Origin of the sequence: Nonomuraea harbinensis, from assembly GCF_019396385.1 — a bacterium.
Classification (GTDB): Bacteria; Actinomycetota; Actinomycetes; order Streptosporangiales; family Streptosporangiaceae; genus Nonomuraea; species Nonomuraea ferruginea.
Genome location: NZ_JAHKRN010000033.1, coordinates 57,672 through 101,458 on the forward strand (window position 1 = coordinate 57,672; position 43,787 = coordinate 101,458).

Annotated in this window: 39 protein-coding genes (1 of these 39 only partly in view); 17 read left to right on the forward strand and 22 right to left on the reverse strand. The window is 73.0% G+C overall.

All coding sequences use genetic code 11. The features are described 5' to 3' along the window. On the forward strand, positions 1 to 555 hold the end of the coding sequence (locus tag KME79_RS29250; RefSeq protein ID WP_148030654.1) for an NAD(P)/FAD-dependent oxidoreductase. It extends 861 nt beyond the left edge of the window; the window shows 555 of its 1,416 coding nt (coding positions 862–1,416); its start codon lies beyond the left edge, outside the window; it ends in the stop codon at positions 553 to 555. On the opposite strand, the gene ligD is transcribed toward KME79_RS29250, so the two are convergent. Together ligD and KME79_RS29260 are read right to left on the reverse strand one after the other, a co-directional pair. Continuing rightward, positions 552 to 1,733, reverse strand: coding sequence for a non-homologous end-joining DNA ligase (ligD, locus tag KME79_RS29255; RefSeq protein ID WP_148030653.1), 1,182 nt, complete (start codon positions 1,731 to 1,733; stop codon positions 552 to 554). The two genes, KME79_RS29250 and ligD, sit on opposite strands and share 4 nt — an antisense overlap. Before the next feature lie 131 nt (positions 1,734 to 1,864). Next, complete coding sequence (locus tag KME79_RS29260; RefSeq protein WP_219547595.1) at positions 1,865 to 5,137, reverse strand: ATP-binding protein; 3,273 nt, start codon at positions 5,135 to 5,137, stop codon at positions 1,865 to 1,867. A 55-nt stretch (positions 5,138 to 5,192) separates the two neighbouring features. On the opposite strand from KME79_RS29260, the gene KME79_RS29265 reads away from it, so the two are divergent. Further along, positions 5,193 to 6,470, forward strand: a complete 1,278-nt coding sequence (locus KME79_RS29265) for an FAD-binding oxidoreductase (RefSeq protein ID WP_246640619.1) — start codon at positions 5,193 to 5,195, stop codon at positions 6,468 to 6,470. 10 nt (positions 6,471 to 6,480) lie between these two features. Here KME79_RS29265 and KME79_RS29270 read toward each other — a convergent pair whose 3' ends face one another. Continuing rightward, positions 6,481 to 7,230 carry a crotonase/enoyl-CoA hydratase family protein gene (locus KME79_RS29270; RefSeq protein ID WP_148030650.1) on the reverse strand — a complete coding sequence of 250 codons (750 nt, stop codon included), beginning with the start codon at positions 7,228 to 7,230 and terminating at the stop codon, positions 6,481 to 6,483. A 64-nt stretch (positions 7,231 to 7,294) separates the two neighbouring features. After that, complete coding sequence (locus KME79_RS29275) at positions 7,295 to 7,519, reverse strand: hypothetical protein (protein ID WP_219547599.1); 225 nt, start codon at positions 7,517 to 7,519, stop codon at positions 7,295 to 7,297. 135 nt (positions 7,520 to 7,654) lie between these two features. Between KME79_RS29275 and KME79_RS29280 the strand changes: the two genes are divergently transcribed. The 3 genes from KME79_RS29280 to KME79_RS29290 all read left to right on the forward strand — a co-directional run bounded on the left by KME79_RS29280 (position 7,655) and on the right by KME79_RS29290 (position 11,194). Next, positions 7,655 to 8,314, forward strand: a complete 660-nt coding sequence (locus KME79_RS29280; RefSeq protein ID WP_246640631.1) for a trimeric intracellular cation channel family protein — start codon at positions 7,655 to 7,657, stop codon at positions 8,312 to 8,314. Between the two features lie 74 nt (positions 8,315 to 8,388). After that, on the forward strand, positions 8,389 to 8,781 hold the full coding sequence (locus tag KME79_RS29285) for a hypothetical protein (protein WP_148030648.1): 393 nt from the start codon (positions 8,389 to 8,391) through the stop codon (positions 8,779 to 8,781). Between the two features lies 1 nt (position 8,782). Further along, positions 8,783 to 11,194 carry a DUF4132 domain-containing protein gene (locus KME79_RS29290; RefSeq protein WP_219547607.1) on the forward strand — a complete coding sequence of 804 codons (2,412 nt, stop codon included), beginning with the start codon at positions 8,783 to 8,785 and terminating at the stop codon, positions 11,192 to 11,194. On the opposite strand, the gene KME79_RS29295 is transcribed toward KME79_RS29290, so the two are convergent. The 4 genes from KME79_RS29295 to KME79_RS29310 all read right to left on the reverse strand — a co-directional run bounded on the left by KME79_RS29295 (position 11,172) and on the right by KME79_RS29310 (position 13,439). Then, complete coding sequence (locus KME79_RS29295) at positions 11,172 to 11,744, reverse strand: DUF1707 SHOCT-like domain-containing protein (protein WP_219547609.1); 573 nt, start codon at positions 11,742 to 11,744, stop codon at positions 11,172 to 11,174. The two genes, KME79_RS29290 and KME79_RS29295, sit on opposite strands and share 23 nt — an antisense overlap. A gap of 42 nt (positions 11,745 to 11,786) precedes the next feature. Beyond that, positions 11,787 to 12,419, reverse strand: coding sequence for a TetR family transcriptional regulator (locus tag KME79_RS29300; protein WP_246640620.1), 633 nt, complete (start codon positions 12,417 to 12,419; stop codon positions 11,787 to 11,789). A gap of 257 nt (positions 12,420 to 12,676) precedes the next feature. Continuing rightward, complete coding sequence (locus KME79_RS29305; RefSeq protein WP_219547610.1) at positions 12,677 to 12,922, reverse strand: hypothetical protein; 246 nt, start codon at positions 12,920 to 12,922, stop codon at positions 12,677 to 12,679. Positions 12,923 to 12,998: 76 nt separating this feature from the next. Then, positions 12,999 to 13,439, reverse strand: a complete 441-nt coding sequence (locus tag KME79_RS29310) for a winged helix-turn-helix transcriptional regulator (RefSeq protein WP_219547611.1) — start codon at positions 13,437 to 13,439, stop codon at positions 12,999 to 13,001. A 114-nt stretch (positions 13,440 to 13,553) separates the two neighbouring features. On the opposite strand from KME79_RS29310, the gene KME79_RS29315 reads away from it, so the two are divergent. After that, positions 13,554 to 14,477, forward strand: coding sequence for an NADP-dependent oxidoreductase (locus tag KME79_RS29315; protein ID WP_219547612.1), 924 nt, complete (start codon positions 13,554 to 13,556; stop codon positions 14,475 to 14,477). 444 nt (positions 14,478 to 14,921) lie between these two features. Here the strand turns inward: KME79_RS29315 and KME79_RS29320 are convergent, their stop codons facing one another. Next, on the reverse strand, positions 14,922 to 15,347 hold the full coding sequence (locus tag KME79_RS29320; RefSeq protein WP_219547613.1) for a DUF5980 family protein: 426 nt from the start codon (positions 15,345 to 15,347) through the stop codon (positions 14,922 to 14,924). Between the two features lie 147 nt (positions 15,348 to 15,494). Beyond that, complete coding sequence (locus tag KME79_RS29325; protein ID WP_219547615.1) at positions 15,495 to 16,202, reverse strand: SDR family oxidoreductase; 708 nt, start codon at positions 16,200 to 16,202, stop codon at positions 15,495 to 15,497. 58 nt (positions 16,203 to 16,260) lie between these two features. On the opposite strand from KME79_RS29325, the gene KME79_RS29330 reads away from it, so the two are divergent. After that, positions 16,261 to 16,668, forward strand: a complete 408-nt coding sequence (locus KME79_RS29330) for a MerR family transcriptional regulator (RefSeq protein WP_219547655.1) — start codon at positions 16,261 to 16,263, stop codon at positions 16,666 to 16,668. A 48-nt stretch (positions 16,669 to 16,716) separates the two neighbouring features. Here the strand turns inward: KME79_RS29330 and KME79_RS29335 are convergent, their stop codons facing one another. From KME79_RS29335 to KME79_RS29345, 3 genes are all read right to left on the reverse strand, one after another. Further along, positions 16,717 to 17,022 (reverse strand): antibiotic biosynthesis monooxygenase family protein, encoded by a 306-nt coding sequence (locus KME79_RS29335; RefSeq protein WP_219547617.1) that lies wholly within the window; start codon positions 17,020 to 17,022, stop codon positions 16,717 to 16,719. 256 nt (positions 17,023 to 17,278) lie between these two features. Beyond that, a complete protein-coding gene (locus tag KME79_RS29340; RefSeq protein ID WP_219547619.1) occupies positions 17,279 to 18,334 on the reverse strand; it encodes a DUF6183 family protein in 1,056 nt (351 codons plus the stop codon). Positions 18,335 to 18,414: 80 nt separating this feature from the next. Further along, positions 18,415 to 18,786, reverse strand: coding sequence for a DUF5997 family protein (locus tag KME79_RS29345; protein ID WP_219547621.1), 372 nt, complete (start codon positions 18,784 to 18,786; stop codon positions 18,415 to 18,417). A gap of 55 nt (positions 18,787 to 18,841) precedes the next feature. Here KME79_RS29345 and KME79_RS29350 point away from each other — a divergent pair, with 55 nt between their 5' ends. Beyond that, on the forward strand, positions 18,842 to 19,570 hold the full coding sequence (locus KME79_RS29350; protein ID WP_308249092.1) for a LysR substrate-binding domain-containing protein: 729 nt from the start codon (positions 18,842 to 18,844) through the stop codon (positions 19,568 to 19,570). Between the two features lie 51 nt (positions 19,571 to 19,621). Here KME79_RS29350 and KME79_RS29355 read toward each other — a convergent pair whose 3' ends face one another. Next, the gene (locus tag KME79_RS29355) at positions 19,622 to 21,307 is read right to left on the reverse strand and encodes an acyl-CoA dehydrogenase family protein (protein WP_219547623.1); all 1,686 of its coding nucleotides are present in this window, start codon (positions 21,305 to 21,307) and stop codon (positions 19,622 to 19,624) included. Positions 21,308 to 21,338: 31 nt separating this feature from the next. Between KME79_RS29355 and KME79_RS29360 the strand changes: the two genes are divergently transcribed. Beyond that, positions 21,339 to 22,058 (forward strand): PaaX family transcriptional regulator C-terminal domain-containing protein, encoded by a 720-nt coding sequence (locus tag KME79_RS29360; RefSeq protein ID WP_148030627.1) that lies wholly within the window; start codon positions 21,339 to 21,341, stop codon positions 22,056 to 22,058. On the opposite strand, the gene KME79_RS29365 is transcribed toward KME79_RS29360, so the two are convergent. After that, on the reverse strand, positions 22,048 to 23,070 hold the full coding sequence (locus tag KME79_RS29365) for a hypothetical protein (protein ID WP_219547625.1): 1,023 nt from the start codon (positions 23,068 to 23,070) through the stop codon (positions 22,048 to 22,050). The two genes, KME79_RS29360 and KME79_RS29365, sit on opposite strands and share 11 nt — an antisense overlap. Before the next feature lie 66 nt (positions 23,071 to 23,136). Beyond that, positions 23,137 to 24,534, reverse strand: a complete 1,398-nt coding sequence (locus KME79_RS29370) for a glutamate-cysteine ligase family protein (protein ID WP_148030625.1) — start codon at positions 24,532 to 24,534, stop codon at positions 23,137 to 23,139. A gap of 124 nt (positions 24,535 to 24,658) precedes the next feature. Here KME79_RS29370 and KME79_RS29375 point away from each other — a divergent pair, with 124 nt between their 5' ends. Both KME79_RS29375 and KME79_RS29380 read left to right on the forward strand, forming a co-directional pair. Further along, on the forward strand, positions 24,659 to 25,696 hold the full coding sequence (locus tag KME79_RS29375; RefSeq protein WP_219547627.1) for a zinc-dependent alcohol dehydrogenase family protein: 1,038 nt from the start codon (positions 24,659 to 24,661) through the stop codon (positions 25,694 to 25,696). Positions 25,697 to 25,786: 90 nt separating this feature from the next. Beyond that, positions 25,787 to 26,380 carry a response regulator transcription factor gene (locus KME79_RS29380; RefSeq protein ID WP_372452489.1) on the forward strand — a complete coding sequence of 198 codons (594 nt, stop codon included), beginning with the start codon at positions 25,787 to 25,789 and terminating at the stop codon, positions 26,378 to 26,380. On the opposite strand, the gene KME79_RS29385 is transcribed toward KME79_RS29380, so the two are convergent. From KME79_RS29385 to KME79_RS29415, 6 genes are all read right to left on the reverse strand, one after another. Next, on the reverse strand, positions 26,273 to 28,336 hold the full coding sequence (locus KME79_RS29385; RefSeq protein ID WP_219547631.1) for a prolyl oligopeptidase family serine peptidase: 2,064 nt from the start codon (positions 28,334 to 28,336) through the stop codon (positions 26,273 to 26,275). The genes KME79_RS29380 and KME79_RS29385 overlap by 108 nt on opposite strands. Positions 28,337 to 28,353: 17 nt before the next feature. After that, positions 28,354 to 30,000, reverse strand: a complete 1,647-nt coding sequence (locus tag KME79_RS29390) for an ATP-binding cassette domain-containing protein (protein WP_219547661.1) — start codon at positions 29,998 to 30,000, stop codon at positions 28,354 to 28,356. 334 nt (positions 30,001 to 30,334) lie between these two features. Next, positions 30,335 to 32,203 carry an ATP-binding cassette domain-containing protein gene (locus KME79_RS45450; protein ID WP_308249093.1) on the reverse strand — a complete coding sequence of 623 codons (1,869 nt, stop codon included), beginning with the start codon at positions 32,201 to 32,203 and terminating at the stop codon, positions 30,335 to 30,337. 97 nt (positions 32,204 to 32,300) lie between these two features. Further along, complete coding sequence (locus tag KME79_RS29405) at positions 32,301 to 32,432, reverse strand: SapB/AmfS family lanthipeptide (protein ID WP_148030620.1); 132 nt, start codon at positions 32,430 to 32,432, stop codon at positions 32,301 to 32,303. Positions 32,433 to 32,436: 4 nt separating this feature from the next. Next, positions 32,437 to 34,977, reverse strand: a complete 2,541-nt coding sequence (gene lanKC, locus KME79_RS29410; protein ID WP_219547633.1) for a class III lanthionine synthetase LanKC — start codon at positions 34,975 to 34,977, stop codon at positions 32,437 to 32,439. 120 nt (positions 34,978 to 35,097) lie between these two features. After that, positions 35,098 to 36,207, reverse strand: coding sequence for a sensor histidine kinase (locus KME79_RS29415; RefSeq protein ID WP_219547635.1), 1,110 nt, complete (start codon positions 36,205 to 36,207; stop codon positions 35,098 to 35,100). A gap of 170 nt (positions 36,208 to 36,377) precedes the next feature. On the opposite strand from KME79_RS29415, the gene KME79_RS29420 reads away from it, so the two are divergent. The 6 genes from KME79_RS29420 (at position 36,378) to KME79_RS29445 (ending at position 43,667) form a co-directional block, all read left to right on the forward strand. Continuing rightward, positions 36,378 to 37,346: an aldo/keto reductase gene (locus KME79_RS29420; RefSeq protein WP_219547637.1), complete on the forward strand. Its 969-nt coding sequence runs from the start codon at positions 36,378 to 36,380 to the stop codon at positions 37,344 to 37,346. A gap of 52 nt (positions 37,347 to 37,398) precedes the next feature. After that, on the forward strand, positions 37,399 to 38,304 hold the full coding sequence (locus tag KME79_RS29425; protein WP_219547639.1) for a hypothetical protein: 906 nt from the start codon (positions 37,399 to 37,401) through the stop codon (positions 38,302 to 38,304). Positions 38,305 to 38,314: 10 nt separating this feature from the next. Then, complete coding sequence (gene polX / locus KME79_RS29430; protein ID WP_219547641.1) at positions 38,315 to 39,997, forward strand: DNA polymerase/3'-5' exonuclease PolX; 1,683 nt, start codon at positions 38,315 to 38,317, stop codon at positions 39,995 to 39,997. A gap of 224 nt (positions 39,998 to 40,221) precedes the next feature. Continuing rightward, complete coding sequence (locus KME79_RS29435; protein ID WP_246640623.1) at positions 40,222 to 41,331, forward strand: sulfite oxidase; 1,110 nt, start codon at positions 40,222 to 40,224, stop codon at positions 41,329 to 41,331. Positions 41,332 to 41,475: 144 nt separating this feature from the next. Beyond that, complete coding sequence (locus KME79_RS29440) at positions 41,476 to 43,035, forward strand: WS/DGAT/MGAT family O-acyltransferase (RefSeq protein ID WP_219547643.1); 1,560 nt, start codon at positions 41,476 to 41,478, stop codon at positions 43,033 to 43,035. A gap of 56 nt (positions 43,036 to 43,091) precedes the next feature. Then, complete coding sequence (locus KME79_RS29445) at positions 43,092 to 43,667, forward strand: TetR/AcrR family transcriptional regulator (RefSeq protein WP_219547645.1); 576 nt, start codon at positions 43,092 to 43,094, stop codon at positions 43,665 to 43,667. The last annotated feature ends 120 nt before the right edge of the window (positions 43,668 to 43,787 follow it).

Genomic DNA, 43,787 nt, shown 5'->3' on the forward strand with positions numbered 1-43,787 from the left:
TCGGGCAACGAACTGCTCGGCGACCAGGCGCACGGCTACATCTACGCGCAGCGCACGGCCGACGACCGGATCGCCATCGGCGGGCGGGGCGTGCCCTACCGGTACGGGTCGCGTACCGACGTCTGGGGGGCCACGCAGGCGCAGACGGTCGCGTCGCTCTGGCGGATGCTCGTCAAGTTGTTCCCGGCCACCGCCGACGCGCGGGTGCAGCACGCGTGGTGCGGCGTGCTCGGGGTGCCGCGCGACTGGTGCTCGACGGTGCACCTGGACCACGAGACGGGGCTCGGCTGGGCGGGCGGCTACGTCGGCAGCGGCGTGACCACCACCAACCTGGCCGGGCGCACGCTGCGCGACCTGGTGCTGCGGCGCGACACCGAGCTGACGTCGCTGCCGTGGGTGGGCCGCCAGGTGCGGCAGTGGGAGCCGGAGCCGCTGCGCTGGATCGGCGTGCAGCTGATCTACGCCCTCTACAGGGCCGCCGACCGGAGCGAGAACGACCACGGCACCACCACCTCGCCCTACGCCCGCATCGCCGACCTGATCTCCGGCCGCTAACTCCAGGGGTCGTAGTCGACCTCCAGCGGCTCCTGCGGCGGGCGCTCCGCCTCGGGGACGTGCTGGAGGTTGACGCGAATCCGGTACCACACACTGCTGCGCCCGCGCATGCCGTCGACCAGCACGTCGGCGGGCTCCAGCCGGGCGGCGACGCCGGGGTGGCGGGCCTTCCAGCGTTCGAGGCCGGCCAGCGCCTCGTCCTTGTGCTGGGCCTTGGCGATCTCGATGACGGGTCTGGTCTGCCGCCTGCGGCCGGTGCCCTTGGGCGGCTTGGCCGGCGGGCCGAGCTCCTCGGCGAGCGCGAGCAGGCCGTCGAGGGAGCCGGGGTGCAGGTCCATGTCCTCCCACGGGTCGCCCGACTCGGCCAGCCGGGCGGGAACGGTGTCGACGGTGAACGCCTCCGGCCGGCAGCCCGGCACCTCGTCCCAGGTGAGCGGGGTGGAGACGCGGGCGTCGGGGACGGCGCGCACCGAGTAGGCGGAGGCGACGGTGCGGTCGTAGGCGTTCTGGTTGAAGTCGACGAACACGCCGTGGCGCTCCTCCTTCCACCACCGGCTGGTGGCCAGGTCGGGGGCGCGCCGCTCGACCTCGCGGGCCACGGTCTCGGCCGCCTTGCGCACCTGGGCGAACGGCCAACGCCGGTCGATGCGGGCGTAGACGTGGAAGCCGCGCGAGCCGGACGTCTTGGGCCAGGCGGTCAGGCCGTGGTCGGCGAGCACCTCGCGGGCCACCTGGGCGGTGCGCAGCACGTCGTCCCACTCGACGCCGGGCACCGGGTCGAGGTCGATGCGCAACTCGTCGGGGTGGGCCAGGTCGTCGGCGCGCACGGGGTGCGGGTTGAGGTCGACGCACCCGAGGTTGACCACCCAGGCGAGCTGGGCCAGATCGGTGCAGACGACCTCCTCGGCGCTCAGCCCTGACCGGTATTTCAGCTCGGCCACCTCGATCCAGCCGGGCCGCTTGGCGGGGGCGCGCTTCTGGAAGAACGGCTCCTCCTCCACGCCGCGCACGAACCGCTTGAGCACCATCGGCCGCCCGTGGACGCCGCGCAGCGCCGCCTCGCCCACGGCCTGGTAGTAACGCACCAGGTCGAGCTTGGTGTGGCCGGTGCGGGGAAAGATCACCTTGTCGGGGCTGGTGATGCGGACTTCGCGGCCGGCGACCTCGATGTCAGACATGTGGTCACGATACGCGCACCCCCCGACATCCCCACGGCACCGGCACGACGCGCTTCCGGACAAGGAGACGCTGTCCCGGCCCGATCGGCGCGGGCTGGACGGGGTGCGTGCCGTTCCGGCTGGGGCAGGTTCTATGACCGGAGGTCCGCTCGTTCGATGGCGGACTGCCACTGGTCGTGGCTGTGCTGCTCCCAGTACGGCAGGCCCAGCCGCTGGTGCGCGGCGATCGCGGCCCGCGCGTGCTCCGCCGCCTCCTCCGTACGGCCGAGCCGGAGCGCGAGCTGGGCCAGCGCGTCGCGGACCGAGCCGAAGACGGCGCTGCCCGAGCCCATCACCACGAGCTGGTCGGCGATGGGCAGCAGCCGGGCGTAGAGGTCGCCGGGCGAGGGGGTGCCGAGCCTGGCGGCGACCAGGCCCCACACCGGCCACAGGAAGTCGGCCGACCAGTCTTCCCGCAGGGTGCCGCCCCATCGGGCGAGCAGCTCGCGGGCCAGGGCCTCACGGCCGTTCTCCAGGGCGGCCAGGATCGCGACGGGGCGTACCGGCGCCATCAGCGCGGGCTCGGCGGCGGCGACCAGCTCGTCCACCAGCCCGGCGGCCTCGCCCCGCGCGCGCCCGCACAGGTAGCGGGCGATGAGGCGGCGCGCGTCCAGGCCCCACAGGCTGGCGCCGTAGCGGGGCGCGGGGAAGCGTTCCAGCAGCGACTCGGCCTCCGCCCAGCGGGCGCGCAGCATGAGCCCGCCCGTCTGCGCCACCCGGACCATCGCCTCCAGCTCGGGCCTGCGCAGCTCGCGCAGGAGCTGCTCGCAGCGGGACAGCTCGTGCTCCCACTCGGCGAGGTCGCCGGCGCGCAGCAGGCACGACATGCGGATGGCGCGGGCGACCAGCCTCTCCTCGCGGCGCAGGCACGGGATGGCGAGCAGCTCGTCGACGGCGCGCAGCCGCTCGTGGTTGCGTCCCGGTACGAACGCGGCCAGGAGGTAATTGTTCAGCGTCCTGGCCAGCAGGGCGGGGTCGCCGGTGGCGCGGGCCAGCTCGACCGCCTCGGCGGCCCGGCGCTCCCCTTCCGCGCGGCGCGGCCCGTAGTGCAGCTCGACGCCGAGCGTGCCGAGCAGGGCCGCCCTGTCGTGGTCGCCGAGCGGGCCGGCGAGCAGGTTCTCCAGCACGTCGGCCAGGTCGTCGTCGACGAACCCGTACGGCCGCCAGTTCCACACGGCGGGTGCGCCGAACGCCGTCACCGCCGGCACCAGCGCCGCCCGGTCGCCGATCCGCTGCGCCTGCGCGATGGCCTCGGCCAGGTCGCGGAACGCGCCCTCGGCGTCGCCGACCGCACGCCTGGCCTGGCCCAGGCCGGTGAGCGTGCGGCAGCGGGCGGCCGAGTCGCCGGGCGGCAGGTGGGCCAGCGCCAGCTCCCACAGCGCGACGGCCTCCTGGTAACCGTGCCGCCCGGCTGCCTGGCGCGCGGCCTCGGTGGCGTACGCGACAGCCTTCCCGGCGGGAGCCAGCGGAGCGGCGGCGGCGAAGTGCGCCGCGAGCACCGCGGGATCGGGACCCGCGCTCCGCCCACCGAGATCCCCACCCCACGCCCGCTCCGCCGACCGGCCCCCGGCATCGGCGCCCGACACCCGTTCGAGGTGTTCGGCGGCGCGGAGGTGGAGGCGGGCGCGGTCGAGGCGGGTGAGGCCGGTGTCGAGGGCCTCGCGGACCAGGGCGTGGGAGAAGCGGTAGCCGGTGGCCGACTCGGTGATCAGGCCGGTGGCGAGGGCGGGCTCCAGAGTGGTCATGACGTCCTCGACCGGACGGCCGGCGAGGGCGGACAGCAGGTCCACGTCCGCCTCGCGGCCCGCCACCGCGGCGGCTTTGAGCAGGTCCTGGGTGGGGCCGGGCAGCCTGGCCAGGCGGCGGCCGATGACGTCGCGGGCGCCGGGCGGCACCCGGTCGCGCTCGCTCTCCGGCAGCCGGAGCAGCTCCTCCAGGTAGAACGGGTTCCCGCCGGACCGGTCGAGCAGCGCCACCGGGTCGGCGCGCACGTCCCGCTGCCGCAGGTAGGCGCGTACCTCGTCGGCGCCGAAGGGGACGAGCGGCAGCCGCAGCCCTTCTCTCGACAGCGCGCCCAGCGTCTCGCCGAGCCGCTCCCGCTGCTCGTCCGGCCGGAGCGTGACGATCGCCAGGGTGGCGGTACGGGGCAGCTCGGCGGAGACGTACTCCAGGAGCTTCAGCGACGAGGCGTCGGCCCAGTGGAGATCCTCCAGCACCAGCAGGGTCGGCTCCTCGCCCAGGTAAGCCAGGACGTCGTCGTACAGGTCGAACAGCTCGGCGTGCGGCCGCGCGGGCAGCACCCCCGCCTGGCGCCAGGGCCAGAACGCGGGCGCGCCGCCCTCGTCGGGGCACCGTCCCCAGACGACCCGGAACCCTCGGGACCCGGCGACGTCGGCGGCGGCGCGGGCCAGGCTCGTCTTCCCGATGCCCGCCTCGCCGCTCACGATGACCAGCCCGCCACGCCCTCCCCTGGCCTCGGCGAGCCGCTCCTCCAGCGCCCGCACCTCTCTCTCCCGCCCGACCAGCCTTTCGCGTCCGCCCTCCCGATGCCGCGCCACCCCGGCCGCCGCACCCGGCTGCGGCCCCGCCTCGGTCGCCGAAGGGGCCTCCAGCTCGGGCGACTGGGTGAGGACAGCCTGTTCCAGACGCCTGAGCGCCGGTCCCGGCTCGATGCCGAGCTCGTCCGACAGCAGCGCGCGCACCCGGCGCAGGGCGGACAGCGCCTCGGCCTGCCGCCCCGCCCGGTAGAGGGCCAGCACCAGCAGCGACCACGCCCGCTCCCGGTACGGGCCGGCCGAGACCAGCTCCTCCAGCTCGGGCACGCTCGCCTCGCCGAGCTCCAGCCGGGCGGCGAGCCGGTCCTCGACCACACCCGAGCGCAGCTCCGACAGCCGCGCCGCCTCCGCCCCGGCGAACCCCAGCCCGGGGAACTCCGCCAGCGGCTCCCCGCGCCACAGCCCGAGCGCGCGGTCCAGCACGCCCGCCGCCTCGGCGGGCCGCCCCGCCGCCAGCAGCCGGCGCCCGTCGGCCGCCCACGCGGCGAACCGGCCCGCGTCGGTCTGGGCCGGCGTGATGTCCAGCAGGTAGCCGGGCTCGCGGGTGAGCAGCAGGCGCGGCGGGGTGCGCGGCCGGCGGCCGGGCTCCAGCACCCGCCGCAGGTGGGAGACGTACGCCTGGAGGGTGGCCGTCGCCTTGGCCGGAGCCTCGCCCGCCCACAGCTCCTCGACGAGCCGGTCCAGCGAGACCGGGCGGCCGGGGCTGAGCGCGAGCATGGCGAGCACGGCCCGCTGCTTGCGGGTGCCGGGGTCCAGCCGCGCCCCCGAGTCGTCGGCCACCTCCAGGGGGCCGAGCAGTCGCACGTCCACGAACCCCAAGTCAACCCCAAGTCAGCCGCAAACAGGAAAACGCATGCTTGTCCCCATGAACGAGCTGAAGAACATGATCAAGGGCAGGCTGTGGCTCCCGGGTGACGCGGGGTTCGACGAGGCTCGTACGCCGTGGAACCTGTCGGTGGACCAGCCGGTCGCGGCGGTCGTGGAAGCGGCGGGCGCCGACGACGTCGCGGCGACGGTCGGCCACGCCGCGCTGCACGGGCTCACCGTGACCACCCAGGCGAGCGGGCACGGCGCGGTGACGGCCGAGGGCGTGGTCCTGCTGCGCACCCACCTGATGGACACCGTCGAGATCGCGGACGGCGTCGCGCGGGTCGGCGCGGGCGCGAAGTGGGGCCAGGTGCTGTCCGCGGCCGGGCCGCTCGGGCTGACCGGCGTCGCGGGCAGCTCCCCGGTGGTGAGCGTGACCGGGTACACGCTGGGCGGCGGGCTGGGCTGGTTCAGCAGGAAGTACGGGTTCGCGTCCGCGAGCGTGCTGGCCGCCGACGTGGTGGACGCCACCGGGGCGCGGGTGCGGGTGACCGCCGAGTCGGACCCGGAGCTGTTCTGGGCGCTGCGCGGGGGCGGCGGCGACTTCGCGGTGGTGACCGGGCTGGAGTTCGCGCTGAGCCCGGCGCCCGTCCTGTACGGCGGGCGGATGATGTGGCCGGCCGAGCGGGCGCCCGAGGTGCTGGCGGCCTTCCGCGAGGTCACGGCCGGCGCGCCCGAGGAGCTGACGGTCTGGTTCGACCTGCTGAAGTTCCCCGGAGCCCCGGGGCTCGTCGCGGTGGACTGCACGTACCTGGGCGAGGACCCCGGTGAGCTGCTGCGCCCGTTCGACGCGGTCGGCGGCGCGATCGGCGACACCAGGGCGGTGCTGCCCGTCGCCGACCTCGGCTCGATCTGCGCCGAGCCGACCGACCCCACCCCGTCGGCCGGGCGGGTGGAGCTGCTGACCGGGCTGGACGACGCGGTGGCGGCCGCGCTGCTCGCGGACCCGATCGATCCGCTCTTCAGCGTCCAGGTGCGGCACCTGGGCGGCGCCCTGACCCGCCCCTCGGGCGGCGCGGCCGGCGAGCTGACCGAGCCGTACCTGCTGTACATGGTGGGCCCGGCCATGCCCGGCACCGCCGAGCGGATGGACGTCCTGTCGAAGGCCCTGGTGCCGCACACGAGCGGGCGCAAGCCGTACACGATGCTGCACAGCGGGGAGCAGGCCGCGTCCGCCTTCGACGCCGGGACCCTCGCCCGGCTGCGCGACCTCAAGCGGGCCCGCGACCCGCACGGCGTCCTCAGGGCCAACTACCCGGTCCTGGGCACCGCGTAGGAGCCCGGGGTCAGATCGCTCCGAAGTCCCCGTGCCGGCCCGCGCCCCCGGCGAAACGCGCGGCACCGGAGGCGGCGTCCGGCAGGGAGACCAGGCCGTGCCGGAGCTCGTTGCGCATGGCCTCCCGCTCCCCCAGCCCTTCCTGCTCCAGGACGGACATCCGATCCCCCCGCAGGCACGCCTGCGGGAATCGGGCGATCTCCAGGGCCAGCGCCTCCGCCTCCCGGCGGGCCGTCCCGTCGGCCACCACCCGGTTGGCCAGGCCCATCTCGTACGCCTCGCGCGCGCCGACCGGGCGGCCGGTGAGGATCAGGTCCATCGCCCTGCTCCGGCCGATGAGGCGCGGCAGCCTGACCGTGCCGCCGTCGATGAGCGGCACCCCCCACCGCCGGCAGAACACCCCGAACACCGCGCTCTCCTCCGCCACCCGCAGGTCGCACCAGAGCGCCAGCTCCAGCCCGCCCGCGACCGCGTGGCCCGAGACGGCGGCGACGACCGGCTTGGACAGCCGCAGCCTGGTCGGGCCCATCGGCCCGTCGCCCTCCTCGCCGACGTGGTTGTCCAGCTTCTTGAGGTCGGCTCCGGCGCAGAACGTGCCGCCCTCGCCCCACAGCACGGCCACGTCGGCGTCGGACGCGTCGAACTCGCGGAAGGCGGCGGCGAGCGCGCCGGCGGTCTCGCGGTCGACCGCGTTGCGCGCCTCCGGCCTGCTGATCACCACCGTGGTGACCTGGCCCCGGCGCTCCACGCGTACGGTCATGCTGCCTCCTCGGGAAGCCCGTGCCGAGCCTACGACGCCGATGTCACGAGCCGTCGGTGAGCCATCACCGGCCGCGGCTCGCCGCCGTCTCCCAGGGCGGTGACGGTGCTGGCACGCCGATCCCGGCGCGCACGTCGTAGCCGCAGCCGGTCAGCCGCCTGGCGGCTTCGGCGGACGTGCGGCGCTCGGCGTGGCCGAGTTCGGGGTGGGCGTGCAGGTCCTTGTAGAGCGCTTCCAGGCCGGGCCTGATCCGGTCCAGGCCGGCGAGGATCTCTGTGCCGCCCGGCATGCCGTGCCCCTCTCATGAGTACGGACATACCTGGTCATCCCCGACGGGCCGGTTCGTATACGCCAACCTGCGGCAACATCCTTACCAACACCCGCGACCCCGGACACGGTGATCATTACCCTCGGGAGGGTGCGGATGGACACGGCCACCACGGTCCTCGACCTGGTCGGGGTGTTCCTCAACGCCCTGCTCGGCGGGACGGTGGCGCGGCGCGACCGGCTGGACCTGTTCGGCTTCCTTGTGATCGGGATCGCCTCGGGGCTCGGCGGCGGCCTGATCCGCGACGTGCTGCTGCAGCACGGCCCTCCGGCCGCACTCACCGACCCCGCCTACATCCCCACCGCGCTCGCCGGCACCGGGGTCGCCTTCCTGCTCGACATCTCACCGCCCGACTGGAGCCGGGCGTTCAAGTTCCTGGACGCGGCGGCGCTCAGCGTGTGGGCGTCCGTCGGGGCGCAGAAGACCATGGGGGTCGGCCTGGGCCGGCTCCCGGCGATCCTGCTCGGCACGATCACCGCGGTCGGCGGCGGCGCGATCCGGGACCTGCTCCTGCAGCGCGTCCCCGCGGTGCTGCAGGACACCCGCTGGTACGCCTCCGTGGCCGTCCTCGTCGCCGCCGTGGAGGTGCTGGGCATCGCCACCGGATTCCCGGTCGCGGGCACCGTCGCCGCCATCACGCTCGGCGTTCTGCTGCGGATCGTCGCCGAGTGGCGCGGCTGGACCGTGCCCCGCGGGCTGGAGGTGCGTCCGTCGGCGGTGCTGCGCCGCAGGCGACGGCGCGACGGCGACCCGTGAGCCCACCGTGATTTGTCACCCGCCGCTGCTATGAAGAATGCGATCAACCAACCCCCCACGGAACGGGTGCGTTCATGACGACGGTGACCTTTCGCGATGAGACCGCGACAGGCCGGGCTCTGGAGGAGTTCTCCCTGCCCGGGCTGCCGGAGCGGATCTCCGCCAGAGAGCTGGTACGGCTCCGCGTACGCGAGGAGGTGGCCCGGCACAACGCCGCCCCCAGCCACCACTTCCGAGGCCTGGTCAAGCCCACCGACGCCGAGACCGAGCTGAACGGCTACCGGATGCGCACCGCACGCAGGCTCGACTGGGAGAGGCAGGCCGACGCGGCCGAGGCCGCGTTCGCCCGCAACGGGTTCCTGCTGCTGGTGGGCGACCGGCAGATCGAGGACCTGGACGAGGAGGTCGTCCTCACGACAGACCCGGTGGTGTCGTTCGTCAAGCTCGTCCCGCTGGTCGGGGGCTGACGTGGACTATCAGGTCCTCAAGGACTCGCCGCTCAACAACGACTACACCTCCGTGTACTTCGCCAACGACCACCGCGACCTGTTCGACCGCCTCGACGCCGCCTTCGCGGCGGAAGAGGAGCTGGTCTGCGGGGAGGACGAACGCGTCCCGTTCGCCGTCTGGGCGCAGATGCGGCTCAGCCTCGGCTGGGACGGCGGCCACGAGCACGACGAGCGCCGCTTGGCGGTGATCCGCGACGTGATCGACCGGATGCCGGACCTGCCCATGGAGACCGTCAAGCAGGTGTGGGGCGTGGCCGACAGGCTCATGACCTGGGCGCACACCAACATCCACGAGCTCTACAGGCTGCCGCTGGCCGCCACCGCCCGGCTGCCGTACCACGAACGGCGTGACGTGCTGAACCACCGGCCCAGGTGGCTGGCCCAATACTGGAAACCCGCCTGGGAGGTGCTGCGCGAGCCGATCGGGACGTTGCTCACCGAGCCCGAGACCGGTGACCCCGCCGCGACCGTCCGCAACATCATGTGGGAGGACGACGCCTTCGCCCGGCGCATGATCGACGCGCACGCCGCCCGGCTGGCCGCGCCCGAGGTGCTGCCGCTGCTGCGCCACTGGAACACGGCGACCGCGTCGAAGCCGAGCGCCCGGTGGCTGAAGCGGGCCGCCGCGCTGCTGACCCCGGAGGCGGACGAGGTGATCCGGGACGTGCTCCGGATGGTCGTCACGCACCGGGAGGTCACCCACCGCCACCAGTACCGCGGCGGCGGCGAATGGACCGAGACCGTCTTCCTGCGCGAGCGCACCGCAGTGCCGCTGCGCGGCATGGTCTGGACGTGTGAGCTCGTCGACCAGCCGTGGGTGACCTCGCTGCTGGGTGACGTCGCCGTGACCACGGGCACCGGCATCGGCGGCACGGGCGCCAACGCCCGCAGCGAGAAGCTGGCCAACGCCGCGATCGGCGTGCTGGGCCGGCGCGGCGGCCTGGAGGTGGTCGCCCAGCTCGCCCGCGTCCAGGCCAAGGTGCGCAAGAAGACCATTCTCGCCGGAGTGGCCAGGACGATCGGCGCGGTGGCCGCGCAGGCGGGGCTCTCCCCGGAGCAACTCCTGGAGCGCACCGTGCCCGGCTTCGGGCTGGGGCCCGACGGCGTCCGCACCGAGCAGGGCCTGCGCCTGGCCGCCGACGGCACCGTGACCTTCACCGATCCATCCGGCAAGATCCGCAAGACCATCCCCAAGAGCGTCGACCGGGAGCTTCTGGCCGAGTTCAGGGCCGCCGCCAAGGAGCTGAGGAAGACCCTGCCGGCCGAACGGTTCCGGATCGAGCGGGCCCTGGCCACCGAGCGCGTCTGGCGCTGGCGCGACGTGTGTGAGTTCTACCTGGACCATCCGGTCACCGGCACGCTCGCCCGTACGCTCATCTGGGAGATCGTCCAGGGCCCCGCCGGGATTCCGGTGCGCCGCGAGGACGGCTGGGAGCTGACCGGCCCGGACGGGCGCCGCGTCCAGCCCGGCCCTGACACCCCGGTCCGTCTGTGGCATCCGATCACGCACGGCGTGGAGGAGGTCCGAGCCTGGCGCGACCATCTCATGGACGCCGGCCTGCGCCAGCCGTTCAAGCAGGCCTTCCGCGAGGTCTACCTGCTCACCCCGGCCGAGGAGGCGAGTCACGACCACTCGCGCCGCTTCGCCGGTCACCTCCTGCGGTACGGCACGGCCAAGGCGCTGCTGACCGAGCGCGGCTGGACCGGCATGTCGCTGGGCCACTGGGGCTGGGAGTACGGCTCCGACCAGGCCGAGGCCACCCGCGAACTGCCCGGCGGGCTGGCCGCGCACTGGGACTTCCACCTTGACGAGCACTCCTTCGACCGCGACGGCGTCGGCACGGTCTCCATCTGCGTCAGCGGAAACCTCCGCTTCACCGGCGCGGACGACCGGGCCGTCCCCCTGGAGCGGGTCCCTCCCCTGGTGCTCTCCGAGACGCTGCGCGACGCGGACCTGGCCGTCGGCGTCACCTCCACCGGCCTCGACCTCCAGGGCGACGGCGACTACTGGCAGTCCTACAGTTTCGGCGCGCTGTCGGAGACCGCCCGGATCCGCCGCGACGCCCTGACCCGGCTGCTGCCCCGCCTCTCCATCGCGAGCCGCTGCGAGCTCACCGAACGTTTCCTCCGGGTCCGCGGCGACCTGCGCACCTACAAGATCCACCTCGGCTCGGGAAACATCCTCATGGAGCCCGACGACGCCTACCTGTGCATCGTCCCCGGCGGCGTCGGCGACCAGGTCTTCCTGCCCTTCGAGGAGGACGGCGGCATGCTGTCGGTCGTGCTGTCCAAGGCGTTCCTCCTGGCCGCCGACACAGCCATCGCCGACCCGGCGATCACCCGGCAGCTCACGAACCGGAGGCCTTCTTGACCTTCGTGCCGACGCCGCCGAACAGGGCGAGGCCGCTGACGACGATCCGCGGCGCCCCCCGCTCCCGGCGCACGGCGCTCCTGTCGAACGCGCCGAACAGGCCGAAGCCCTTGACCTCGACCTCCACGTCGTCGGGCACGACTACCTCGGTGTAGCCCCACAGGGCGAAGGCGCGCACCCGGATCTCCCGGCTCGCGAAGCGGGCGTCGCGCAGGTCGATCTCCCCGCCGCCGAACACCGCCAGCGAGGTGAACGCGGGCGGCGCGACCCAGCGGCCCCTGCGGCTGAACCAGCCGAACACGCTCAGCGCGAACCGGGAACTCGGCTCGTCCCGTACCACCAGCGTCTCCGCGCGGGCCGGCTCGGGGAGGCCGCGGCCCGCGTACGCGAGCTCGTCCTGGGTCCTCGCCTCGTAGATCTCGCTCAGCCGCTGGTCCAGCTCGCCCAGCTGGATCCTGCCGGTGGCGGCGGCCGACTGGAGCCGCTGGGCGGCCTGGTCACGCTCCTCGTCGGAGGGGCGTACCTGCCGGCTCGGGGGGTGCTCGACCATGCTTCGGAGTCCTGTCTGTGCGGTCAGCGTGACCACACCATCTTATTCTCCAACTGGAGAACAAGCCTCCTCCACCATGTGCGCCCCCATCATCCGGGCGAGCTGAACGCGGAACTCCGCTTCGTACGCCGGGTCGCCGGGATCGTGGCCCAGGCCCGCCAGCCACGACCGGCCGCCGATGGCGAACCCGTACGCGGCCGACAGCCCGACCAGCACGACCGCCTCGATGCGCGCCCGGCTCGGCACCGGCCCTCCCGCGAGCGCCGCGCGGATGCCGGCCTCCATCGTGTCGACCAGCTCCACCAGCTCCGGCCGCGCGGCGCCGCGGTACTCCGCGTGCATCTCGGCCCAGACGAACAGACGCAGGTAGCTCTCGTCCGCCAGGGTGTCGAACAGCACCCCCATGATCCCCGCGGCGGTGGGCACGCCGTCCTCGGCCTGGATCCGCTCGCGCACCCGCGCCTCGATGCGATCGTTCTCGGCCCGCAACACCTCCCGGACCAGGGCGGCATAGGTGCCGAAATAGTGGGAGGCGAGCCCGTGCGCGACCCCGGCGGCCTCCGCGATCTGCCGCAGGCTGACGTTGTCCGGACCTCGCTCCCTGATCAGCCCGGCCGCCGCCGCCAGCAGCTCGGCGCGCGATTCCGCGGGACTCCGCCTGCGTCTGGATGCCATGACCGGCAGTTTATGGTCCGCCGGACGATCAAGACCGGGACCCGCGTCGCCGAGAACCGGCTCCACATCCCTCGGCCGACTTCAACGGCTACGACGCCACTTACGTGGCCCTGGCCGAAGCACTGGACTGCACTCTGGTCACCACCGACGAGAAAATCCACAAGGTGGCCCGTAAGTACGTCAACGTCGACTTCTGCTGATCTGTCGTCGCAGGCGCGTCGCTCCCCAGCGGGGTGACGGCCCGCGGCCCTTCCGCCTCAGAGACAGGCCGGCGCGGTGCCGGGCTGCATGCGGACGAGCGACGGGCGGCTGAATTCCGGCGGTACGAACCCGCGCCCCACGCACAGCACCAGGCCGGCGCCGGACTGGTTGACGAGGACGGCCTGGCAGCCGGGAGGCGGCTGGTTGCGGAACGACTGGAGCTGAGCGAGCTGCGGCTGGAGCTGTCTCGGAGGCTGACAGCTGTCGTAGACGATCGTGCGGCTGCCGGTCTCGCTGATCAAGGTCAGCTGCCGTCCGCCGCATGGGCTGCGCCCGTGCCCGCCAGGGTCAGAGCGGCGTGCCATCTGCAACCCCTGGTCACGTGGTACGGGTGTCGTACTGCTCCCGGTTGGCGAGGACCTCGTCCATGTGCGTCTCCGCCCACGCCTTGATGCCGTGCATGAGGTCGCGGAGCGAGAGGCCGAGGTCGGTCAGCTCGTACGTGACCGTGACGGGCACGGTGGGCGTCACCGTGCGGGTGATCAGGCCGTCGCGTTCGAGGCTGCGCAGGGTCTGGGTGAGCATCTTCTGGCTGACTCCGGCCAGGCGGCGGGACAGCTCGGAGTAGCGCATCGGTCTCGGCTCACCGGCGCAGACCTCGCCGGGGCGCGGGCCGTCGCTCCCGAGCGCGGCCAGGATCAGGGACACCCACTTGTCGGAGATCCGGTCCAGGAGCCGGCGGCTGGGGCAGCCGGCCAGGAACGCGTCGTACTCCATCTTCGCCTGCGCCCGCTGCTGGGCCGCCGTCGTCGTCGGCATCGGCCGCTCCTTCCTACCGCCGGGTGGGATACGCACTCCGGAGTGCGTACTTCCCGTCAGAGAGTAACCCCTCCATGGTGGTGCAAAAGCTCCCGTTTCTCCATAGGAGGCGACATGTCCACAACCTTCCGCACCGCCGTCGTCCGCACGCCGGGCGGCCCCGACTCCATCGAGATCATCGACGTGCCCCTCGTCGAGCCCGGACCGGGTCAGGTCCGGGTCGAGATCGCCGGGGCCGCGGTCAACCCCGTCGACCTGGCGGTCGCCGCCGGGGTGTTCCACGGGCGCGGGCTGGTCGACCAGCCCCACCACACCGGTCTGGGCTGGGACTTCTCCGGCACGGTCGCCGCCGCCGGCCCGGGCGTCGGCTGGGCGGTCGGCACGCGGGTCGCGGGGCTGATCGACGGGTTCGACCGCGACTTCGGCACCTACGCCGAGCAACTGATCGTCTCGGCCGACGACATCGCGCCCGTGCCCGCCGGCCTCGACCTGGTCGCGGCGGCCGCCGTCCCGCTCAACAGCCTGGCCGCGGCCCAGCTCGTCGACCTGCTCGGCGACGGTGACGGCCGGAGCCTGCTGGTGACCGGCGCGGCGGGCGCTGTCGGCGGCTACGTGCTCTCGCTGGCCCAGGATCGCGGGTGGCGGGTCACCGGACTGGCCCGTACGCAGGACGAGGAGTTCGTGCGCGGCCTCGGCGCCGGCTTCACCACGCGGGCCACGCCCGGCTGGGACGCGGTGGCCGACGGCGCCGCGATGCAGGAGCAGGGCATGCCTCTCGTCCGCGACGGCGGCCTGTTCGTCGGCGTGCAGCCGGGGGCGGCCCCGGCGGAGGTGCGGGGCATCACCGTCCGCGTGGTGGTGGCGCGGCCGGACGGCGCCCGGCTCGCGCAGCTCCTGGAGGCCACCGCCGATGGCCGCCTCCCGGTTCGGGTGCACGCCGTCGTGCCTCTCGACGAGGTCGCCTCCGCCCACCGCGCGGTCGCCAAGGGCGGCGTACGCGGAAGGTACGTTCTCACGCCGGGCACAGCGATGGACTGACAATAGGTGACCATACGGCCACTCGCAGCGAGATCACCGCCGGCCCGTGCGACCCGCAACGCCACTACCTGGTGCCGCCGACGCCGCGGATCTCAGAGGCCCGGGCGCTCGCCACGATGGATCGTTACTTCACGGTGCACAGAGCGACCTGGGCGAACGGGTGAAGACGACTCGGGCGTCAGCTCCTTGCCACGGCTGCTCGCGCCGGCGGTCAGCCGATTCAAGGACCTGCTGGACCCCGCGGGAGCTTGTAGCGAAGCGATCCACTGTCCGCGGCCGATTGGGGAACCGCGGACAGTGGATCTGCTCACCTTCTTATGGGTCGCACAGGTACGTGGACCCCGTTGCCGAGCATTCCTGCCGGGCTTTTCGCTGCGCGCGAGGGCTGGTGCCCACCGGCGGATAGAGGCACCCTGTTCCGAGCAGGCTTGGCGAATACGCGCTTTAGTAGCAGCGCTCCTTGACGGAGATGGTGATGGGGTTGGACAGGGTTCGCGTCCCGTCCGAAGCCGTCAGCTGCGCCGTGTAGACGCCGATCGGGAGCGGGTCGAACTCTGCGAAAACCCAGCCGTTGATCGTTGTCGAACCGTTGGAGCTGGTGTGATTCGAGCCGGGGGGGATTTCGTCGGCCTGGGTGACGACCGCCCCGGGGGGCAGGTTCTCCACCGTGACGTGGACGGGCGACGACCAGCTGCCGACGACAGCGGCCACGAAGTATGTCCAGTAAGAGTGGCCGCGTTGGATGCAGATTTGATTTTCCCCCATGAGGTCCCACGTCGCCGCCGAAGCGGGGGTGCTGCCGGCCAAGGCGATGGCCAGTCCTGCCGTCGCGCCGAGCGCCGCTCTGGCGGCGCGGTGACTGATTTTCACGGCTGCCTCCCTTGGTTCTTGTTCCACAGAAACCTCTGACTCAGCAATCATTGATGATTAAAGAACCTTCTGACAAGAAAGTTTCTGTGTTCTTATGAAATTTTCATTCGAGAGTAAAGGGAAGATCGTCCAGCCGGGCGAGGGCGGTCAGGTCGAGAGGGCGGCCGCCGCTTCCCGGTAGATGACATCGGGGTCCTCGGACAGCCATGCCTTCACCTGGCGGCTCCAGTCGTCGGCGAGCACTTCGGGCCGGTGCGCCTCGATGCCGTCGAGGGCCGCCGCGACGATCGCCTCGGGAGCGCTCTTGTCGCCGTCGTACCAAGCCATCATGTCGGTGTCGGCGGCGCCCAGGTGCAGGCCCGTAACCAGGGTGCGCTGTCCGGCCAGTTCCAGGCGTGCGCTGTTGGTGAGCGCCCACTCCGCGGCCTTCGCCGCGTGGTATGCGCCCGCACCGGCGGAGGCGAACCATGAGATGGCGGACAGAACGTTGAGGATCGCGCCGTCGGCCAGCTGGGGCGCGAAGGCACGGATCACGTGAAGAGTGCCGTAGAAGTGGGTGTCCATCTCGCGGCGGATCACGTCCAGGTCTCCGGTGACCAGATTCGTCCCGGTCGAGATTCCCGCGTTGTTGATGACGATCTTGACGTCGGATGCCGCTGTCACCGCGTCGGCGACCGATGCCGGATCGGTGATGTCCAGCCGCAGCGGGACGACTCCCGGCACGTCGATGAGGTCGGGACGACGGGCGGTGGCGTACACCTTGCCGGCGCCGCGGTCGAGGAGGGACAGGACGAACTGCCGGCCCAGGCCGCGGTTGGCCCCGGTGACCAGCACATGTGCTCCGTTGATCTGCATGCGGATACGCTAAGACCTGACGTTGACGTCAGAGGCAAGTCTTGTGATGGAGGTCATGGTGCGGATCGGCGATCTGGCGGCGAGGTCGGGCGTCAGCGTGCGGGCGCTGCGCTACTACGAGGAGCAGGGACTGCTGGAGGCGCACCGGAGCAGCTCCGGGCAGCGCCACTACCCCGAGTCGGCGGCCGACCGGGTCCATCTGATCCAGATGCTGTACGCGGCCGGCCTGTCCAGCCGGACCATCGCCGAGCTGCTCCCCTGCGTCGAATCCAAGGTCAGCACTCCCGCCACGCGTGCCCGGCTCGCCGCCGAACGCGATCGCATCGATGCCCAGATCGCGGAGTTGACCCGTACCCGTGATCGTCTGGACACGGTCATCCGCGTCTCCGAAAGCCCGGACAGCGACTGCACCAGACTCGCGTATCAGGACGTCCCCGCAGAAGCGGGTCGCTCCACGACCCCGTGATGCCGTGCGGCCAGGGCAGGGCGCGGCCCCGAAGCCCGGTGGGTGGCGTCAGGTCTCGATCGTCCCGATCTCCTCGTACTGCTCGATGGCGGAGGTGGTGTCCATGCCGGGCGCCTCGCGGTCGGAGTGGGCGGCTTTGAACGAGTCGGAGCGCAGCCAGGCGATGAAGTCCGCGCGGGAGTCGAACTCCATCGTGGACACGTAGGGCTGCCCTTCCTCCGTGGGGCGCAGGAGGGAGCTGCGCCGCAGGCCGGGGACGCCGGCGAGGGTGGCGCGCATGCTCTCCATGAAGGTGGCCTCGAACGCCTTGGCGTCCTCGGAGGGAACGTCGATGCGGTTCATGATCATGTGCATGGGGGTGCCCTTCTCCGTAGCGCCATGGCTCTTTTCCCGACGCCCTGTCGGGATGATACCAACGCACCGTCGATAAGTGGTCGCCGAGTTGCAAGCGAACCCTGCGACTGGGCACGCCTGGGTGATGCTGCGGATACCAACTCAGTGCGAGGCCGCCGACGGTGGCGCCGGCTACGGCGGAGGCCGGGGTGAGGGCGGCTTCGGCGGAGATGGCGGCGACGGCGGCGACTGACTGGGAGACCGGCTCGGCCGCGTCTCAGTCGGTGTCGGTGGCGGCGAGGACGTGGACCAGGAGGCGGTCGGGGTCGAGGGCGGCGATGCCGACGTCCCAGGCGACCTGGTAGAACCAGGCGGTCGAGGCGTCGAACAGCACCCAGGTGCGGCCGGCGGCGTCCTCGACGCGGGTGCCGCCCGCCAGGGCGGTCATCGACTGCCAGGCCAGCAGCCTGCCGTAGGCGCCGCCCCGGCCGCTGCCGTAGGCGGAGCCGGTGGCCGCCGCCGCGAACAGCACCCGCATCACCTCCGACGGCGTGGCGGCGCGCACGGTCACTTCCCCCTCGCCGGCGAGGCAGGTCAGCCCGAGCCCTTCCAGCAGCTCCGCGTCCAGCTCGGCCGGCATCGCGAGCCGGAACGCCCGCGCCTCGATCCGGCCGTTGGAGTCCTCCGCCCAGTTCTCCACCGCCGCCGTGAGCAGGCCGGGCGCGAGCAGCTCCACCGCCGGCATCTGGTGGCCGGGCCGCCGCGGGAAGCCGGACCGCTCGACGGGACCGAACGGGATCGCGTACGACGCCCCGCGCAGGCTGTACGAGGGCAGGTCCAAGGAGTCCTCTAAAGGCAGCAGGGTCAGCGGGAGGATGGCCAGGGGGTGGTTCGCGTCCGCCAGATGGGCGGTCACCCGGCGGACGGCGCCGTGCTGGCCGATGTCCGGATGACGTAGCACCAGCTCCTGCGTCAGGCACGCGAACAGCTCCGGCGCCTGCTCGTACTCCTCGTACAGCGGCAGCAGGTTGTCCACCGGCTGGGCGGAGGCGAGCTGGGCGGCGGCCAGGCGGACCCGGGAGTCGAGCTGCTCGGTCGCGGCCAGGCGCACGGCGCAGGCCGCGTTGCCCGGCCCGGGGGTCAGCGCCAAGGCCTGCTGGATGTGGAGCAGGACGGCGTCGCGCTGCCAGCCGGGCTCGGCGGCGCGCAAGGTCAGGGCCAGCTCGTACAGCTCTCCGGCCCGTCCCTCGCCGGCGGCCCGCTCGACCAGGTCGTAGTGGCGAGTGACGTCCTCGGCCTCGTGAAGTCCGGCCGGCAGCTCATCCAGCGACATGGGCGTCCTCGTGTAGGTCGGGCCACGCAGCATACAAGCGGACGTGATCTACGGCGAGCCCCGCGACCGGGCTGGACGGGCTAGCGCTGCTTGAGGCGCTGCGCCTCTTTGCGGACCTCGGCCTGGGTGGAGCGCTCCTGCTCCAGCCACGCGGGGTTCTCCGCCTTGAGCGCGTCGATCTCGGCGGTGGTGAGCGGGTCGGTGATGCCGTTTCTCATCAGGCCGGAGATGGACACCCCGAGCTTCGCGGCGACGACCTGCTTGGGGTGGGGGCCGTTGCGGCGCAGGTCGGCGAGCCAGGCGGGAGGTGAGGCCTGGAGCGCGTTCAGCTCGCTCCGGGAGACCACGCCCTCCTGGAACTCGGCGGGGGTGGCCGAGAGGAGGATGCCCAGCTTCTTGGCCGCCGTCGCGGGCTTCATCGTCTGGCTGGTCTTGGGTTTGGGCGTGGTCATGGAGTCCAGCGTAGTCAGGCGGAACCGGTCCTTCTCACATCGGTACCCTGACGGGGTGACTCTTGAGGAGACCGGCGGGGTGTTCCGGCTGGCGTACCCGCCCGGCGTGACACCGGCGAAATGGGTCGGCGTCTGGGCCGAGAGGGTGCCCGACGTGCCGCTCACCCTGGTCCCGGCTCCCGCCGCCGACGTGGTGGGCCTGCTGCGCGGCGGGGGCGCCGACGCGGGCTTCGTGCGGTTGCCGGTCGACCGTGACGGGCTCAGCGTGATTCCCCTGTACGTGGAGACCACGGTGGTCGTGGTGCCGAAGGATCACGTGGTGACCGCGGCCGACGAGGTGACCGTCGCCGATCTGGCCGACGAGGAGATCTTCCACCCGCTGGACGACGCCATCGAGTGGACGGTCCGCCCCGGGCGGCCCGCGTTCGAGCGGCCGGCCACGACGGCGGACGCGGTCCGGCTGGTGGCGGCCGGGGCGGGGCTGCTGGTCGTCCCGCAGTCGCTGGCGCGGCTGCACCATCGCAGGGACCTCACCTACCGGCCGGTGTCCGGCGCGCCGCAGTCGCAGGTGGGGCTGGCCTGGCTCACGGACGCGACGACCGACCTGGTGGAGGACTTCATCGGGATCGTCCGCGGGCGCACCGCGAACAGCTCGCGTGGCCGTGCGCCTCAGCCTTCGGCGGAGAAGCCGGCGCGGCGGGAGGCGGCGAAGCCGGTCCAGCGCGGCTCCGGACGCCGGGGGACGGCGACCGGCGGCCGGAAGAAGGGCCGCCGGCCCCGCTGACCGCCGGAAGCTCGAACACCCGGGTTGAAGACCACGGGGGAATGCGGGTGGTCAGAAGGTGAAGGCTCCTCGGGTGAGGGTGTCGAAGTGGTCCAGGTCGTCGGCGGGGCGGTCGAGGCCGCGGAGGGGGCCGTGGTCGGCGAGGTGGGCGTCGGCGTAGAGGCGGGCGACCAGGGCCTTGCGGGAGCCGTGGCCCGCGCGCTCCTCCCAGCCCGCCTGCTCGGTCAGCAGCGCGGCGGCGTACACGTCGGCCATGAACTGGGCCAGCGGGTAGAGCCGGGCCTCGGCCACGGCCGGGCCGAGCGAGGACCAGGCGGTGATCGCCTTGCCCAGGTCGTCGACGCGGCCGCGTACCAGGGACCAGTCGCCCGAGGGGGCCCGGTCCACGGCGGCGGCCAGGCGGTCGAGGAACGGCTCGTGGGCGTTCTCGCGCAGCATCGCCCGGCGGACGTCGAGGCAGAGGATGTGGTCGCCGCCCTCCCAGATGGGGTTGACCTGGGCGTCGCGGAGCAGCCTGGCGACCGGCCACTGCTCGATGTAGCCGTTGCCGCCGTGCACCTCGACGGCGTCGCTGGCGGCGGTGAGGCCGAGGCGGGCGGCGCGCAGCTTGATCAGGGCGGGGGCCAGGCGCAGGCGCGGCCCGACGTGGCCGTCGAAGACGAGCGCCTGGACGGCCTCGACCTCGACGATGAGCTCGGCCAGCTTGCGGCGCATGAGGGGCTGGTCGGCGAGCGGCCGGCCGAACGCCTCGCGGGCGCGGGCGTAGCAGAGCGACTCGGTCAGGGCGCGCCGGGCGATGCCCGCGCCCATCATGGCGACGCCGAGCCTGGAGGCGTTGGTGAGCTTCATCATCGTGCCGAGGCCGGAGCCGGAGCCGGGCCCGGCCAGCAGGAACGCCTCGGCGCCGGCGAACTCGACCTCGGCCGAGGCGACCGAGCGGGTGCCGAGCTTGTCCTTCAGCCGCCTGATGCGCACGCCGTTGCGGGTGCCGTCGCGGCGCTCCCACAGCACCAGGAACGGCGCCACGGAGCCTTCGTGCCTGGCCAGCACCACGAACGCGGACCCGTTGGCGTTGGAGGCGAACCATTTCAGCCCGGTCAGCGACCAGGCGTCGCCGGACGGCTCGGCGGTGGTCTCCAGGGCGGCCAGGTCGGAGCCGCCGGTCCGCTCGGTGAACATCTGGGCGGCTTCGCCGGAGTAGTCGCCGTTGGCGAAGATCTCCCGTACCCGTTGCTTGACGTCGTCGGGAGCGTGGCGTTCGGCGAGCGAGACGACCATGTCGCCGCCGGTGCCGAGCGCGCAGCCCATGCCGATGTCGGCCTGGTCGAGCAGGTAGGTCCAGGCGGCGGCGAGCGCGGCCGGGTCGGCGCCGTGGGCCCGGGCCTGCTCGGCGAAGGCCGGGGAGGTGAAGTTGTCGGCCATGAGCGCGTCGCGGGCGGCGTGGAACGAGGGCGGCATGACGACCTCGCTGATGTCACGCCCCCATTTGTCGTACTTCTCCAGCCGGGGCGGGTTGCGGTCGGTCTCCTCCGCGCAGGCGGCGATCGGGCCGCCCATGAGCGCGCCGAGGCGGTCGAGGTGCGGCTCGGCCCAGGCGTAGCCGTCGCCGAGGTGGCGGCGCATGAGCAGCTGGAGCGACGGGTCGCAGCGCCACCAGTTGCGTCCCGCGGCTCCCTGGTAGCGCTCGGTGGCGTAGCGGTCGCTGGAGTCGAAGGGTTCGACGAGATACCTGCCCATACCACCGAGCATTACATATCATCGACACGCGATGGAAGAGCGTAATACACTCAGCGCCCGCTCGGCCGTGCTCAGCGCGCTGCTGGGCAGCCATCCGCCGAGCCTGCCCGCCCGCCGCCTGGTGCGCGTCGGCGCGCTGTTCGGCATCGCCGAGGGCACCGTACGGGTCGCGCTGTCGCGCATGGTGGCGGCCGGCGACCTGGTCCAGTCCGGCGGCCGCTACGCGCTGACCGAGCGGCTGGCCGAGCGCCAGGCCAGGCAGGACGAGAGCCGCGCCCCGCACACCCGGCCGTGGGACGGCACGTGGGAGATCGCCGTGGTCACCGCCGAGCGGCGCGCGCCCGCCGACCGGGCCGCGCTGCGGCACGCGATGACCACGCTGCGCCTCGCCGAGCTGCGCGAGGGCACCTGGATGCGGCCCGCCAACCTGCTGCGGGAAGAGTGGCCGGCGGTCGTGACCGCCCAGTGCACGCTGATCGACGGCCGCCCGCACGCCGACCCCACTCCCCTGCTGTGGGATCTCGACGGCTGGGCGGCCGAGGCGCGCGGGCTGCGGCGCTCGCTCGACCGCGCCGAGGGACTGGCCGAGGGGTTCCTGGTGTCGGCGGCGGTGCTGCGCCACCTGCTGGCCGACCCGCTACTGCCGCCCGAACTGCTGCCGGACGACTGGCCGGGCGCCGGGTTGCGGGCCCGCTACGACGACTTCGACCGCCGCTTCCGCGAGCTGCTGGACCGGCATCTCAGAGATTGACGCCGAACACCACCCGTTTGCGCCGGAACTCGGCCAGGCTCCACACCTTGCCGCCCCGGGCGGTCAGGTCCTCCGGGCCGATCGGGAACGGCCGCCGGGCGAGCTTCCCGTTCTCGTACACGAGCAGCCTGCCGTTGGCGCCGGAGCCGGCGGACTGGCTCAGGTACCACCGGCCGTCGCGGGAGATCGCGCCCTGGATCTTCTCGTGCCCCATGACGAACGCGTCCGCGGGCTCGCCGTCCAGCTCCAGGTTCCAGCGCACGACCCGGCCTTCGCGGTGGTCCTCGGCGTACTCGCCGGAGATCAGCGTGTGCGGGGTGGTGCTGCGGTCCAGGCCGACGAACGAGAACCTGGCGCCCTTGACCGCGACCCTCCAGAAGTCGGTCTGCGGGATGACGTAGCGGTAGCCGAAGGCGTGCAGCCGGCCTCCGTGCCGGCCCACCCGCTCCCCGTCGCCCACGCCGGCCTGCGCGCTGGTCAGGTCGAGCACGTTGTTCAGGTCGAAGACCCGCAGGCCCCTGGTGGTGTCGGCGACGTAGAGCAGGTCGCCGTAGCAGGCGACGCCGCCCGCGTGGATGTCGATGGGCTTGTAGGACCCGTCGGGGGCGGCCTCGACCAGCAGCGCGTGCCGGTATTTCAGCGTCGAGGGGCTTAAGAACGTCACCCTGATCCCCCGCTCGCCCTCCTCCGGCCGGTAGTACCACGTGGCGACGAACACCGAGACCGGGATCGTCCCGGAGTCCGCCCCGCAGGTCAGCCCCTGCGGGTACCAGTCGGCGGTCTCCTGGTCGCCCTGGTCGAAGGCGTACCACACCGACGGCTTGGGCATCGACCCGAACGCCTCGGGCGCGCCCTTGCGCACGGCCTTCCTGTTGGCCTGGGCCAGCACCTCCTTGATCGGGGCGGCGCGGATCTCGCCGGCCAGCTTCGCCGCCCCCTCCGCCAGGGTCCCGGTGTCACGCACCAACCGGAAGGGGGTCCCGTCGGTGGGTTTCATCCCCGTGTCAGCCATGCATCCCTCGCTTTTCCCGTCTGTACGCAAGAGTCTGACGGAAGGGGTGACGAGAAGGTTGCGTCACTAAGACCACAGGTGTACCGGCAGCCCCGACAGTGCCAGCTCGCGGTAGCGGCGCACCAGCCGGGCCCGGTCGCCGCCGAACTCGGCCAGCTTCTCCCGCTGCCAGGCCGCGCCGGTGCGGCGCAGCCGGGTGCGCTGCTCGATGATGCCGAGCGCGTCGTCGGCGTCCTTCACGGACACGCCGTTGGCCAGCAGCGCGGCGCGCGCCTCGGGCAGCAGGCTCAGCACCAGGTCGGCGGCCTCGAACTCGCCGTCTCGGCCCGGCCACGACAGCTTGGCGTCCAGCCCGTGCATGGCCGCGCGGTAGAAGTTCTGGTACGCCTCCGCGAACCGGTAGCCGGTCAGATCGCGCTCGGCCTGCGCCAGCGTCAGCCCGAGCAGGAACGCGGTGTTGGCGGTCATGTCGGCGCACGACGGGCCGGCGGGCAGGGCGCGCATCTCGATGCGCAGGTGGCCGCCGTCGGCGGGGTCGTAGACGGGCCGGTTCCACTGCCAGATGGTGCCCTGGTGCAGCCGCAGCTCGGGCACGTCCGTACGGTCGCCGTCCTCGACGAGGTTGGGCACGACGGGGTCGTAGTCGTTGACGTACCGTTCGAAGAGCTCGTACGCCCCCTCGCGCACCCAGTCGGAGCCGAAGGTCACCCGCCCGTCCTTGCGGTAGAGCCGCTCCACGTCGCGGTCGTCGGCCGCCTCCTCGAACAGCGCGATCCTGGTCTCCTCCCACAGCGTCCGGCCGAGGAACGCCGGCGAGTTCCCGCAGGCCGCCAGCACCGGGCCGATCGCCAGCTGGGCGGCGTTGAACAGCCGGGCGAACCGGTTCGGCGGCACCCGCAGATGCACCTGCCAGGAGGTGTTGGCGCTCTCCAGGATGACGTTCTCCACGCGCAGTTCCAGGTCCTCGACCTTGACCAGGAACGGTTCCAGCCGCAGCCGCCGCAGGCCCCTGCGCAACGCCTCGTAGCGGTTCTCCTCGCTCATCGCGTCGGCGGTGAAGTCGCCCACGTCGAGCGTCGGCAGGATGCCGATGGGCAGCGCCCCGCCTCCCTCGACGGCCTCGTCAACCATGCACATCGTCTCCTGGATCTCCGCCCCCAGCCGCTCGAACGGCCGCCCGGCCAGCGGGATGGGGGTGAGGTTCACCTCGATGTTGTAGCGGCCCAGCTCCAGCACCACGCGGGGATCGCCGAGGCGGTCGCGCACCTCGCTGTTGCGCGGCAGCGGCCTGCCCTGCTCGTCGACGAGGAAGAGCTCCAGCTCCGCGCCGATCGTGACCGGCCCCTCGCCGAAGCCGGGGCGGTCGAGCAGCTCGCGCAGCACCGTGAGCTGCTCGTGGAGCCGCTCGCCGAACCGCAGAAATTCGTCCTCGGTAAACCGTGCTTTATCCAGATCCTGTCCCATGCCCCTCATCTGTCCTGGGAAGGGGGGTTGACACCCGTCACCAGGTCACAGTGCGCTGTCTTGCGGAACGGGACCGTGACGCGAGGCCTGTGCGAGCTGCGGCGGCTCACTCTAAGCTCATGAGATGCGTGCTGTTGCCTACGACGAATTCGGTGGCGAGCTCGACCTGCGCGAGCTGCCCGACCCGGCGCCCGCCCCGCACGGGGCGGTGATCCGCGTCGAGGCCACCGGCCTGTGCCGCAGCGACTGGCACGGCTGGCAGGGGCACGACCCCGACATCCGGGTGCTGCCGCACGTGCCCGGCCACGAGCTGGCCGGGGTCGTGGAGGCGGTCGGGGGCGAGGTGCGCGGCTGGCGGCCGGGGGCGCGGGTGACGGTCCCGTTCGTGTGCGCGTGCGGGTCCTGCGCGGCGTGCCAGGCCGGCGAGCAGCAGGTGTGCGAGCGGCAGACGCAGCCGGGGTTCACCCACTGGGGCTCCTTCGCCGAGCTGGTGTCGATCGACCACGCCGACGTCAACCTGGTCGCGCTGCCGGAGGAGATGTCGTACGCGACCGCGGCCTCGCTCGGCTGCCGGTTCGCCACCTCCTTCCGTGCGGTCGACCAGGTCGCCGAGGTGCGGCCGGGCGAGTGGGTCGCGGTGCACGGCTGCGGCGGCGTCGGCCTGTCCGCCATCATGATCGCCACCGCGGTGGGGGCCAGGGTGGTGGCCGTCGACATCAGCGGCGACGCCCTCCATCTGGCCGAGCTGGCGGGCGCCACCCACTTCGTCGACGGCTCCGCGGGCGACTCCGCCACCCAGGTGCGCGAGCTGACCAGGGGCGGCGCGCACGTGTCGATCGACGCGCTGGGCAGCCCGCGGACCTGCGCCGCGTCCGTCGAGAGCCTGCGCCGCCGGGGCCGCCACGTCCAGGTCGGGCTGCTGCCCGGCGCGGCGACGCCGGTGCCGATGGGCCGGGTGATCGCCCAGGAGCTGCGGCTGCTCGGCAGCCACGGGATGGCCGCGCACGCCTACCCGCGCATGCTGGAGCTGATCAGGGCGGGCGTGCTCCACCCCGACCAGCTCGTCACCCGGACGATCGGGCTGGCCGACGCCGGCAAGGCGCTCGCCTCGATCGGCTCGGTGGCGGGCGTCACCATGATCATGCCCCGCGGCCCGTTCTGAATCGCGCTTTTCCGGCCTACATGGCTGGGTATGTAGCCCCGCAGTGACCAGGACCCCACAGACCGCGAGGAATCCGCGATGATCCGCACCATGCTGGCTGAGGATATGCATCTGGTCCGCGGGGCGCTCGTCGCCCTGCTCGCCTACGAGGAGGACATCGAGATCGTCGCCGAGGTCGACAGAGGCGACAAGATCCTGCCCTCCGCGCTGGAGCACCGGCCTGACGTGGCCGTGCTCGACATCGCGCTGCCCGGCAAGGACGGGCTGGTCGCCGCGGGCGAGCTGCACGACGAGCTGCCGGAGTGCGGCGTGCTGATCCTCACCGGGGTCGGCACGCCCGGGCTGCTCAAGCGGGCGCTGGACGTGCACGTGAGGGGTTTCATGGCCAAGGACGCGCCGCCCGGCCACCTGGCGGACGCCATCCGGCGGGTGGCCGACGGGGAACGGGTGATCGACTCGGAGCTGGCGATCGCCGCCATGCGGCCGCCGGACGCGCCGCTGACCCGGCGGGAGCTGGACGTGATCGGCGCGGCCGCGGAGGGCGCGTCGGTGCCGGAGATCGCCGCGTCCCTGTTCTTAGGGGAGGGAACCGTCCGCAACTACCTGCACCGGACCACCGCCAAGCTGGGCGCCCGCAGCCGCATCGACGCCATCCGCATCGCCCGCGAGGCCGGCTGGATCTGAGGTGTGCCGCGCGATGAACGCCAGCGCGTCGGCCGCCAGCGCGATCGAGCGGCTCGCCGCCCGGGCGCCGTGGCCGACGTCCGGCTCGTGCCGAAGCAGGATCGGCCGGTCCCCCGAGGTGGCGTGCTGCATCGCCGCGCACATCTTGCGGGCGTGCATCGGATCCACCCGGGTATCCGCGGCCGACACCGTGAACAGCGTCGCCGGGTAGTCCACCCCCTCCCTGACCCGGTGGTAGGGCGAGTACGCGAGCAGCCACGGGAGCTGCTCCGGGTCGTCGGCGCACCCGTACTCGGCCACCCAGGACGGCCCGAGGCCGGAGTGGTGGTAGCGGACCATGTCGAGCAGGCCCGCCGAGCAGACCGCGGCCGCGAACAGGTCGGGCCGCTGGGTGATGGCGGCGCCGACGAGCAGCCCGCCGTTCGACTCTCCCCAGACGGCCAGCCGGTCCGGGGTGGTCCAGCCGTCGGCGATCAGCTTCTCGGCGGCGGCGACGAAGTCGTCGAACACGTTCTGCTTGCGGTCCAGCATGCCGTCGCGGTGCCAGGCCTCCCCCTCCTCGCCGCCGCCGCGCAGGTTGGCGATGGCGAGCACGCCGCCGGCCGCCACCCAGGCGAGCGAGTCCGCGGCGTAGCCGGGCAGCAGGGGGACGCCGAACCCGCCGTAGCCGTTCAGGATCGCCGGGCGCGGCCCGCCCCCGGTGTCCGGGCGGGCGATGACGATCATGCGGATGCGGGTGCCGTCGGCGGACTCGTACTCGACGTGCCGGCTCTCCACGTCCGGCGCGGGCGCCTGGCCGGGCGGCGCCGCCCACAGCTCCGCCGTGCCGCCGCGCGCGTCGTACCGCCACACCTGGGGCGGGGTGACCGCGTCGGTGTAGCTGAACCAGGCCTCGTGCCCGCGGCCCGGCCGGGACGTGAACGCGCCCACAGAGCCGTTGCCCGGCAGCGGCACCGGCCCGGCGGGCTCTCCGGTCTCCGCGTCGTACACGGTGATCTCCGCGACGGCGTGGCGGACGGCAGAGACCAGGAGCCTGCCGCCCTCCAGGACGGTGAAGGCGCCGAGCACGGCGTCCGGGTCCTCGGGGACCAGCTCGCGCCAGCGGTCCGGCTCGGCCGGGTCGGCCACGCACAGCCTGCGCCGCGGCGCGTCCCTGTCCGTCAGCAGGTAGAGCCGGCCGTCCGGGCCGATCCCCGCGGCGGTGCGCGCCCGCACGCCCCGCTGGGCGGCGCGCAGTGACGGCTCCTCCGGGCCGCCGCGCGCCAGGTCGGCGACCCACACGTCCTGGTACGCGGACCCGCCCGCCGAGACGAGCAGCCACCGGCCGTCGGGGCTGATCGAGATCCCGTACGCCACGGCGCCCGCGCCGCACACCGGCACGTCCTCGGCGACGCCGAGCCGGTGCAGGAACACGCCCTCGTGGAAGCGCACGTAGTAGAACGCGTCGCCGCCGGGCAGCCACGCGACCGGGGAGTAGCGGCAGCCGCCGATCGGGCCGTCGAGCACCAGGCCCGTGTCGAGGTCGCGCACGTAGAGGTCCGCCCGCTCGTCGCCGCTGCGGGAGAGCTGGTACGCCAGCAGTCTGCCGTCCGGGCCCGGGTGCCAGTCGTCGAGGGTGGTCAGGCCGGCGGGGTCGAGCTCCATCGGGTCCAGCACCGGCACGCCGTCGCGGTACAGCACCGGGTGCTCCTGGCCGGCGGACTGGCTCTGGTGGAAGCAGCGCTCGCCGCGCCACACGGGCGGCGTGACCATGCCGACGGCGCCGAGCTCGGTCAGCCGCGCGTGGAACGCCTCGCGCAGGGGCGGGGCGGCGCCGCGCCACAGCTCGTCCTGCTCGGCGAGCCACGCCTTGGTCTCGGGGCTGCCGGGGTCCTCCAGCCAGCGGTACGGGTCGGCGACGCGGTGGCCGTGGAGGTCTTCCACGAGCGGCAGGCGCACGGTTTCTGGATATCTCATGGCACATCCCGGGTCTCTCAGGGGACGGTCTCCGGTTGCCAGTGACCGGCCAGGTCGGCGTAGAGCGGCGATCGGCGGATCAGCTCCTCGTGGCTGCCCACGGTCGTACGTGAGCCGTCCATGAGCAGGATGCGGCGGGCGCGCAGGGCCGAGGTGAGCCGGTGCGCGACGACCACCAGCGTGCCGCCGCGCCGCGTGAACGCATCCTCCACGCGGGCCTCGGCGGCGGGGTCGAGGTGGCAGCTCGCCTCGTCCAGGATGATCAGGCGGGCGGGCGACAGGTAGGCCCGCACCAGCGCGACGAGCTGCCGTTCCCCGGCGGACAGCGCCTTCGGCTCGACCAGCGCGCCGTACCCGCCGATCCGCTCGACGAGCCACTCCGCGCCCAGCGCGGCCACCGCCGGCCCGGGGTCCGCGCCGTCGCTCAGGTAGGTGAGGTTCTCCCGCAACGTGCCGCGGAAGACGTACGCCTCCTGCGGGATGAGCACCCGCGCGGATTGGTCGGCCGCGTGCGCGGGGACGCCGCCGATGGTCACCTCCCCCGCGCCGGGCCGCAGCACCCCGGCCATGAGCGCGGCGAGCGTGGACTTGCCCGCCCCGCTCGGTCCCACCACGGCGAGGTGGTCGCCTTCCGGCACCCGCAGGTCCAGGCGGTCCACGACGGGCTCCGAGTGCGGCCCGTACGCGAACGTCACGCCGCGCAGCGTCACCTCCGCGCCCGCGGGCCGCGCGCGCGGGGCGGCGGGCGGCTCCGGCGGCGCCCCCGCGACGATCCGCGACAGCGTCGCCACCAGCCGCACCCCGCTCACGCCGAGGCCGTGGACGAGGCCGTTCAGCGCGGGGACCAGCGACTGGGTGAGGTACGCGAGCATGCCGACGATGACGCCCGCGCCCGCTCCCCCGGAGGCCAGCCACGGGGTCCCGGCCAGCACCAGCACGACCGGCAGCCACCCGCCGACCCCGAGCGCGGCGGTGCGGACGGCGGTCACGCGGGCGAGGGCCCGGGCGGCGGCGGCCTGCGCCTCCACCCGGCCTGCCAGCCGGTCGGCCACCCGGTCCTCGTCCCCGCACGCGACGATGTCCCGCAGGCCGCCGGCGGTGACGGCCATGGCCGCGGCCAGCTCCTCGTCGGCGATCAGGAAGGCCCGCTGCCGCCGCGCCAGCAGCGGCAGCGACATCAGGAACAGCCCGAGCCCGGCGGCGAACGGCGGCAGCACCAGCACCAGCGCCCCCGGGGCCAGGGTCAGCATGCCGAGCAGCACGCCACCGGCGGTGAACGCGAACCCGCGCACGGTGGTGACGACGGCGGCGAAGGCGTCCCTGGCCAGCTCGACCTGCATCCCGGCCCTGGCGACCGCCGAACTGTCCTGGCCTTCCCGTACGGCGCCCTCCACCACGCGGGTCAGCAGGTCGTCGCGGAACGGCTCCGCGACGGCCGCCACCGCGAGCACCACCTGACGCGCGGCCAGCGCCGCCACCACCCACGCGCCTCCCAGCGCCGCCAGCCAGCCGAGCCCCGTCCCCACGCTGCCCGCGGCGAACCCGTCCTCGATGGCCCGCGCCACGGCGTGCCCGATCAGGAACGCGGGCAGCGCCTCCAGCACGGACCACGCGCCGATCCTGGCGACCTGCCCCGGCCGCCGCCACACCGCCCGCCACACCATCCCCGTCACCCGGCACCTCCCCGCGTCCAGGGAGTGCCCGGACGCCGAGCGGCGGCCATCGGCGCGGCGCGGGCGACCGAGGTCCAGCGGGCAGCGCGCGGCCGGGACTTGGGCCCCCGCGTTCCCTTCCGCAGAGTGACCGGGTGCCGGGCCGCGCGAACGGCGGTGATCGGGGTGGCGCGCGCGGCCGAGGTCCGGCGGAGGACGCCCGGCCTGGACGCGGGCCTCCTCGTTCCCTTCCGAGGAGTGACCCGGTGGTGGGCGGCGCGAACGGGGGTGATCTGGGAGGGCGGTCTGGTTGGAGGGCGGCCTGGGTGCTGGGTGGGGTGGAGGGTCATGGGGTGGCTCCCTGGAAGACCGCCCGGTAGTCGGGGTCGGGCCACAGGTCGTGGTGCGGAGCGACGGCGCGGACGGCGCCGTCGTGCAGCCAGACGACCTGGTCGGCGCGGGCGGCGGTGGCGAGGCGGTGGGCGACGACGATCCGGGTGCGGCCGCGGGGGTCCGCGGTGAGCGCCAGGGAGACCTGGCGTTCGGTGACGGTGTCCAGGCTGGAGGTGGCGTCGTCGAGCACCAGCAGCCGCTCGCCGCGTGCGAAGGCGCGGGCCAGGCCGAGCCGTTGCCGCTCGCCGCCGGACATGGGCGCGGCGTCCAGCGGGGTGTCGTACCCGGCCGGCAGCCGGCGTACGAAGTCGTCGGCACGGGCCGCGCGGGCAGCAGCCTGTACGGACCCGGGGCCGATGGCCTCGCCGACGGTCTCGCCGACCAGGACGGGCCGTTCGAACGCGTACCCGACAGCGCGGCGCAGCCCGGCGCGCGTCAGCTCGGGCAGCGGGACCCCGTCGAGCAGTACGGTGCCGCGCGCCGGGTCGGCCAGCCGGGCGGCGAGCGCGGCGAGCAGCGACTTCCCGGACCCCGAACGACCGACGACGGCGGTGACGGACCCGCCGGGGATCACCAGCCGCGGCACAGCGAGCCCGTCGACGACCACGTCCCGGAACTCCACCGTCCCCCGCCCGCCGCACACCGGAGGAATACGAGGCGAACCTGCCGCCTTCCCCCCGCACGGGCCAAACACCCCTGCCGTGGACGAAGAGGAGACAACACCACCCTCCGGAGATGCCGGGACCTCGGCGGGTGAGGTGGCGGTCTGCGGAGAGGGGGTCCCGTTCGACGACGCCGGAACCTCGGTGGGTGAGTTAACGGTCTGTGGAGAGGGGGGTCCGTTGGGGGACTCGGGGAGGGTTCGGGTGCCGTAGGAGGGGGTGGGGGTGGTGAGGATGTCGTGGACGCGGGACGCCGCCGATCGTGCCCGGGCGAGGCCGCCGAAGTAGCCGAGGGCCGAGCTGAGGGAGGCGCCCAGCACCGCGTACCGGGCGGCCGCGTACAGCTCGCCGACGGTGAGGTCGCCGGCCGCGAGCAGGAGGCCGCCGGCGGCGAGGACCGCCACCTCGACCAGCGGCACGACGAGACCGGCCCGCACGCCGGAGGAGGCGTTGGCCCGCCACAGGTCCATGCCGTGCGCGCGGAGCCGGGGCAGCGGCGCGAGGACGCGGCGCGCCTCGGTGGCGGCGGTGCCGGCGGCGGCGATGGTGCGGGCGCCGTCGAGCGCGTCGACCAGCCGGCCCGCGATCTCGCCCTGCGCCTCCTGGTAGCCGCCCGCGATGGCGGTGCTGGCGCGCAGGAAGGCGCGGAGCACGACCAGGATGACCGCCACCCCGCCGACGAGGGCGAGCGCGAGCCGCGGGTCGATGAGGACGAGCGCGACCAGCGCCCCCACGGTGGGCACCATGAGCGACAGCGCGCCGGTCACCGCCTCGGGCGCGCGGCCGACCTCCTCGGCGTTCAGGCCGGCGCGCGTGACCAGCTCCCCTTCGGGGAACCGGCGGGTCATCAGGGGTCCGGCGCCGAGCACGTGCCGGAGCACGCGCAACCGCAGCCGGGACGCGGCGTGCGCGACGCTGGCGCCGCGCGCCCACACGCCTAGGCTCTCGCACAGCGTCGCGGCGGCGACCAGGGCCACGCACAGCCCGAGCCAGAAGACCCGGTCGGGCCCGGTGGCGAGGAGGGCGTCGACGGCGCGGCCGATCGCGTACGGCAGGGCCAGCTCGGCGGCGGCGCCGCCGATCGCGGTGCCGGCCAGGACGGCCGGCCACGGGCCGCCGCGCCGTACCGCGTCCAGCACCAGCCGGTCTTGGGCCCGCACCGGGAGCCTCCTTGGGGGTACCTTGGTACTACGGGGCTGAGTTGGGAAGGGCCCCCGTGCCGGTATCAGCGGTACGGGGACCCTAGGCCACACAGGATCAGTGGCAGATGGCGACGCTCAGGTTGCTGGGCTTGCCGGAGTGGCACGTGAGGACAGTCAGCGAGCTGCCGCCGCTGGCCACGTCGGTCGACGCCGGAGCCTCCAGACCCTGCAGGTCGAGAAGAACCATGTGATTACACCTCCTTCGGGGACTCGGTGCCGAGAGGCCGCTCGGGTGCGGCCTCGAGGAACGGCAGACGGCACGGACGTTCGCCCTGGGCCGTGCCGATGGCGAACAGCACGCCCGCCGTTCCGGTCGAGAAATCCATGGACAGCCGCAGGAGCTGGTCACCGGGGAAGGCGAGCCCTTCCCCGTACGGGAGCGCGTGCCAGCTCAGGGACTTGATGTGCGGTTCGATCACGGGGTCGCCGGCCAATGCGGCGATGATGCCGGCGCGGCCGGTGAACATGCCGGGCTGGACGAAGAACCCGGACCGGGCCACCAGCTTGAGCTCGGCCAGGGCGGTCGCCAGCTCGTCGTCGTGGCGGTGGGCCAGGTAGCGGGCCAGGACGGCGGCGATGCCGACGGATCCCTCGTCGAGGTACGGCAGCAGCCGCCAGCCCTGGTTGACCTGGAGCGAGCCGTCCACGGCGTGGGCGCAGCGGCGCAGGTCCTGCCGGAGGGCGCGCTCGGCCAGGTCGAGCAGCGCCGTGTCGCCGGTGTGCTCGTAGGCGTGCAGGAACAGCAGGGCGGGCCCGGACGAGCCGTACAGGAGCCCGGCGCGCGGGTGCTCGCCGCCGCTGGTCTCGGGCACGTCGCCGACGTCGCCGAGCCGGTCGGCGCAGATGCCGGCGGCGCGCAGCGCCTCGTCGGTGCGGCCCAGGCGCAGCAGGTTCAGCCCGATGCCGGACAGTCCCGAGTGCAGGGCGGACTCCAGGCGCTCCCAGTTCTCGCGCATGGCGATCTCGACCAGGTCGTGCGCGTCCTGCCGGTGCCCGAGCAGGTCGAGCACGTACGCGATGCCGTGCAGCCCGTCGTACAGTCCGAGGCCTGAGCCGGGGACGGGGTGCGGCGCCCGCTTGCGCAGCCACTCCTCGTGCTCGGGGAAGCGGCCCGCGCCGGTGGCGTGCAGCGCGTAGAGGACGCCGGCGGCGCCGGTGGCCATGTTGAGCCCGCCGCCCGGCCGGAACTGGGTGACGTCTCCGGGGAAGAGCCTGTCGTCCCGCTGCGGCGTGGCCGACGCCAGGATGGCCCGGCACATCGCGTCGCGCAGTTCCGGCCAGGGGGCGGAGCCCGGCAGCGGCATCGGCGCCGGCTCACCGGCGTCGCCCGCGATGATCCCGACGGTCTCGTCCAGGTACGCGGGCGGTACCGGGAACGTCTCGGCGACGAGCCGCCCGAGCTGGACGACCTTGGGGCGGTGCAGCGGCAGCATGATCGTGCACTGGGGGGCGAACAGCCCCAGCCGCAGGCAGGCGAGCGCGTACTCGTCGACGCCGGCGCCGCGCCGGTCCTCGGGGGCCGCGAAGGCCGGGTGCCCGAGCGCGGGGCGGGTGTCGTCGGCGAGCAGGGTGGCGACCTCGTAGTCGATGAGCACCACCCGTCCGCTCTCGGTGAGCAGGATGTTGTCGGGGTGCAGGTCGCCGAAGACCACGCCGCGCTCGTGCAGCGCGGCGACGGCCCGCCCGACCTGCTCCAGGGTCTCCAGCGCCCAGTCCGTGTACTCGGCGAGGTCCCGCTCGGTACAGGTGGCGCGGGTCAGGGGGAAGCGGTGGACGAGCCGCCGCTGCAGCGCCACGCCGTCGACGAACTCCTGCACGAGGAAGTGGTGCTCGCCGAGGACGAAGTGGCCGCGGAGCGCGGGGACGGCCGCCAGCCCGTCCAGCCGTTCGAGGATGGCCCGCTCGTGCTCCAGCCGGGCCACGGCGTCGCGGCCGGCCGCGTCCAGTCCCGCGTACGGGCGCGCTTCCTTGAGCACGACCTGTTCCTGGGTGCGTAAGTCGCGGCCCAGGTAGACGCCGCCGCCGTTGGAGAAGTGGAGCACGCTCTCGATCCGGTACGGGAGCTCCGAGGTGGTGACGGCGTTGCGCGCGGCCAGGTGGGGCTGGAGGAACTCGGGCAGCGTCGTCCAGGGCGGCACCGTGAACGTCGAGCCGCGCACGTCGGGCACCAGCCGGCCGCCGCCGTCCTCGACGGCGAGCACCCGCTCGCCGGAGCCGGACAGGGTGTGCCGCTCGGCGAACCCGCCGTAGCGGACGTACAGCGGGCCCTCGCCGTAGCGCAGGTCACTCAGGATGTACGGGCCGCGCACGTCCTGCAGCAGCTCGCGCAGCTCCTTCAGGACGAGCTCCAGCTGGGCCTCGTCGCGGGGGTAGATGGTGACGAGCTTGCCGCTGGAGGCGCGGGAGGCGGCCTTGGAGTTCGTCATGACCAGCACGGCGAGGCCGCGCAGGAACTTGAACGCGATCCCGCGGGGCACGCAGTAGTCCCAGACCGTCTCGATCGCCTTCTCGGCGTCCTCGACCCGGGCGGAGACGTGGATCTTCCAGCCTTGGGCGGGCAGGGGCGGGGCGCCAGTGGGAGCAAAATAACACCATGTGTCGGTCTTCTCGTGAAACCAATTCGCGGGAAGGGTCCGGCCGAGAATGGCGAATTCGGCATCCGCGGCGTCAGTGTGCTCAAGGTTGTCGTAGAAGACGGGATCGGCCAGGCAGTACAGCTCGTGCTGGTCCATCAGGTGCGACCTCCGGTGCGTTCTCGTATGAGATTGCTCCAGAAGCCCGCTTGACGTCTAGTAGCAGATTACATGACTCATATCTGTTAAAATAATTCTCTATTGTGTGTTTTTCATCAATCAACGGTTGTGCGGCAGATAAACCGTGAAGGTGAACGACCCCTCGGGCGCCGGCGTCGCCTCCAGCCAGCCGCCGAGCATGGCCATCCTCTCGGCCACGTTGAACAGCCCCTGACCGGCGCTCTCGGTCTTGCGCCGCGGGCTCGCCCCGTCGTTGCGGATGGTGAGCCGGACCAGATTGTGACGTTCCATAAGATGGATCGAGCACTCCTTGGCCTCCGTGTGACGGAGCACGTTCGTCACGCCCTCGCGCAGCGCGTGGGTGAGCGCCTCGGCCTCACCCGGGGAGAGCTCCCGGCAGGACACCTGCACCTGGCAGCGCACGCCGACGGACTCCAGCAGGGCGGAGGCCGAGCTCAGTTCGGCCTCCAGCGACAGGCCGCGGGTGCCGTGCGCCACCGCCCGCACGTCGGCGGCGAGGCCGCGTACCAGGGAGATCGTCACCTCCAGCTCGGCGCCCGCCTTCTCGTCGTCCTCCTCCACCAGCCGCTGGAGGAGCTGGAGCTTGAGCACCAGGGCGGTGAGCCGGTGCCCGAGCAGGTCGTGCAGGTCCCTGGTGAAGCGGCGGCGCTCCAGCGAGACGGCCTTGCCGATGGCCTCGGCATGGGCGTCCGACAGCCTGTCACCGCGCAGGACCAGGTGGACGATCACGTACTCCAGCAACCCGACCGCCGGCGCGGCGACGGCCCAGCCCCGGTCGGCCAGGTCCGGGAACGCGAGCAGCACCGGGCCGCACGCCAGCGCGAGCGCCACCAGAACCGGCGACCTGATCCGGCCGGTCAGCAGCAGCAGCCCGCCGGCCAGCAGCCCGCACACGGGCGTCCAGGCCGCTCCGAACAGCGGTAACGGCAGGTACGTCAGCCAGACCTGCGCCCCGAAGATCCACCACCGCCCGTCGCCGCCCAGCAGCACGCCCAGCACGAACGAGGCGTGCACCGCCAGCAGGGCGAGCAGCGTGAGCGACCCGGCCACGGCGTCGCCGGAGCCCGCCAGGCCGGAGAACACCGCCGCGGAGAGCCCCAGCGCGCCGGCCGCCAGCCCGATGCCGCCGATGACGAGCGGTGAGTACGCCGACGAGCGCAGACGGTGAACGATGTCGGCTACGTTCACCCGTCTCCCCGTTGAGTGGCCCGATCCCGCCCTGGCGGGAAAAGGCCCGCCCCCATCCCAATCGACCCGATCCGAGCGGATCTGTAAAGGGTTCTTTCCGCTTTTGGACACTCCGTTGTACAGAACCTCCCGGCGCATCGCAACGCCGCAGGCTGCCCTAAAGTTGCCCCATGGAATACACACGGCTCGGTGACACCGGCTTGAAAGTTTCTCGTATTTGCCTGGGCATGATGAGCTATGGCGATCCGGGCAAGCAGGAATGGGCGCTGACGGAGGACGCGGCGGAGCCGATCGTCCGCCGGGCGGCCGACGCGGGCGTGACGTTCTTCGACACCGCCGACATCTACTCGCGCGGCGTCAGCGAGGTCGTCACCGGCAACCTGCTGCGCAAGATCTTCCGCAGCCGCGACGACTACGTGCTGGCGACCAAGGTGTTCTTCCCGATGGGCCGGGGCGCCAACGACGGGGGCCTGTCACGCAAGCACGTGCACGCCTCGATCGACGCCTCGCTGCGCCGGCTCGGCACCGACCACGTGGACCTCTACCAGATCCACCGGTGGGACCCCGAGACGCCGATCGAGGAGACCATGGAGGCGCTGCACGAGGTGGTCAAGGCGGGCAAGGCCCGCTACATCGGGGCGTCGACCATGTGGGCGTGGCAGTTCGCCAAGGCGCAGCACGTGGCGGAGCTGCACGGCTGGACCCGGTTCGTATCGATGCAGAACCACTACAACCTGCTCTACCGCGAGGAGGAGCGCGAGATGCTGCCGCTCTGCCTCGACCAGGGGGTGGGCGTGATCCCGTGGAGCCCGCTGGCGCGCGGCGTGCTGGCCCGCGCGGGCGCGCCCGCCGAGACGGCGAGGACGGGCTCCGACGCGCGCATCGAGGCCCTGTACGCGCCGGAGGCCGACCGCCAGGTGCTCGACCGGGTGGCGGAGCTGTCGCGCGAGCGCGGGCTGCCCGCCGCGCAGGTCGCGCTGGCCTGGCTGCTGCACCAGCCGGCGGTCGACGCGCCGATCGTGGGCGCCACCAAGGACCGCCACGTGGACGACGCGGTGGCGGCCGTGGGGGTGTCGCTGTCGGACCAGGAGCTGGCCTACCTGGCGGAGCCGTACCGGCCGCGTGAGGTCCGTTTCTGACACGTCCGATCGGTACAAGACGCGGAGGCGGCGGACGGCGGAGCATGGACGCATGAGTCACGACCGTTCGTCCGCCGCCTCCTTCATGGCGGGGCATGCCAGGGTTCTCGACCGCCGCCGCTTCGAGCTGATGGAGGGCGGCGGCGACGTGGCCGGCGTGCTGGCCGCGCTCGACGCCTACCGCAATCCCGACGGCGGCTACGGGTGGGGCCTGGAGCCCGACCTGCGCTCGCCGGAGAGCCAGCCGGGCGCGGCGCTGCACGCGTTCGAGGTGCTGGAGGAGATCGCTCCGGCGACGTCGCCGCGGGCGGCGGAGCTGTGCGGGTGGCTGGAGTCGGTGACGCGCGACGACGGCGGGCTGCCGTTCGCGCTGCCGCTCGGCCTGCCCGCCGCGACCGCGCCCTGGTGGGCGGGCGCCGACCCGTCGGTCTCGTCGCTGCAGATCACCAGCGTGTCGGCGGCGATGGCGCACCGCGTGGCCGCGCATGACCCGGCCGTCGCCGCCCACCCGTGGCTGCGCCGGGCCACCGACTACTGCCTGGAGGCGATCGGCGCGCTGCGGGAGCCGCCCGGTGCTTACGTGCTGGCGTTCGCGGTGCGTTTCCTGGACGCCGTGTACGAGTCGCGCCCGGAGGCCGCCGGGTTGCTGGCGCGGCTGGCGAAGCTGGTGCCCGCGGACGGGCGGGTGCCGGTGGCGGGCGGCACGGCGGACGAGGCGCTGCGGCCGCTCGACTTCGCCCCGTACCCCGGCCGCCCGGCGCGTGAGCTGTTCGCGCCCGGCGTGGTCGAGGCGGACCTGGACCGGCTGGCCGGCGAGCAGCGCGACGACGGCGGCTGGAGCGTCGAGTACGCCCGCGTCTCGCCCGCCGGGGCGCTCGACTGGCGGGGCGCGATCACCGTGTGGGCGCTGGGCGTGCTGCGCCGCAACGGCCGCCGAATTGTCGGAGCGGCACCCTAAGCTGGGGCGCATGGCACGGGCAAACGACGAGGCGGCCGCCGCTCTCCAGGAATACGCGGAGCTGTTCGCGCTCACCGGCGGCGACGCCTTCCGGGTGCGGAGCTACCAGAAGGCCGCGAAGGCGATCGCCGGCTACCCCGACGACATCGCGGCGGTCGACGTGCGCGGCGTGCCCGGCGTGGGCGAGGCGATCGCCAAGAAGATGGAGGAGTTCCTCCGGCGTGGCAGCTTCCGCCAGCTCGACGACCTGCGCGGCCGGGTGCCCGAGGGGGTCAGGCGGCTGACGCGCGTGCCGACGCTGGGCCCGAAGACCGCGATCATGCTCTACGAGGAGTTCGGCGTCGACTCGCCCGCCGCGCTCGCCGAGGCGATCAGCGGTGGCCGGCTCGACGGGGTCAAGGGGCTCGGCCCGAAGACGCTGGCCAACCTGCTCAAGGGCGTCGAGCAGCTGGAGCAGTCCGGCCTCCGGGTCCACATCGGGGTCGCCATGGCCCTGGCGGAGCAGGTGATGGCCTCGCTGGCCGCCGAGCGCGTCGCTTACGCCGGGTCGCTGCGCCGGATGCGCGACACGATCGGCGACATCGACATCCTGGCCGTCGCGCCCGAGTCGATCATGGAGGAGTTCCGCGCCCAGCCCTACGTCGCCGAGGTGATCGCGGCGGGCGCGAAGAAGACGTCCGTCCGCACCACCTCCGGCATGCAGGTCGACCTGCGCGTGGTGCCCGCGGAGTCGTGGGGCGCGGCGATGCAGTACTTCACCGGTTCCAAGGAGCACAACGTCGCGGTCCGCGAGATCGCGGTCAAGAAGGGCTGGAAGCTCTCGGAGTACGGGCTGTTCGAGGGCGAGCGGGTGATCGCCTCGGAGTCGGAGGAGGAGATCTACGCGGCGCTCGGCATGCGGTTCGTGCCGCCGCCCATGCGCGAGGACGGCGGCGAGGTGAAGGCGGCGCTGGCCGGCGAGCTGCCCGTCCTGGTGGAGCTGTCCGACCTGCGCGGCGACCTGCACACCCACACCGACCTGACCGACGGCATCGCGTCGCTCGACGACATGGTGGCGGCCGGGGCCGCCCTGGGCTACTCCTACTACGCGGTCACCGATCACGCCCCCGACCTGGCGATGCAGCGGATGACCCTCGACAAGGCGCTGGAGCAGCGCGAGCGGGTGGCCGCGCTGCAGGCGCGCCACCCCGGCATGCGGCTGCTCCACGGCACCGAGCTCAACATCGCGCCCGACGGCTCGGTCGACTGGCCCGGCGAGATCCTGCGCGGCTTCGACGTGTGCGTGGCGTCGGTCCACTCCCATTTCACGATGGGCCGCGACGAGATGACCCGCCGGTTCATCGCCGCCTGCGAAAACCCGTACGTCGACATCATCGGCCACCCGACCACCCGCAAGATCGGCAAGCGCGGCATGGTCGACGCCGACTGGGACGCCGTCTTCCGCGCCGCCGCCCGCACGGGCACCGCCATGGAGATCGACTCCTACCCCGACCGCTCCGACCTGCCGGCCGACCTGGTGCGGCTGGCCAAGCACCACGGGGTCAAGTTCTCGATCGACAGCGACTCCCACGCCATCCCGCACCTCGCCCACCAGCGGTTCGGCATCGGCATCGCGCAGCGGGCGTGGCTGACGACCGACGACGTCATCAACACCTGGCCGCTCGATCGGCTGCTGAAGTTCCTGGGGCGCTGACCTGCCCGCAAGAAATCTCCGTTGATGTCACCTATGTCGGCAGTTCCCATGGGGTTGCCGATGATGGGCTTCGGTAGAAGCAACAAACAGGACGTCCCGCCGTCGCAGAGGCCGTTCGCCTGCCGGTGATTTGGGTATGTCCCGGTCGTATCCGGCTGGAGCGATCCACTGCGGCCGGTTTCCCCTCGTACGCCCACAGTGACATGGCCAGGAGGTGAAAGGCGTTGAGGGGGACTCTGGGCGCGGTCGTCAAGCCGCTGCCCGACCAGCTGTTCATCCGGCACGCCGCGGACGCCGACAGCGTCGGCGAAGACGGCGGTCCCTCTTCGCGTGCCCTGGCTCTGGGCAGCGGGAACGCCGAGATGCGGTGGGAGAGCATGGCGGGGCAGGGCTACCACACGCCCACCGACCGCTTCTTCGTGCGCCACCACACCTTCACCCCGCGGCTCGACGCGGCGACGTGGCGGCTGCGGGTGCACGGCCGGGGGGTGCGGCGGCAGGTCGAGTTCGGCTACGACGACCTGCTGCGCATGCCGGCCCGCACCCTCGACGCGGCCATCGAGTGCGCGGGCAACGGCCGGCGCTTCTACGCGACCCAGCAGGGCACGGCCGCCCCCGGCGCGCAGTGGGGGCTCGGCGCCATCGGGGTGGCCCGGTGGCGCGGCGTGCCGCTGAGCGAGGTGCTGCGTGAGGCGGGAGTGCGTGACGAGGCGGTCGACGTGGTGGCCTGCGGGCTGGACGCGCCGTTCGAGAGGTACGGGCGCGTCCGCCGGCCGCTGCCCGTGTGGAAAGCCATGGACGATGTGCTCGTGGCCTATGAAATGAATGGCGAGCCGCTGCCGCCGGACCATGGATTTCCGGCCCGGCTGGTCGTCCCCGGCTGGGCCGGAATCGCGTCGATCAAATGGCTCGGCGATATTGAAGTCTGCACGACCACGGTTCTCACGCCGTGGAACACTGTCTTTTACCGGGGGGTCGCGCGGCAGCCGGTGAAAAGCGCTTTCGAGCTCGCCTGGGACGCCCGGGTGCAACTGGGCGAGCCGTTGGTGCTGCGCGGCCGTTCGTGGTCGGGCCGGGGGCGGATCGTGCGCGTGGAGGTCAGCTTCGACGGCGGCTGGAGCTGGCGCGACGCCGATCATCGCGGACATCACCTGGTCGGCGCCTGGTTGCCATGGCATGTCATGTGGGTGCCCGACCATCCGGGCCCGCACGTGCTCATGGCCAGGGCCACCGACGCGTCGGGCGTCACCCAGCCGCTGGTCACCCCCTGGCATCCGGCGGGCTATCACTTCGACGCCGTCGTGCAACATCCCATTTACGTGGTGCGTGGTTAGGAAAATGTCACGCATCTCGGTTGAGCTGGGTATTCGGGCACGGCGCGCACAGCCCCCGGCAATTCATCTGAAAGACTCGCGCAGAAACGTTATGGAAATCCCTTCATGTGATGCTGACCACACCCTAGGGAAATGGGAGATCAGATGCGCCAGCTGACCGCGCTCGACGCGCAGTTCCTCAACGTCGAGACGGCGACCACCGCCGCGCACGTGGCCGGACTGGCGATCCTCGACGCCGCCGACGGCCGCCTGAACCGTCAGGCGCTCGCCGACCTCCTGCTGGAGCGCCTGCATCTGGCGCCGGCGCTCCAGCTCCGGCTGGTGGAGGTGCCGCTCGGTCTGGATCACCCGTACTGGGCCGGCGATCCGGAGTTCGACATCGACAACCACCTGTTCGAGATGACGCTCCCCGCGCCGGGCGGCGAACGGGAGCTGGCGGAGGCCGTGGCGGAGATCCACGCCCGCCGGCTGGACCGGACGCACCCGCTGTGGGAGATGCATCTGATCAACGGGCTGGCGGGCGGGAAGGCCGGCGTCTACACGAAGGTCCACCACGCGGCGATCGACGGCGTCTCCGGCGCCGAGACGCTCGCCGCCCTCCTCGACCTCGCTCCCGAGACCGGTCCGCTCCCCCACTGCGCCACCCGTACGGGCAAGACCTCCAGGCCGGCGGCCGTGTCCGGTGACGAGGGCGACGGGGTGGTACGGGAGATGGCGTCCGCGCGGCCGAAGGCGGGCGCGGCGGGCGAGGAGGCGCCCGGCCTGCTCGCGATGCTGGCCGGGGCCGCCGCCAACGGGGTGGCGCATCCCGGGCGGGCGCTGCGGTCGGTCATGCGGGCGGCCGGCGATCTCGACGCCATCCCGCTGGCCGCGACCGTGCCGGGATCGAGGCTGATCGCCAGGGCCGCCCGGAAGGTGGCGGGCGACCCGCGCGAGCGTCCGCCCCTGCCCAGCCTGACCGCGCCGCGGACCCCGTTCAACGGGCCGATCAGCCCGCGCCGCCACCTCGCGTTCGGGTCGGTGTCCTGGAAGGACGTCAAGAACGTCGCCAGGGCCAACGGCATGAGCGGCAACGACGTGGTGATGGCGCTGTGCACGACCGCGCTGCGGGCCTGGCTGCTGGAGCGTGACGCGCTGCCGGACGAGCCGCTGATCGCCGCCGTCCCCGTGGCGGTGCGCTCGGCCGGCGCGCAGGAGCGCGTCGGCAACCAGATCTCCGCCATGATCGCCCCGCTGCCGACCACCACGGCCGACCCCGAGGAGCGGCTGCGGGTCGTCGGCCAGACGATGAGCGCGGCCAAGCGGCGCTTCGCGCTGGCGCCGACGAGCTGGCTGAGCGAGCTGTGCGCCGTGCTGCCCTCGCCCGTCACGGGCCTCGTCACGCCGGCGATCTTCCGGTTCGTCTCGGCGGCCCGCCCGCCGGTCAATCTGATCATCAGCAACGTGCCGGGGCCGCAGTTCCCGCTCTACCTGTGCGGGAGCCGGGTGCTGTCCTACTACCCGATGTCGGTGCTGAGCGACGCGACCGGCGGGGTCAACATCACCTGCTTCTCCTATGACGGGATGCTCGACTTCGGCGTGGTGGCCTGCCCCGAGCGGATGGACGACGTGTGGAGCCTGCTCGACCACCTGCGGCGGGCGCTGGACGAGCTGGTGGACAGGCCGGACGAGTACCACGGAGGCCGGGACGCCTTTCCGCACTGAGCGTCTTTGTTGTATCGTCTGAGACATAATTGTCTCAGACGATATGAAGGTGTCTCATGAGTGTGGGCCGCGAGCAGATACTCACGGCGGCGATCCGTCATCTGAACGAGGACCCGACGGCCTCCATGGCGGAGCTGGCCGAAGCCGTCGGCATCAGCCGGGCCACGCTGCACCGCCACTTCAGCAGCCGTGACGAGCTGATGGTGGCGCTGGGACACCGGGCGCTGGCGGAGTGGGAGCAGGCCCAGGAAGCCGCCGGGGTGGCCGAGGGGGCGGCCTCGACCGACCCGGAGGAGATCCGGCGCGTGCTCGACGCGTTGCTGGAGCGGCTGATCGAGGTGGCGGACGCCTACGGGTTCGGGCTGACCGACCACGCCATGGCGGTCCACCCCGACCTGCTGCGACGGTCGGACGAGCTGGAGGAGCGGGAGGTGGCGCTGTTCGCCGCCGCCCAGCGGGCCGGCCTGCTCCGCGCCGACCTGCCGCCCCGCTGGATCAGCAACGCGGTCTTCGGCCTGCTGGTGGCGGTCCGGGAGAGCCTGCGCCGGGGCGAGGTGGCCCGCCGCGACGTCCACCACCTGCTCACCACCACGTTCTTCCAGGGCGCGGCCGGCGACGGGGGGCGGGCATGACACTCCCTGTGTCAACCTCAGGCAGCAACGAACTCGTTGAGCGCCGCTGCGGCGCCGTGTTTGGCGGGGTCGTAGGGGACACCGTCGAGCCAGCAGCGCCAGATCACGCGGATCCAGGCG

What these genes read in the sequence shown, in the direction of transcription:
- ligD (WP_148030653.1), bottom strand. Translation starts at nt 1,733, where the DNA reads ATGTCTGACATCGAGGTCGCCGGCCGCGAAGTCCGCATCACCAGCCCC.
- KME79_RS29265 (WP_246640619.1), top strand. Translation starts at nt 5,193, where the DNA reads ATGAACGAGCTGAAGAACATGATCAAGGGCAGGCTGTGGCTCCCGGGT.
- KME79_RS29270 (WP_148030650.1), bottom strand. Translation starts at nt 7,230, where the DNA reads ATGACCGTACGCGTGGAGCGCCGGGGCCAGGTCACCACGGTGGTGATC.
- KME79_RS29275 (WP_219547599.1), bottom strand. Translation starts at nt 7,519, where the DNA reads ATGCCGGGCGGCACAGAGATCCTCGCCGGCCTGGACCGGATCAGGCCC.
- KME79_RS29280 (WP_246640631.1), top strand. Translation starts at nt 7,655, where the DNA reads ATGGACACGGCCACCACGGTCCTCGACCTGGTCGGGGTGTTCCTCAAC.
- KME79_RS29285 (WP_148030648.1), top strand. Translation starts at nt 8,389, where the DNA reads ATGACGACGGTGACCTTTCGCGATGAGACCGCGACAGGCCGGGCTCTG.
- KME79_RS29295 (WP_219547609.1), bottom strand. Translation starts at nt 11,744, where the DNA reads ATGGTCGAGCACCCCCCGAGCCGGCAGGTACGCCCCTCCGACGAGGAG.
- KME79_RS29300 (WP_246640620.1), bottom strand. Translation starts at nt 12,419, where the DNA reads ATGGCATCCAGACGCAGGCGGAGTCCCGCGGAATCGCGCGCCGAGCTG.
- KME79_RS29310 (WP_219547611.1), bottom strand. Translation starts at nt 13,439, where the DNA reads ATGCCGACGACGACGGCGGCCCAGCAGCGGGCGCAGGCGAAGATGGAG.
- KME79_RS29315 (WP_219547612.1), top strand. Translation starts at nt 13,554, where the DNA reads ATGTCCACAACCTTCCGCACCGCCGTCGTCCGCACGCCGGGCGGCCCC.
- KME79_RS29325 (WP_219547615.1), bottom strand. Translation starts at nt 16,202, where the DNA reads ATGCAGATCAACGGAGCACATGTGCTGGTCACCGGGGCCAACCGCGGC.
- KME79_RS29335 (WP_219547617.1), bottom strand. Translation starts at nt 17,022, where the DNA reads ATGCACATGATCATGAACCGCATCGACGTTCCCTCCGAGGACGCCAAG.
- KME79_RS29340 (WP_219547619.1), bottom strand. Translation starts at nt 18,334, where the DNA reads ATGTCGCTGGATGAGCTGCCGGCCGGACTTCACGAGGCCGAGGACGTC.
- KME79_RS29345 (WP_219547621.1), bottom strand. Translation starts at nt 18,786, where the DNA reads ATGACCACGCCCAAACCCAAGACCAGCCAGACGATGAAGCCCGCGACG.
- KME79_RS29355 (WP_219547623.1), bottom strand. Translation starts at nt 21,307, where the DNA reads ATGGGCAGGTATCTCGTCGAACCCTTCGACTCCAGCGACCGCTACGCC.
- KME79_RS29360 (WP_148030627.1), top strand. Translation starts at nt 21,339, where the DNA reads ATGGAAGAGCGTAATACACTCAGCGCCCGCTCGGCCGTGCTCAGCGCG.
- KME79_RS29365 (WP_219547625.1), bottom strand. Translation starts at nt 23,070, where the DNA reads ATGGCTGACACGGGGATGAAACCCACCGACGGGACCCCCTTCCGGTTG.
- KME79_RS29370 (WP_148030625.1), bottom strand. Translation starts at nt 24,534, where the DNA reads ATGGGACAGGATCTGGATAAAGCACGGTTTACCGAGGACGAATTTCTG.
- KME79_RS29375 (WP_219547627.1), top strand. Translation starts at nt 24,659, where the DNA reads ATGCGTGCTGTTGCCTACGACGAATTCGGTGGCGAGCTCGACCTGCGC.
- KME79_RS29380 (WP_372452489.1), top strand. Translation starts at nt 25,787, where the DNA reads ATGCTGGCTGAGGATATGCATCTGGTCCGCGGGGCGCTCGTCGCCCTG.
- KME79_RS29385 (WP_219547631.1), bottom strand. Translation starts at nt 28,336, where the DNA reads ATGAGATATCCAGAAACCGTGCGCCTGCCGCTCGTGGAAGACCTCCAC.
- KME79_RS29390 (WP_219547661.1), bottom strand. Translation starts at nt 30,000, where the DNA reads ATGGTGTGGCGGGCGGTGTGGCGGCGGCCGGGGCAGGTCGCCAGGATC.
- KME79_RS29405 (WP_148030620.1), bottom strand. Translation starts at nt 32,432, where the DNA reads ATGGTTCTTCTCGACCTGCAGGGTCTGGAGGCTCCGGCGTCGACCGAC.
- lanKC (WP_219547633.1), bottom strand. Translation starts at nt 34,977, where the DNA reads ATGGACCAGCACGAGCTGTACTGCCTGGCCGATCCCGTCTTCTACGAC.
- KME79_RS29420 (WP_219547637.1), top strand. Translation starts at nt 36,378, where the DNA reads ATGGAATACACACGGCTCGGTGACACCGGCTTGAAAGTTTCTCGTATT.
- KME79_RS29425 (WP_219547639.1), top strand. Translation starts at nt 37,399, where the DNA reads ATGAGTCACGACCGTTCGTCCGCCGCCTCCTTCATGGCGGGGCATGCC.
- polX (WP_219547641.1), top strand. Translation starts at nt 38,315, where the DNA reads ATGGCACGGGCAAACGACGAGGCGGCCGCCGCTCTCCAGGAATACGCG.
- KME79_RS29440 (WP_219547643.1), top strand. Translation starts at nt 41,476, where the DNA reads ATGCGCCAGCTGACCGCGCTCGACGCGCAGTTCCTCAACGTCGAGACG.
- KME79_RS29445 (WP_219547645.1), top strand. Translation starts at nt 43,092, where the DNA reads ATGAGTGTGGGCCGCGAGCAGATACTCACGGCGGCGATCCGTCATCTG.